The 57178-nt window shown below is 61.6% G+C and carries 49 protein-coding genes (1 of these 49 only partly in view); 29 read left to right on the top strand and 20 right to left on the bottom strand.

Annotated features, from left to right (window positions below; translation table 11 throughout):
• Positions 1–135 precede the first annotated feature (135 nt).
• Complete coding sequence (locus EQW76_RS05325) at positions 136–816, top strand: GNAT family N-acetyltransferase (protein ID WP_142823373.1); 681 nt, start codon at positions 136–138, stop codon at positions 814–816.
• 47 nt (positions 817–863) lie between these two features.
• On the opposite strand, the gene EQW76_RS05330 is transcribed toward EQW76_RS05325, so the two are convergent.
• From EQW76_RS05330 to EQW76_RS05340, 3 genes are all read right to left on the bottom strand, one after another.
• A complete protein-coding gene (locus EQW76_RS05330) occupies positions 864–3053 on the bottom strand; it encodes an anthranilate synthase (RefSeq protein WP_142823374.1) in 2190 nt (729 codons plus the stop codon).
• A 255-nt stretch (positions 3054–3308) separates the two neighbouring features.
• On the bottom strand, positions 3309–4835 hold the full coding sequence (locus EQW76_RS05335) for an ABC-F family ATP-binding cassette domain-containing protein (protein ID WP_142823375.1): 1527 nt from the start codon (positions 4833–4835) through the stop codon (positions 3309–3311).
• A gap of 347 nt (positions 4836–5182) precedes the next feature.
• Positions 5183–7378, bottom strand: a complete 2196-nt coding sequence (locus EQW76_RS05340; protein ID WP_142823376.1) for a TonB-dependent hemoglobin/transferrin/lactoferrin family receptor — start codon at positions 7376–7378, stop codon at positions 5183–5185.
• A 269-nt stretch (positions 7379–7647) separates the two neighbouring features.
• Between EQW76_RS05340 and EQW76_RS05345 the strand changes: the two genes are divergently transcribed.
• Positions 7648–8598 (top strand): extensin family protein, encoded by a 951-nt coding sequence (locus EQW76_RS05345; protein WP_142823377.1) that lies wholly within the window; start codon positions 7648–7650, stop codon positions 8596–8598.
• 64 nt (positions 8599–8662) lie between these two features.
• On the opposite strand, the gene EQW76_RS05350 is transcribed toward EQW76_RS05345, so the two are convergent.
• Positions 8663–10342 (bottom strand): formate--tetrahydrofolate ligase, encoded by a 1680-nt coding sequence (locus EQW76_RS05350; RefSeq protein ID WP_142823378.1) that lies wholly within the window; start codon positions 10340–10342, stop codon positions 8663–8665.
• Positions 10343–10532: 190 nt separating this feature from the next.
• Between EQW76_RS05350 and EQW76_RS05355 the strand changes: the two genes are divergently transcribed.
• The gene (locus EQW76_RS05355) at positions 10533–11054 is read left to right on the top strand and encodes a TIGR00645 family protein (protein WP_142823379.1); all 522 of its coding nucleotides are present in this window, start codon (positions 10533–10535) and stop codon (positions 11052–11054) included.
• Here EQW76_RS05355 and EQW76_RS05360 read toward each other — a convergent pair.
• The gene (locus tag EQW76_RS05360; protein ID WP_142823380.1) at positions 11051–12103 is read right to left on the bottom strand and encodes a hypothetical protein; all 1053 of its coding nucleotides are present in this window, start codon (positions 12101–12103) and stop codon (positions 11051–11053) included. The two genes, EQW76_RS05355 and EQW76_RS05360, sit on opposite strands and share 4 nt — an antisense overlap.
• Before the next feature lie 281 nt (positions 12104–12384).
• Here EQW76_RS05360 and EQW76_RS05365 point away from each other — a divergent pair, with 281 nt between their 5' ends.
• Entirely contained in the window at positions 12385–13116 is a 732-nt protein-coding gene (locus tag EQW76_RS05365) for a LuxR family transcriptional regulator (protein ID WP_142823381.1), read from the top strand.
• Between the two features lie 32 nt (positions 13117–13148).
• Here EQW76_RS05365 and EQW76_RS05370 read toward each other — a convergent pair whose 3' ends face one another.
• The 4 genes from EQW76_RS05370 to EQW76_RS05385 all read right to left on the bottom strand — a co-directional run bounded on the left by EQW76_RS05370 (position 13149) and on the right by EQW76_RS05385 (position 16522).
• A complete protein-coding gene (locus tag EQW76_RS05370) occupies positions 13149–14297 on the bottom strand; it encodes a DUF2333 family protein (protein ID WP_142823382.1) in 1149 nt (382 codons plus the stop codon).
• A gap of 74 nt (positions 14298–14371) precedes the next feature.
• On the bottom strand, positions 14372–15406 hold the full coding sequence (locus tag EQW76_RS05375; protein WP_142823383.1) for a hypothetical protein: 1035 nt from the start codon (positions 15404–15406) through the stop codon (positions 14372–14374).
• 68 nt (positions 15407–15474) lie between these two features.
• Complete coding sequence (locus EQW76_RS05380) at positions 15475–15864, bottom strand: cytochrome c family protein (protein WP_142823384.1); 390 nt, start codon at positions 15862–15864, stop codon at positions 15475–15477.
• Positions 15865–15940: 76 nt separating this feature from the next.
• The gene (locus EQW76_RS05385; RefSeq protein ID WP_142823385.1) at positions 15941–16522 is read right to left on the bottom strand and encodes a thymidine kinase; all 582 of its coding nucleotides are present in this window, start codon (positions 16520–16522) and stop codon (positions 15941–15943) included.
• 237 nt (positions 16523–16759) lie between these two features.
• Here EQW76_RS05385 and EQW76_RS05390 point away from each other — a divergent pair, with 237 nt between their 5' ends.
• From EQW76_RS05390 to EQW76_RS05420, 7 genes are all read left to right on the top strand, one after another.
• The gene (locus tag EQW76_RS05390) at positions 16760–17722 is read left to right on the top strand and encodes a choline ABC transporter substrate-binding protein (protein WP_142823386.1); all 963 of its coding nucleotides are present in this window, start codon (positions 16760–16762) and stop codon (positions 17720–17722) included.
• 134 nt (positions 17723–17856) lie between these two features.
• The gene (gene choW, locus EQW76_RS05395) at positions 17857–18750 is read left to right on the top strand and encodes a choline ABC transporter permease subunit (protein ID WP_142823387.1); all 894 of its coding nucleotides are present in this window, start codon (positions 17857–17859) and stop codon (positions 18748–18750) included.
• Positions 18747–19790: a choline ABC transporter ATP-binding protein gene (gene choV / locus EQW76_RS05400; protein ID WP_142823388.1), complete on the top strand. Its 1044-nt coding sequence runs from the start codon at positions 18747–18749 to the stop codon at positions 19788–19790. The genes choW and choV overlap by 4 nt, the downstream gene beginning before the upstream one ends.
• A 51-nt stretch (positions 19791–19841) precedes the next feature.
• Positions 19842–20597 (top strand): pyridoxamine 5'-phosphate oxidase family protein, encoded by a 756-nt coding sequence (locus tag EQW76_RS05405; protein WP_224127765.1) that lies wholly within the window; start codon positions 19842–19844, stop codon positions 20595–20597.
• Positions 20598–20712: 115 nt separating this feature from the next.
• Positions 20713–21030, top strand: a complete 318-nt coding sequence (locus tag EQW76_RS05410) for a metalloregulator ArsR/SmtB family transcription factor (RefSeq protein WP_142823389.1) — start codon at positions 20713–20715, stop codon at positions 21028–21030.
• A 265-nt stretch (positions 21031–21295) separates the two neighbouring features.
• Complete coding sequence (locus EQW76_RS05415; RefSeq protein ID WP_142823390.1) at positions 21296–22624, top strand: aspartate aminotransferase family protein; 1329 nt, start codon at positions 21296–21298, stop codon at positions 22622–22624.
• A 135-nt stretch (positions 22625–22759) separates the two neighbouring features.
• Positions 22760–23833, top strand: a complete 1074-nt coding sequence (locus EQW76_RS05420; RefSeq protein WP_142823391.1) for an alpha/beta fold hydrolase — start codon at positions 22760–22762, stop codon at positions 23831–23833.
• 2 nt (positions 23834–23835) lie between these two features.
• Here EQW76_RS05420 and EQW76_RS05425 read toward each other — a convergent pair whose 3' ends face one another.
• Positions 23836–24780, bottom strand: a complete 945-nt coding sequence (locus EQW76_RS05425) for an HD-GYP domain-containing protein (RefSeq protein ID WP_142823392.1) — start codon at positions 24778–24780, stop codon at positions 23836–23838.
• 295 nt (positions 24781–25075) lie between these two features.
• Here EQW76_RS05425 and ade point away from each other — a divergent pair, with 295 nt between their 5' ends.
• Positions 25076–26773 (top strand): adenine deaminase, encoded by a 1698-nt coding sequence (ade, locus tag EQW76_RS05430; RefSeq protein WP_142823393.1) that lies wholly within the window; start codon positions 25076–25078, stop codon positions 26771–26773.
• 124 nt (positions 26774–26897) lie between these two features.
• The gene (locus EQW76_RS05435) at positions 26898–27098 is read left to right on the top strand and encodes a hypothetical protein (protein ID WP_142823394.1); all 201 of its coding nucleotides are present in this window, start codon (positions 26898–26900) and stop codon (positions 27096–27098) included.
• 257 nt (positions 27099–27355) lie between these two features.
• On the opposite strand, the gene EQW76_RS05445 is transcribed toward EQW76_RS05435, so the two are convergent.
• A complete protein-coding gene (locus EQW76_RS05445; RefSeq protein WP_142823396.1) occupies positions 27356–29005 on the bottom strand; it encodes an alpha-glucosidase in 1650 nt (549 codons plus the stop codon).
• A 287-nt stretch (positions 29006–29292) separates the two neighbouring features.
• Between EQW76_RS05445 and EQW76_RS05450 the strand changes: the two genes are divergently transcribed.
• From EQW76_RS05450 to EQW76_RS05475, 6 genes are all read left to right on the top strand, one after another.
• The gene (locus EQW76_RS05450) at positions 29293–30873 is read left to right on the top strand and encodes a peptide ABC transporter substrate-binding protein (protein WP_142823397.1); all 1581 of its coding nucleotides are present in this window, start codon (positions 29293–29295) and stop codon (positions 30871–30873) included.
• Positions 30874–30921: 48 nt separating this feature from the next.
• A complete protein-coding gene (locus EQW76_RS05455) occupies positions 30922–31845 on the top strand; it encodes an ABC transporter permease subunit (RefSeq protein ID WP_111222638.1) in 924 nt (307 codons plus the stop codon).
• Positions 31842–32759 (top strand): ABC transporter permease subunit, encoded by a 918-nt coding sequence (locus tag EQW76_RS05460; RefSeq protein WP_142823398.1) that lies wholly within the window; start codon positions 31842–31844, stop codon positions 32757–32759. The genes EQW76_RS05455 and EQW76_RS05460 overlap by 4 nt, the downstream gene beginning before the upstream one ends.
• A gap of 1 nt (position 32760) precedes the next feature.
• Positions 32761–33771, top strand: coding sequence for an ABC transporter ATP-binding protein (locus tag EQW76_RS05465; RefSeq protein WP_142823399.1), 1011 nt, complete (start codon positions 32761–32763; stop codon positions 33769–33771).
• Positions 33764–34756, top strand: coding sequence for an oligopeptide/dipeptide ABC transporter ATP-binding protein (locus tag EQW76_RS05470; protein WP_142823400.1), 993 nt, complete (start codon positions 33764–33766; stop codon positions 34754–34756). The genes EQW76_RS05465 and EQW76_RS05470 overlap by 8 nt, the downstream gene beginning before the upstream one ends.
• Before the next feature lie 84 nt (positions 34757–34840).
• Entirely contained in the window at positions 34841–35755 is a 915-nt protein-coding gene (locus EQW76_RS05475; protein WP_142823401.1) for a sugar kinase, read from the top strand.
• On the opposite strand, the gene EQW76_RS05480 is transcribed toward EQW76_RS05475, so the two are convergent.
• On the bottom strand, positions 35752–36153 hold the full coding sequence (locus tag EQW76_RS05480; RefSeq protein WP_142823402.1) for an ester cyclase: 402 nt from the start codon (positions 36151–36153) through the stop codon (positions 35752–35754). The genes EQW76_RS05475 and EQW76_RS05480 overlap by 4 nt on opposite strands.
• Before the next feature lie 237 nt (positions 36154–36390).
• Between EQW76_RS05480 and EQW76_RS05485 the strand changes: the two genes are divergently transcribed.
• Positions 36391–37428 carry a glycosyltransferase family 1 protein gene (locus EQW76_RS05485; protein WP_224127808.1) on the top strand — a complete coding sequence of 346 codons (1038 nt, stop codon included), beginning with the start codon at positions 36391–36393 and terminating at the stop codon, positions 37426–37428.
• Positions 37429–37461: 33 nt separating this feature from the next.
• On the opposite strand, the gene der is transcribed toward EQW76_RS05485, so the two are convergent.
• The 3 genes from der to EQW76_RS05500 all read right to left on the bottom strand — a co-directional run bounded on the left by der (position 37462) and on the right by EQW76_RS05500 (position 40344).
• Entirely contained in the window at positions 37462–38937 is a 1476-nt protein-coding gene (gene der, locus EQW76_RS05490) for a ribosome biogenesis GTPase Der (protein WP_142823404.1), read from the bottom strand.
• Positions 38938–38953: 16 nt separating this feature from the next.
• The gene (locus EQW76_RS05495) at positions 38954–39637 is read right to left on the bottom strand and encodes a tetratricopeptide repeat protein (protein ID WP_142823405.1); all 684 of its coding nucleotides are present in this window, start codon (positions 39635–39637) and stop codon (positions 38954–38956) included.
• 119 nt (positions 39638–39756) lie between these two features.
• A complete protein-coding gene (locus EQW76_RS05500) occupies positions 39757–40344 on the bottom strand; it encodes an NnrU family protein (RefSeq protein ID WP_142823406.1) in 588 nt (195 codons plus the stop codon).
• A gap of 90 nt (positions 40345–40434) precedes the next feature.
• Between EQW76_RS05500 and EQW76_RS05505 the strand changes: the two genes are divergently transcribed.
• Positions 40435–41451: a polysaccharide deacetylase gene (locus EQW76_RS05505; protein WP_142823616.1), complete on the top strand. Its 1017-nt coding sequence runs from the start codon at positions 40435–40437 to the stop codon at positions 41449–41451.
• A 74-nt stretch (positions 41452–41525) separates the two neighbouring features.
• Here EQW76_RS05505 and sbmA read toward each other — a convergent pair whose 3' ends face one another.
• The 3 genes from sbmA to EQW76_RS05520 form a co-directional block, all read right to left on the bottom strand.
• Entirely contained in the window at positions 41526–42791 is a 1266-nt protein-coding gene (sbmA, locus tag EQW76_RS05510) for a peptide antibiotic transporter SbmA (RefSeq protein WP_142823407.1), read from the bottom strand.
• Positions 42792–43029: 238 nt separating this feature from the next.
• Complete coding sequence (map, locus tag EQW76_RS05515) at positions 43030–43782, bottom strand: type I methionyl aminopeptidase (RefSeq protein WP_111222625.1); 753 nt, start codon at positions 43780–43782, stop codon at positions 43030–43032.
• Between the two features lie 127 nt (positions 43783–43909).
• Complete coding sequence (locus tag EQW76_RS05520) at positions 43910–44401, bottom strand: SRPBCC family protein (RefSeq protein ID WP_142823408.1); 492 nt, start codon at positions 44399–44401, stop codon at positions 43910–43912.
• A 152-nt stretch (positions 44402–44553) separates the two neighbouring features.
• On the opposite strand from EQW76_RS05520, the gene EQW76_RS05525 reads away from it, so the two are divergent.
• The gene (locus tag EQW76_RS05525; protein ID WP_142823409.1) at positions 44554–45762 is read left to right on the top strand and encodes a TIGR03862 family flavoprotein; all 1209 of its coding nucleotides are present in this window, start codon (positions 44554–44556) and stop codon (positions 45760–45762) included.
• Between the two features lie 93 nt (positions 45763–45855).
• On the opposite strand, the gene glpK is transcribed toward EQW76_RS05525, so the two are convergent.
• On the bottom strand, positions 45856–47349 hold the full coding sequence (gene glpK, locus EQW76_RS05530; RefSeq protein WP_142823410.1) for a glycerol kinase GlpK: 1494 nt from the start codon (positions 47347–47349) through the stop codon (positions 45856–45858).
• Between the two features lie 162 nt (positions 47350–47511).
• Between glpK and EQW76_RS05535 the strand changes: the two genes are divergently transcribed.
• The 4 genes from EQW76_RS05535 (at position 47512) to xdhC (ending at position 53484) form a co-directional block, all read left to right on the top strand.
• Positions 47512–48285 (top strand): 3-hydroxybutyrate dehydrogenase, encoded by a 774-nt coding sequence (locus EQW76_RS05535; RefSeq protein ID WP_142823411.1) that lies wholly within the window; start codon positions 47512–47514, stop codon positions 48283–48285.
• 42 nt (positions 48286–48327) lie between these two features.
• Complete coding sequence (gene xdhA, locus EQW76_RS05540) at positions 48328–49794, top strand: xanthine dehydrogenase small subunit (protein WP_142823412.1); 1467 nt, start codon at positions 48328–48330, stop codon at positions 49792–49794.
• Positions 49794–52130 carry a xanthine dehydrogenase molybdopterin binding subunit gene (gene xdhB, locus EQW76_RS05545; protein WP_142823413.1) on the top strand — a complete coding sequence of 779 codons (2337 nt, stop codon included), beginning with the start codon at positions 49794–49796 and terminating at the stop codon, positions 52128–52130. The genes xdhA and xdhB overlap by 1 nt, the downstream gene beginning before the upstream one ends.
• A 541-nt stretch (positions 52131–52671) precedes the next feature.
• Positions 52672–53484: a xanthine dehydrogenase accessory protein XdhC gene (xdhC, locus tag EQW76_RS05550; protein ID WP_142823414.1), complete on the top strand. Its 813-nt coding sequence runs from the start codon at positions 52672–52674 to the stop codon at positions 53482–53484.
• Here xdhC and EQW76_RS29625 read toward each other — a convergent pair.
• On the bottom strand, positions 53460–53657 hold the full coding sequence (locus tag EQW76_RS29625) for a hypothetical protein (protein ID WP_142823415.1): 198 nt from the start codon (positions 53655–53657) through the stop codon (positions 53460–53462). The genes xdhC and EQW76_RS29625 overlap by 25 nt on opposite strands.
• Before the next feature lie 102 nt (positions 53658–53759).
• On the opposite strand from EQW76_RS29625, the gene EQW76_RS05560 reads away from it, so the two are divergent.
• The 3 genes from EQW76_RS05560 to guaD all read left to right on the top strand — a co-directional run.
• Positions 53760–54656 (top strand): LysR substrate-binding domain-containing protein, encoded by an 897-nt coding sequence (locus EQW76_RS05560; RefSeq protein ID WP_142823416.1) that lies wholly within the window; start codon positions 53760–53762, stop codon positions 54654–54656.
• A gap of 176 nt (positions 54657–54832) precedes the next feature.
• On the top strand, positions 54833–56074 hold the full coding sequence (locus EQW76_RS05565; RefSeq protein WP_142823417.1) for a urate hydroxylase PuuD: 1242 nt from the start codon (positions 54833–54835) through the stop codon (positions 56072–56074).
• Positions 56071–57178, top strand: the 5' portion of a protein-coding gene (gene guaD, locus EQW76_RS05570; RefSeq protein WP_142823418.1) for a guanine deaminase. It continues 200 nt past the right edge of the window; only the first 1108 of its 1308 coding nucleotides appear in the window; it begins with the start codon at positions 56071–56073; the stop codon falls past the right edge of the window. Before EQW76_RS05565 ends, guaD begins: the two co-directional genes overlap by 4 nt.

The raw sequence follows: 57178 nt of genomic DNA on the forward strand, positions 1-57178 counted from the left end.
CGGGTCGCTTGGCTATCCCCTATGGCATCTTCGAGGCGATCGCAAATACAAGCGATAGCCTTGGCAAGGTATCGAACCCCTGCCCGCCGAAAAGTGATATGGCGAAGCGAAAAACAAAAATCAGGAGAAATCGCCGTGGCGCATATACTCGACAGGCCTGTCTGGAACACGCTGCAGACGAGCCATGCGCCGCTGGCGATCGGCGGCCCCCTTGCCAAGCGGTTTGCGCCATCGACCGTTCCCTTTGCCGCCGCTGCAGACGACGCGCCGGAAAGCCTTCAGGCGCTGGCAAACCTGCCCATCGGAGACGAAAGGATAGTCCTCGTGGAAGCCGGTCCGATTGTGATTCCCGAGGGAATTGTCGTCCTTGCGGAAGGCGAACTCTACCAGATGACAGCCGACCGGCCGCATGAGCGGATCACCGATCCCCGGATCGAATTGCTGGACGAAAGCGACGCCGACGAGATGCTGGAACTGGCACTGTTGACCAAGCCCGGTCCGTTCACGCTCGGCGCACAAAGGCTCGGCCCATTCTGGGGCGTCAGGATCGAGGGCCGGCTAGTGGCCATGGCCGGCCAGCGCATGCGCCTGCCCGGCTTCGGCGAACTCAGCGGTCTCTGCACCCATCCGGATTTCCAAGGTCGCGGTCTCGGCAGCCTGCTGTTTCGCTTTGTCGCCGGCGAAATCGCCGCCCGCGGCGAGGTAGCCTTCCTGCATGCCTATGTCGGCAACACGGCGGCGATCGCGCTCTACCAGGCACTCGGCTTCAGCATCCGCGCAACGATGAACATGCGCGCCGTGAAGCGGCAGGAATAGCGGCTCCGTCGAGGCGGCGGGATCGTCCGCCGCCTTTCAGAGAAACCTCAGGCCGCCTTGGTCTTTGTCCGCCGCGCGAGGTTTGCCACGACATTCTCGATCATTCGCATGCCGGCATCGCCACCGAGCGTCATGATCGATTCCGGGTGGAACTGCACCGCTGCAACCGGCTCCTTGGTGTGCTCGATACCCATGATCGTGCCATCCTCGCTTTCCGCCGTGATCATGAATTCACGCGGCAGGGTCGAGGGGTCGGCGAAGATCGAGTGGTAGCGCCCGACGGTCACCTCCCTGGAAAGGCCTGAAAACACGATACCGGGCTCCAGTACGCGAATACGCGACGGCTTGCCGTGCATCGGCACAGCCAGTTGCCTGAGATCGCCGCCATAGGCTTCGGCCAGCGCCTGCAGGCCGAGGCAGACGCCGAAGATCGGCAGGTTGCGGGCCCGTGCCTTCTTGATCGTCGCCTTGCAATCGAAATCTTTCGGATTGCCGGGCCCCGGCGACAGCACGACCAGATCGGGGTCGAGGCGGTCGAAGACCTCCTCCGACACCGGCGTGCGGACCGTCGAAACGGTGGCACCGGTCTGGCGGAAGTAGTTGGCGAGCGTGTGGACGAAGCTGTCCTCGTGGTCGACAAGCAGGATGCTGACGCCCTTGCCGACCGCAGCAACATCGCGCTTGGTCTTAGCGGAACCGGCAGACTTTGCATCGCGGATGGCAGAGAGCATGGCAGATGCCTTCAGTTCGGTTTCGGCTTCTTCCTCTTCGGGGATGGAGTCGTTGAGCAACGTAGCGCCGGCCCGCACTTCGGCAATCCCGTCCTTGATACGCACGGTGCGCAGCGTCAGACCGGTGTTCATGTCGCCGTTGAAGCCGACCATGCCGATGGCGCCGCCATACCAGGCACGCGGGCTCTTTTCGCGGCTTTCGATGAAGCGCATGGCCCAGAGTTTCGGCGCACCGGTGACGGTGACGGCCCAGGCGTGTGACAGGAATCCGTCGAACGCATCCATGTCGTCGCGCAAGCGCCCCTCGATGTGGTCGACGGTGTGAATCAGGCGCGAATACATCTCGATCTGACGGCGGCCGATGACCTTGACCGAGCCCGGCTCGCAGACGCGGCTCTTGTCGTTGCGGTCGACGTCCGAGCACATGGTCAGCTCGGATTCGTCCTTCTTCGAGTTCAGAAGCTTGAGGATCTGCTCGCTATCGGCGATCGGGTCCTCGCCGCGCTTGATCGTGCCCGAGATCGGGCAGGTCTCGATGCGACGGCCGGAGACGCGCACGAACATCTCTGGCGATGCGCCGACCAGATATTCCTGGTGGCCGAGGTTGATGAAGAACGAATAGGGCGACGGATTGATCGCCTTCAGACGCTTGGAAATATCCGACGGCTTGGAATCGCAGCGCTCCATGAACTTCTGCCCGGGAACGACCTCAAACAGGTCGCCCTTGCGAAAGCTCTCCTTCGCCTTGTTCACCAACTCGGCAAATTCGCCCGGGCGATGGTCACTCTTCGGCGGAATGGTGTCCGTGTGGTGGAAGGGTTCCGGCGGGATATCACCGGCCTTGCCATCAGTGGTCAGCCCGCCCTTTTCGAAGTCGTAGCGGTCGATCCAGGCCTTGGCGGCGTAGTTGTCGACCACGAGGATCTCGTCGGGCAGGTACAGCACCATGTCGCGCTGGTCGGCGGGACGCGTCAGTTTCAGGTCGATGGCGTCGAACTGGAAGGCGATATCGTAGCCGAAGGCACCGTAGAGCCCGAGGGCCGCGTCAGCCTGAGAGTAGAACAGGTCGGTGACGGCGCGCAGCACGGTGAACACCGTCGGCATCTTCGACCGTTCTTCCTCGGTGAACACCCGGTCGGGCGCCTTGACGATGAGGTCGAGCCGACGCGGCGTCGACGCACCGAGGGCCACTTCGCGCACGGTTTGCAGCCGAGCCTCGATAAACCCGAGGATGACCTCGCCACGCTCGTTATAGGCTTCGATCCAGACATTGCGGCCAAAGCAGGAGATGCCGATGGGCGGGTCGACGACGGCAGTGTCCCAGCGCGTGTAGCGGCCCGGATACTCGTAGTTGGAGGAAAACACCGCGCCGCGCCGCTCGTCCAGCTTGTCGATGTAGGACGAGACTGCGTCGTCATAGGCGATTGGCCGACGCTGGCGCGTCACGGTAATGCCGCCCTTGGTCTCGTAGATTTCCGCACCGTCATCCCGCAGGATCGTAACCATGACCGTCTCTCCGCTTCTTCAGGCCCGGATGACAGGCGCTTTACATACAAAAAAAGCCGCCTGAAACTCTCGGGCGGCTTACTCGTCGTCTTTGAACACGATTGATCGAGGCCGCTGTTAGCGAGCCCACCACCAAGATGCACATGTTCGAAGACATGTTCATGGACAAATTGTTAGCGCGAGATGCGGAGATGCGCAAGCGCCAATTCCGCTGAAAGTTTCGGGCGGGCGACCGCCGCCCGAAACCGCGCGAACTCAGGCCGACGGCTGTGCCGAGGCGAAAAACGCCTCGGGTCCATCCACCTCGACCAGCTTTTTTCGCTCGATCTGCCAGAAGCGGTTGCCGACCGCCCTGACGAAGCTGCGATCGTGCGACACCAGCAGGCAGGTCGAACCCTCCGCCAGCAATTCGCTTTCCAGTGCCTCCTGCCCCTCGATATCGAGATGATTGGTCGGCTCGTCCAGGAGATGGAAATTGGGTTGGCGCAGGTGCAATACCAGCATCGCCAGCCGCGCCTTCTGGCCGCCCGAGAGCCGGCCGATTGCCCGTCCCTGCATCTCGACGCCGATGCCTACTCCGGCAAGCAGACTGCGCGCCCGGGGCTCACCCAGCGCAAACAGCCGCGACAGCGTTGCCAGCGGCGTATCTGCGTCGGCAAGATTGGCGAGCGACTGGTCGCTGTAGCCGAGCACCAGCGAAGGCGTGGCGCGCACCGGCGCCGCCCCATCGCCTGCCACCTCTATCGCACCCCTGATCATCTCCATCAGTCGTGTCTTGCCGGCACCGTTGGCCCCGAGCAACACGATGCGGTCGCCCTGGCGGATCCAGAGCTTGCCGGTCTTGAAGAGCGGCGTTCCATCCGGTGTGGCAACGGTGGCGTCGTCGAGGGTCACGAGGACCTTCGCCTGGCTGGCGCTGCTGCCAAGCCTTATGGCTCCGGCCGAGCGCTCACGGTGGCCCGGCCGGGACGCATCCTCGAGGCGGTCGGCCCGCTCCTTCAACTGCCTGGTCTTGACGGTCAGCAGGTCACTGCCGGAGTTGATGCCGATATTCTTGAGCTTGGCTGCCTGGCGCCGCAATTGTTGCGCGGCTTTCACATCCTTCTCGTAGCGCTGCTCCTGCGACGCATCGATATTATCGAGCGCGGCCCTCGCCATGCTGTAGGGAAGCTGGAACTGCTGCGACTGCTCGGCCCTGAGGAACAGCGTGCGGTTGGTGACGGCATCCAGGAACGCCCGGTCGTGGCTTGCGACAAGCACCGAGACGGCGCGCGGCAGAGCGTTCAGCCAGTTCTCCAGCAGCGCAATCTTGAACAGGTCCAGATGGTTGGTCGGCTCGTCCAGCAGCATCACGTCCGGCTCGGTGACGGCGACGCGGGCCACCAGCGCCAGCCGCTGCCAGCCACCGCTCAGCTGTGCAAGCGGCCGCTCGCGCAAGGCCTCGGGCACGTCAAGCGTATCGAGCACCACATCGACGCGCCAGCTCTCGCTGTCGGCCTGCCCGGGTGCAAGTGCCTGCGCGACCGCCGCATGAAACGGCAATTTCGCCAAGGCGGGCGCGACGTTCTGTTCGACATACCCGATTGTCAGCCCGCGCGACCGCGTGACGTCGCCTGCCGTCGGTTCGAGACGGCCTGCAATGCAGTTGAGAAGTGTGGATTTACCCCGGCCGTTGGCCGCAACGATGCCGACCCGATCTCCACCAGTGAGGCTGAAATTGAGGTTGGAGAACAGCGGCTCGCCAAGGGTGACGGCGAGATTGTGTAAGGTGATCGAAGACATTTTCAGTTCTCTGGTCTGACCGGGCAACGACCACCAACCCGCGTCGGCAGTTCGTCTCGGTCGTTATCAGGATGCAGCGCGAACGCAGGCGTTCAGCTGCAGGCCAAAAGGGCAGACCAGAAAGGGTATGGGAAAGTTACAGCCTCTGATCAGCCCTGCAAACGCATCCGCAGGGCATCGTTCGGGCCGAACTGGCGATTGCGCCAGAGTGTCGTGATCATTGCGGCCCTCCTTTCTCAAAAGACTGAAGCAGATCGATAGCATTCGAACGCATGCGAAACAACTGTCGTGGAAGCCGTAAAACGTCGAAGGGCGGCACCATGGCGCCGCCCTTCAGCTGCTGGTTTCTAGAACCTCTGCGAAATCGCCAGTTTGATGTAGCGACCGGATTCCGAGTAGATTTCGGTCGCATTGGTGACGTCCTTGACCTCGAGGGCATCGTAGTAGGTCTTGTTGGTCAGGTTATAGACGCCTGCCTGAAGGGTCATTCCCTTCAGCGTTTCAGGCTTCCACCAGCCGGTGAGGTTGAAGATACCGTATCCCGGAGGCTTGGACGACGCCGAGGACTTATCGGAGACGGCCGCAGAGGCAACCATGCTCAGATCCGTACCCCATGTCTCGCGCTCGAAGCCTACACCCAGGATGGCCTTGAGCGGAGCGACGGACGATAGAAGTTCATCGGTATCCATGTTCGTCCCGCGGGCGTAAAATGCTGCGGCGTGGAGGTTGATACCGTTGTTGAACTTCTTATGCCCATCGACCTGGATCCCGTTGATACGGACATTGTCGATGTTGATGTACTCAGCCGTACCGACCGCATATCCCGGCGTGGGAATAAAATCGGAGGTGTCGATGAAGTTCTTGTAGCGCGTGCTGTAGGCGCTGACATGACCGCCGAAGTCGTCGTCACCAAGGTTGGCACCGCCTTCGAAGCCCCAGCTGGTTTCAGCCTTGAGATCGGGATTGCCGATCGACCGGTACATCGGCGTGTTGTCGTAGTCGACGTAGAGCTGGTAGGCATTCGGGGCCTTGTAGGCCGTGACGAACTGCGCATAGAGCTCGACATCAGGCGTCGCCCGCCAGGCAGCCCTGAGCTTCGGCGAGAAATGGCTGCCGTTCTGGCCATCCGGCGTGCCGGCGGGATAGGATGCCGTATCCTGCGGAGCCTGCTTGTACCAGTCGAAACGCAGGCCGGGCGTCAGCGAGAACGGGCTGTTGCCAACGCTGATCTTGTCCTCGGCATAGGCACCGAACTTGTAGCCGTCCACATCTGGCGCATAATTCTGGTTGGTGTGGAAAAAGGCACACGAGCCGACGGGCGGCGTCGTGCAGGAATCGACGCCCTTCAGATAATAGCTGCTGCTGGCAAACTGGAAGTCGCTACCGAACGTCAGCTTGTGATCGAGCACGCCGGTCGTGAAGTCCGAATTCGCCCAAGCCGTATAGCCGAGATCGCGCTCGTCGCTTTCCATGATGCGATCGTATTCACCCTTTGGCGTCGTCAGCCGGTTTGCAAGGATGCCTTCCTCGCGACCGCTTTTCTGCCAGTCGAGGGTGGCAAAGGCGCTGTCGATCCAGCTGTCTGCAGAGGTCGCATCGTATTTGTAGTCGAGCGAAACCCGGTCGCGCGACTTGTCCTGCTTGTATTTGTAGTCGTTGTAGGTCGTGCCATAGAGCGAATAGGACAGGTAGTCCCGGGTCGAGTTATAGCCATAGTGTTCCGCCGTCAGGCCGATCGTATGACCACCTTCGAGTTCCTGGCGGATCTTGAACAGCAGGTTGCGCTGATTGTAGTCAACCGGATCGGCCACTGTTCTCTTGCTGCCGACGCCAGCGACATCGCCGTTCGATTCTGACTCGTGCCCGTACTTGTAGGAAGACTGGAACAGCACGGAGGTGTTCTCGATCTTCTTGGCGACCGCACCGGAAGCGGTGATCGAGTGATCGGAGCCATCGAAGCCGAGCTTGAACATTCCGCCAAAGGTCTGGCCGTCGCCAATCACGTCGTCCGGCTCCAGCGTATGGAGCATCAGCGCGCCGCCCAGCGCACCCGAACCGGCGCGGCTGGAATCGGCGCTGTGCAACACGTCGACGGAAGAAAGCGATGTGAAATCGTAGGTGTCCGCGCCGCCGCCGTAGCTATAGACGTTATCGAAAAAGTACGGCAGGGGGATGCCGTCGGTGGTCGTCAGCACGCGATCCGCCTCGAGCCCACGAATGTTGACGCTCTTCGAAACGTCATTATAGGACACGCTCGGATCGACGGTGTTGCCGAAGTCCTTGAGGTCGTCGACCTGCTTCTTTTCCAGGGTCTCCCTTGTGGTGTGCGCCGCCAGTGGCGAGTCCGCAACCGAGCCTTTTTGCACCGTGTTGCGGGCATTCTTCACGACGATTTTCTGCAGCGTCGTGCTGTCAGTCTGCTCTGTCGCAGTAGACGCCGAAGCCGCAGTCCCTGCCTGTTGAGCAAAAGATGCGGTGGGAATGCCGAGCGCCAGAAACGCCGTGCACGTCAAGAGAACCGAGCGGGATCGCCGGAGCACCATAACCAATTCCTTTCAAGGTGATGTACCGGGCTGGCTGGTTGGCACGCTGCAAGGCGCCCAAGGGGCTGGCTAGGCGGACGGAAAGAGGCAGAAATATCCGCCTCCTTTCTGCCCGATAAAAAACATGACTACGATTGTCAATATATAGCGCCGATATAATCATGAATGCAATGATCATGTTTTAACGACTGCCCGGCTTGTTGCCGATCTGCAACGAATTTGGCTTAGAAACGTTGCGTCCCGTAAGATATCGAAACGGGTGAAACCATATGCTTTTCCGGATTGCCACCGCTGTCGCCTGCCTGACGCTGCTGACTGCTGCATCGCTGCCACAAACCGGCCCGCTGCCAGAGACGCGACCGGACGACAAGCCTGCGGAGACAGCGCAGCCGGTTGCTCCCATCCCCGAGCCAAAACCGCAGCCGGCACCGGCACCGGAAACACCCGCTGCAAAGCCTGGCACCGAAGCCTCGCCCTCCGATGGCACGACCAGCGGAAAGCAAAGTGGCGACGCGCCCGCCACGAAGGCAACGACACCCGATGCCGATACAAGCAAGCCCGATGCCGACGCCGGCAAGGACGACAAGAAATCACCGGTGTCGAACGCCACCGATGGCAAGGGAAATCCACCGGCCGAGCCGCTCACCATCGAACCGGAATCTGACGCGGAGCATCACGCCTGCCTGAAAGACCTGCAAGCCATGGGGGCGGTATTCAAGGATCTGCCCCGCATCGACGACGGCGATGGATGTGGCATCGACAAGCCCATCAGCCTCTCGGAAGCGTTGCCAGGCGTGAAATTCAAGCCTGAAGGCACGCTGCGCTGCGAGGCGGCGCTTGCCCTCTCCCGCTGGATGAAGGAAAGCGTCATTCCGGCAGGCGAGGCTGCGCTGAAGGCCGCCGGCCCGATCGTCACCATCAACCAGGCCTCGACCTATATCTGCCGCCTGCGCAACAACGCGAGCACTGGCAAGATCTCCGAGCACGCCCGGGGCAATGCCATCGACATCGCGAGTTTCACATTCAAGGATGGGACGACTGTCGAGGTGCAGCCTCGCAAGGAGGACTCGACGCTGGCAGGTGCGTTCCAGCGTGCCGTCAGTGCGTCAGGCTGCCTGTACTTCTCGACCGTCCTCGATCCCGAAAGCGACGCCGCCCATGAGCATCACTTCCACATGGACGTCCTGAAACGCAACGGTGACTTCCGCTATTGTCACTGAATATCAGGGACTTGGCGACAAGCGCGGACTCACTTTTGCAGCGTGTTGAATCGATGGATCAAGCCTAGAATAGACCTTCGATGTAGCCCTGCTCGTTCAGCATGATCCGCTCGGCGGCAGGCGAGCGTGGCAGGCCGGGCATGGTGCGGATCTCCCCCGTAACGGCAACGACGAAGCCTGCACCGGCCGACAGTCTCACCTCGCGCACATGCACGACATGGCCTTCCGGAGCGCCGCGCAGATCCGCGTCGGTCGAGAATGAATACTGTGTCTTGGCAATGCAGACCGGCAGGTGGCGGTATCCCTGGTCTTCCCAGCTCTTCAGCTGGTCGCGAACGGCCTTGTCCGCAGTCACCTCGCCGGCATGGTAGATCTCGGTCGCCACGACGCCGATCTTCTGCATCAGCGGGAGATCGTCCGGATAGAGCGGCGCAAACTTCGCCTCGCCGGACTGTGTCAGCGCCACGACCTTGTGCGCCAGTTCCTCGATGCCGGCCGAGCCGTCCGCCCAGTGGCGGCAGAGGATCGCCTCGGCACCGAGACCGGCGACATAGGCTTTGACGGCTTCGATCTCGGCGTGCGTATCGGAGGTGAAGTGGTTGATCGCGACGACGACGGGCACGCCAAACTTCCGCACATTCTCGACATGGCGGCCGAGATTGACGCAGCCGGTGACCAGCGCCTCGACATTCTCGCGGCCGAGATCGTCCTTGGTGACGCCGCCATTCATCTTCAGCGCCCGCACCGTGGCGACGACCACCGCCGCATCCGGCTTCAGCCCCGCCTGGCGACATTTGATGTTGAAAAACTTCTCCGCCCCGAGATCCGCGCCGAAGCCGGCCTCGGTGACAACGTAGTCCGCAAGCGTCAGTGCCGTCCGGGTGGCAATGACCGAATTGCAGCCATGGGCGATATTGGCAAACGGGCCGCCATGCACAAGCGCCGGGCTATTCTCCAGGGTCTGCACCAGGTTCGGCTGCAAAGCGTCCTTCAGCAGAACAGCCATGGCGCCGTCCGCTTTCAGATCACGCGCGAAAACCGGCGACCTGTCGTAGCGGTAGGCAACGATGATGTCGCCCAACCGCTTTTCCAGGTCGGCAAGATCCGACGCAAGGCACAGGATGGCCATCACCTCGGAGGCAACGGTGATGTCGAAGCCGCCCTGGCGCGGGAAGCCGTTGGCCACGCCGCCGAGCGACGAGACGATATCGCGCAGCGCCCGGTCGTTCATGTCCATCACCCGCCGCCAGGTAATGCGGCGGATGTCGATATTCAGCGCATTGCCCCAGTAGACGTGGTTGTCGAGCATCGCCGCCAGCAGATTGTGGGCCGAAGTGATGGCATGGAAGTCGCCGGTGAAATGCAGGTTGATGTCTTCCATCGGCACGACCTGCGCATAGCCACCGCCGGCAGCCCCGCCCTTGGTACCGAAACACGGCCCGAGCGACGGTTCACGCACGCAGATCATTGCCTTCTTGCCGATGCGGTTCAGCCCATCGCCGAGACCGACCGTCGTCGTCGTCTTGCCCTCGCCCGCCGGCGTCGGATTGATCGCCGTCACCAGGATCAGCTTGCCGGTCTTCTTGCCCGCCTGCCCGGCAATGAAGTCGGCGCTGATCTTTGCCTTGTCGTGACCGTAGGGCACCAGTTGCTCAGGCGGAATGCCGAGCGCTGCCCCGATCTCATAGATCGGCTTCTTCGTCGCGGCGCGCGCGATCTCGATATCGGATTTTACCGTAGCCATCAGTCAATCTCCATGCGACCGCGCCGTTTATCTCGCTTGCGCATAAACGAATAGCAAACCGCTGTGAACCGGCATGCCGCAGACTTGGGTGAGAAAAAGTCGGCAGCGGACCAAGGAGCGCCACTGGCTTGTTACGGCATAATCATATGGCTAATGCTGCTTCGGAAAATCAAAACCCGTGAGGTCGTCCGTGAAATCCCTGGAAATAATCGTTGAACGCATCATCCTGTCGAGCCGCTGGTTGCTCGTCATTTTCTATCTCGGGCTGGCCGCGTCTCTCGCAATGTACGCCCTCTCCTTCTGCTACAAGTTCTACAAGATCGCCATCAGCGTCTTTTCGCTGGAAGAGTCGGACATGATCCTTGCCATGCTCGGCCTGATCGACGCGGCTCTGGTGGCAAGTCTCGTCGTCATGGTGATGATCTCGGGCTATGAGAATTTCGTCAGCCGCTTCGATGAAGCCAATGAAGAAGACGATGAGGTATCGTTCCTCGGCAAGCTCGATTCCGGTAGCCTGAAAATCAAGGTCGCCTCCTCGATCGTCGCCATCTCCTCGATCCACCTGCTGCAGGTGTTCCTGAACATGGCGCAGTTCGAAACGGCGCAGATCATGTGGATGACGCTGATACATCTCGCCTTCGTCGTCTCGGCCCTGATGCTCGGCTACCTCGAGAAGATCATGGGACAGGCGAAGGGCAAGGATAACGCCTAGGCAGCCCGGCCCGACAGAGAATGGACGACCGGCAGCAAAGCCTGCCGCTCGAGCGGCTGCGGCATGCCAGGCTCGGGCTCGTCGGGCAGCGGCTTGGACTGCGGCGTGCTGGGCGGCGGCGGGGGTGGCGCCGGCATCATGGATACGACGCAGTCGGAGATCGTCTTCTCGCGCGGGCAGGCACCGGCTGCGGCGAGTTGGCCGGCGGAAGATTGCTCGGTCATCATTTTCAGATTGAGCGCCTCGACCTGCGTCAGCAAACGGATCGACTGCGGATTGGCGCTCATCATCAGGTCGAACAGATCCGGATCGACCCCCATCTTGGTGAGATAGGCGATCAGCGCCGCCTTCTGCTTGTTGCCGAGCTTCGTGGTGTCGTGCTGCCCGACCATTTTCCGGCCGACTTCGCGCTGCGACAGTATCTTCTTCTTGCCGTTCAGCATTTCGTACTCGGTGCGATACTGGACGCGCATTTCCCGGTATGTGGTCGTGATCTGGTGGACGCCGATCAAGGCAAAGGGACTTGCAATCCGCCTGACGCCTCCGGCCAGTAGCAACGGACAGGCCGACAGGCAGACCGCGCCGTTCGAATAGATCTCGCCGGTCATCGAGCCGTCTTTTTGCCGCGCCGCGTCGCATAGCGGTTCGCTGCCGTCGCAGGCATCGGCGCGTGTCCCGCCAACAGCCACCGAAAGCCCCTGGCGCCGAATGATCAGCCCCATCTGCATGGCGGCCGCAACATCCCCGCCCGGCGAGCGGACGACGATCGGCAGCGATTTCTTGCCGATTTTCTTCAGCAGCTTCTGCAGCTTGCGGGGCGAGTCCGACATGATCTGCCCTTCGGCGGCAATCCAGTCGGCACAGGATCCGCCATCCCGGCAATAAGGGGTACCGCCATGGATCAGAACGAAGTCCATGGGACGATCGATGGGAGGCTCGGCCGCATTTGCCGTTTCAAGGCCGGCGAGCACAAAAACGACTGTCGCCACAAGGCGCAAGACCTGGTTCAACCGCGAAGGAACGGCCCGCGTCAGCGAAGTCAGCATCATCAATCGGCTCGGAGGTGATGTTTCGGAGGACAATGGATAGCAACGACGGCGCTGATTTGCAAGGTTGGCAAGCGATCGGTAACAACAGACACTCAGGATGCCGCCGCCGTCCACCCCACCTGCAAAGAGCTTATTCACAGGGAGCGAACGAGGCCCCCTGTTGCAAAAGTTGTTTTTTAGCGCAAATGCACCAATTGCGTTACCGCAAGCTTTTTGACTCGTATTCCGGCCTGTTTCGCGTATTTGATAGCGGTAACACAAACTGAATGAGCCTTGCTCGAATGTCATACATGACAGCTTCTGGACGACAAACGTTTCTGTCCGCCGAGTTGGCGGCGGCGCGCACCCGCGCAATGCTTCATCAGGCGCTGAACAGGACGGCGGAGTCGTTCGGATTTGCCTCTTTCATGCTCTGCAACGCGCCATCGGCCTCGGACATGCTGCTGACACCGCTGATTATCGAGACTTCGGCACCAGCCCAGAATCTGCGCGACTTCGACCGCGGCCACCTGCTGCGCATCTATCCCCTAGTCGGTCGAGACCGCGATTCGGCAATTCCGCGCTGCTGGAACCTGGCGGAACGGGCCCCTTCTCCTGAAATGGAATTCCCCCGCGAACTCCGGACATTTCTCGAAAGCCGCGGCCGGACGATGGGCATGCATTTTCCGGTCAATGCGTCGGATGGCGAGCGACTGGCTTTTTCGATGGCGGGCAATCGCAACAGCCTCTCGCAGGCGGAACTCAACGAACTCTGCGTCATCCTGCTGCATGCCGCCACCGCCTATAACGGCATCAAGCGCAACGGCAACGAGCCCGCAGCCATGCTGTCGGCGCGCGAAATGGAAGTCGTTCGCTGGACTGCGCAAGGCAAGACTTCGGTGGAGATCGGCCAGATCCTGACTCTGTCCGACCACACCGTCAACGCCTACATGACCAATGCCATCAAGAAGCTCAATTGCGTCAACCGCACGCAACTCGTGGCCAAAGCCATCCGGCTCAAGCTCATCAGCTGACATAAGCCTCCCGCCAAGAACTTAGCAGCGAATTACCGCCCGCCGAGTACCGCGCGTGTTTCGACCAGGTTGGAGCGCACCCGCAGGATATAGAACCCCATCGTCGCCAGATGGCTGGGCATGATCAGGCCGTCTTCGCGCCCGTTCGAGACGATCCAAGGCTGGATGCGCAGCGCCGCCTGGAATTGCTTCATCGTATCGCCCCAGAGTGCTCCGACGTTGCGCTCGGCGATGACCTTTGAGAAATCGGCGCCGGCAGCGCTGAGGATGCCGTAATATCCGTAGAGCTGTCCGTAGGCGAACCAGAAGCGGTCGTCGGCGCGCGTGTCGAACCACCCGAAATTATGGTTCTCGGAACGTTCGGCCAGCACGTCCGACGTACTGCCGAGATCGTTTGAAATGCGGTCGATGAACTCGATCAGGTTGTCGGCACGGCCGTCGAAGGTGGCGTTGCAGGCGCCGAGATCGACATTGAACTTGCGCAGGCTGTTGATCGAGGCCCGATAGTAGCTCGGGGTCGGCGTTTTAGGCCCGAACGGCTGGAAACCGAAATACCAGCTGGACTCGTCGAACTGGAGATTGCCGCGCGCATTCTGAAGGTCCGAATTGATACCCGATGTTCCGCGCACGCGGCCCAGCGCATCCACAAGCTCGATAGAGGTCCTGCGAACCGCCTGGTTGACGCCGCGCTGGAAGGACGCCTTGTTGTCGAGGAATGGCGTATCGTCCCAGCTCAGGCCGAAAAACCCGAGCTTGAAGAGGAGCATGGACGAAATCCACGCATTGCGGTTGACGTTGAAATCCACAAGGTCGGCTGTAACATCGACGATAGCCGACGTCTCGCAACGTTTCGGCGTGGCGGCTGTGGCCGGCTGCGCATCGGTCGCGACAGGCACCGGGGTCAGATCCTGGCCGGCAGCCTTGCGGTCGGCAAGCTTGTAGCTATCGATGTAGTGGGTGTTGAAGCCCGTCCAGGACTGGGTCTGAACGAGGAAGTAGCCGTAGAGGCAGACCAGCAGCACGACGAGAGCGGCAACCGGCACCTTGATGATCCAGTTGCGCTGCCGGTACCAGCCATGCGCTGCAAGAAAAGGCCACGTCGCCCAGACAAACAGGAGCCCAAGACCACGTCGAATTGCCTGGAGCATCCGTGCAAAGAAGGCAACGATCGGATCAAGCATGCAATGTCTCCTAACGGTCTTGGTGCTCCAGCAGATATGACCTCCCCGGCCACAGGGCAACCGCGTCGGCTGAATTAAATCGTTGCCGGTTGCTGCTGCGGCGCCGCAGGCACATCTTCCTCGTCGTCGACTGCCGGCTCTCGAGGCGACGGCGCCACCTCCAGACGGCGCGCGAAAGCCTCGTCAGCAGCCTGTTTACGAAGCAGGATATCATGTCCGGCAAGGAGGTTGGCCTCGAACGCAGCAACAAGGTCCTCGACCCCGGCCGGCAGGTCCTCGCATTGCGTCGCCGATTGTTCGTTTGCCGCCTTCAGCAGTGCGACGCGCTGCTCGACATCGACGGCGAGCTTGGCAACCATGACGTTGACTGCGGCGATCCCGCCGTTCAGCACATCCAGGAAATCCTCGTCGTCGGTCATCAGCCGCAACAGGGTCTCATGCTCGGACCGCAGCATCTTATCCTTCACATCAGCCGCCTGACGATCGAGCGCCAACTCTTTGCGTTCTTCCTCGGATGCAGCATCCAGCGACGGACCACGCTGCGGCGGCGTCGAGGAGAGGCGCTCGTGCGTCCGCGCCTTTAGGGACGCAAGCCGTCGCCCTGCCTCGTCCAGATCGCCGTCCAGCTGCCGGCGACGAATGACCAGTTGCTGCAGGTGGGCTTCGCAAACGCGGTGATGCAGAGCGAGAAAGGGTCCGGCTTCGCCCAGCATCCTGTCCAGCGCTGCCGATACCGACAGCAGCTCGACCACATCGAGCGCTATCGTTTCCGGCGCAGCATTGCCGAGATGCACGCGTCGCCTGAGAAAACCCTGAGATTGACGCCCCGCAGTCTCGTCGAACAATCGTTCATATTGCAGCAAGGCTGCGGCCGTCTGGGTATCGAGCTGACGCAGAAGGGCTGCTACTCGGTCCCTCCACTCGCTCCATAAACCAACGGCTTCGCCGAGGAGCGTTTCTTCGAGAGGAAAGTTGATTGCTGTCAGCCGCGCCTCCGGCCGCGAGTGATGCGCCAGCGCCGCCTCGGCAGCAGCTATTCCCTTGCAGGCATCGTCCAGCAGTCGCCGAAGCTGTGCGATGTCGCGTTCTGGAAACTGGCCGTGCGCCATGAGGGCTCCTGCTGATCGCGGCGGGTGGGTGCATCCAGAGTAGCGCAAACCATCCCCCGATGGCAGGCCTATTGGGCCGCCGCCGGATTTTTGAGATAGGCGATCAGATTGTCGACATCGCTGTCGCTTTTGACGCCGGCAAAGCTCATGCGGGTGCCCTTGACGACAGCCTGTGGGCTCAACAGGTATTTGTGCAGCAGCGCCTCGTCCCACACCTTGCCATCGGCACTGAAGGTCTTCATCGCAGCCGAATAGCTGTAGGTGGCAACCGACGCCACCGGGCGCCCGACCACGCCCATCAGCGAAGGTCCGACCTTGTTCACCGGCTCGGTCGCCGTGTGGCAGGCGGCGCACTTCTTGAAGACGCCCGCCCCGAGCTTCGGATCTCCGTCGGCAAGGACAGAGGTCGCCGACAGCAGCGCCGCAACGATAATGGTGGAACAGCAGGACGTCTTCATATCGCCTCCCGATTTCAATCCGCGCGAGCCCTTGGACGCTCAACGCATAACGGTCCAGCCGCCAGAGCGTTTGACCTCAGACGTCGCCCATCGCCTCTTCCCAATGGCGACGGCAGAGCGAGACATATCGCTCGTTACCGCCGACCTCGATCTGCGCGCCCTCGTGGAGCACCTTGCCGTCGCTGTCGAAGCGCACCACCATGGTAGCCTTTCGCCCGCAATGGCAGATCGTCCGAACTTCGCGCAGCTCGTCGGCGATGGCCAGCAGTTCCTGCGAGCCCGGAAACAGCTTGCCACGAAAATCCGTGCGCAGTCCGTAGACCATGACAGGAATGTTGAGGCGGTCGACGACATGCGCCAGTTGCCAGATCTGCGGCGCCGTCATGAAATGCGCCTCGTCGACGAAGACGCAGGCAAGCGGACCCTCGGCGTGCATTGCTTCGATTGTCGCAAACAGGTCGTCATCCCGGTCGAAGGGCACGGCATCGGCCTCGAGGCCGATGCGCGAGGCAATCTTGCCGCTGCCGGCCCGGTGATCGAAAGCTGCGATCAGGATCGCCGTGCGCATGCCGCGCTCCTGATAGTTGTAGGACGCCTGCAGCAGCATCGTCGATTTGCCGGCATTTATTGCGGAATAGTGAAAATACAGCTTCGCCATCAACGTCTCCTTTGCGCACTTCATGGAATCGCGAAGCGCCGAAGGAAAGCCATGGCTGACGTAAGCCACAGGAAATCACGCCGGCTGGCTCCACAGCGTGCAAATGCCTGCGCATCAAGCACTGTGAAAATTGGAGGTGTCGCATTCCATACCGCCAAAGCGCCGCAAATGCAGCGAGACCGCTTGTAAATGTCGGTTATTGGTGATTGCTTGGGAACGTAAAACTGGGAGTACACAATGATGAAATTGACTTTGTTCACTTTAAGCCTCAGCACCGCGCTTTTTTCAGCGGTCATCGCCCCCTCTGTCGCATCGGCGGCGGAGCCGGCAAGTTGTTCGACCGTCCATTTCGCCGAAGTCAGCTGGACCGACATCCAGGCCACGACCGGGACTGCAACCTACATCCTCGACGCACTCGGCTATAAGACCGACATCAAGGATCTCGACGTTCCGATCGTGTTCCAGTCGCTTGCCAACAAGCAGCTCGACGTTTTCCTCGGCAACTGGATGCCGTCGCAGGCGCCGATGATCAAGCCGTATACGGACGCCAAGACGATCGACACGGTTCGCGCCAACCTTGAAGGCGCCAAGTACACGCTCGCCACCAATGAATTCGGCAGCAAACTCGGCATCAAGGACTTCTCCGACATCGCCAAGCACGAAAAGGAACTGGACGGCAAGATCTACGGCATCGAGCCCGGCAATGACGGCAACAAGCTGGTGCTGGACATGATCAAGGGTCACAAGTACGGCCTCGACGAGAAGGATTTCAAAGTCATTGAATCCTCCGAGCAGGGCATGCTGTCCCAGGTGACCAAGCTCGACAAGTCGAAGAAGCCGATCATCTTCCTCGGCTGGGCCCCTCACCCGATGAACACCAAATACAAGATGACCTACCTGACCGGTGGCGATGACGTTTTCGGGCCGAATTTCGGCGGCGCCAATGTCTTCACCAACACCCGCGCCGGCTATGTCGCCGAATGCCCGAACGTCGGCAAGTTCCTGCAGAACCTCTCCTTCACGCTGCCCATGGAAAACGAGATCATGGGTCTCATCATGGACGAGGGCCTGCAGGGTAAGGCCGCCGCCAAGATATGGCTGAAAGCCCATCCTGAGACCATCAAGCCATGGCTTGCAGGCGTGACGACCGCCGATGGCGGTGATGCAGAAGCGGCCGTGAAGAAGTCGCTCGGCCTCTGAGCCCGACAGCAGAAAGGGCGGCCCCGCCGTCCTTATTCTTGCCGGAAACAACGCGTGTCACCGCTTCAGCCATCACGGAGTGAAGGCTGTGACGCGCATCTATCCGGTGCTGCAGATCTCAGCGAGGGAACGCGATGGATTGGCTCCATACATGGCTACTTGACGAAAACAACAAGATCCAGATCGGCAAGGGCGCACAGGTCGTCGTCGACTGGCTGACGGGAAACCTCAGCGGCTTCTTCGACACTGTCTCCGCCATTCTCGGCGGCGCTATCGACGGTTTGCTTTACGTGCTGCTCGGCACTTTTACCGAGGGCACCGCCTTCGAGGCCTATTACCCCTTTTTCATGATCGCCGTATTCTGCCTGATTTCCTGGCTGATCCGCCGCCATGTCGGCGTGGTGATCTTCACCGCCCTCGGGATGCTGCTGATCTACAACCAGCTCTACTGGACGGAGGCGATGGAAACTCTCGCTCTGGTGCTGGCGGCGACGCTCGTGTCGATGGTGATCGGCGTCCCTCTCGGCATCCTGGCCGCGCGACGAGCCTGGTTCTACACCATATTGCGGCCGATTCTCGACCTCATGCAGACCATTCCCACCTTCGTCTATCTGATTCCAGCCCTTATCCTTTTCGGCCTCGGCGCCGTCTCTGGCCTGGTGGCCACCGTGATCTTCGCGGTGCCCGCACCGATCCGGCTGACACGATTGGGCATCATCTCGACGCCGCCGGCACTGATCGAGGCCGCACAGGCATTTGGCGCGGCCCCGCTGCAGGTGCTGACCAAGGTGGAGCTACCCTTTGCCCTGCCTCAGATCATGGCTGGCGTCACCCAGACGATCATGCTCTCGCTGTCGATGGTGGTCATCGCCTCGATGGTCGGCGCTGCCGGTCTCGGCGCGCTCGTCCAGCGCGCGCTCGGTCAGATGAACGTGCCCATGGGCTTTGATTCCGGCATGAGCATCGTCATTCTGGCGATCGTCCTCGACCGCACCTTCAAATTCTTCGACGAAGGGGAAACCGTATGACGGCCGTGGTCAAGTTCGACAATGTCAGCATCGTCTTCGGCGACCGCCCGCAGGCAGCCATGGCGCTGGTGGACCAGGGCAGGACGCGCGACGAGATCGGCGCCCAGACGGGCCTCGTCCTCGGCGTCGCCAATGCCTCGCTCGAGATCGAGGAAGGCGAAATCCTCGTCTTGATGGGGCTGTCCGGCTCCGGCAAATCGACGCTGTTGCGCGCCGTCAACGGCCTTGCACCCGTTGTGCGCGGCGGTGTCACCGTGGAGAGCAAGGACGGACCGATAGATCCCTACAAGTGCAGCGCCAAGGCATTGCGCGACCTGCGCATGCACACGGTCTCCATGGTGTTCCAGCAATTCGCGCTGCTACCGTGGCGGACGGTGGCGGACAACATTGGTTTCGGCCTCGAACTCGCCCGCGTGCCGGAGATCGAGCGCAAGGAGCGCGTGGCCGAGCAGCTGGAACTGGTCAACCTGACGCAATGGGCCGGCCGCCGCGTCAACGAACTCTCCGGCGGCATGCAGCAGCGTGTCGGCCTTGCCCGCGCCTTTGCCACCGGCGCGCCGATCCTGCTGATGGACGAACCCTTCTCGGCCCTCGACCCCCTGATCCGCACCCGGCTGCAGGACGAGCTTCTGGAGTTTCAGCGGCGGCTCAAGAAGACCATCCTGTTTGTCAGCCACGATCTCGACGAGGCGTTTCGCATCGGCAATCGCATCGCCATCATGGAAGGCGGCCGGATCATCCAGTGCGGCACGCCACAGGAGATCGTCAGGAACCCGGCCGACCAGTATGTCGCCGACTTCGTCCAGCACATGAACCCGATCAGCATGCTGACGGCCGGGGACGTCATGCAGGCGGGCGTCGGCCACTCCGCCACGCCGGGCACCGTGACCGCAACGGCAAAGGCCTCGACGCCGCTGATCGACATTCTCGATGCCCTCGCCCGCCAGCCCGGCAGCATCGGCATTGTCGATAACGGCGCGATCATCGGCACCATCACCGCGCAGGACGTGGTTGCCGGCCTCACCAGCCATCGTCGCTAGAGGCGCACCCGAGGGTAGGCCCGGCCAGAAGCGGAGTATCGGAGGAGACAGTTGGCGACTGAAAAACCACGCTCCGTGCTCCGCGAGACGGATGAGGATGCGCGCAGGCTTGGCCGCATCCTGATGCGGTCGGCGCCTTATGCGGCAATGGCCGTCATCGCCCCCGACACCGGTTTTCCAGCCATCAGTCGCGTGCTGGTCGGCACCGCTTGGGATGGTGTGCCGGTAATCCTCGTCTCCACGCTTTCAGCCCACACCAAGGCGCTCCAGGCAGATCCGCGCGCATCGCTCCTGACGGGAGAGCCCGGCAAGGGCGATCCCCTCGCCCATGCGCGCCTCAGCGTCGAGTGCCTGGGGGAACAAGTTGCACGCGACACACGCGAACATCATCTGCTTCGCGACCGGTTTCTCGCCCGTCATCCCCGCGCCAGGCTCTATATAGATTTTACGGATTTCCAGTTTTTCCGTCTGGTTCCGCAGGCCGCAAGCCTGAACGGCGGCTTTGGAAAAGCCTATCGGCTGAGTGGCGACGACCTGGTGATTCGTGGCGTTCTGCCAGAGCCGGAGGCGGCCGTTTGGCGTGCGGGAGTACAAGATTTGCTGGGTGCATACCCACACCTTGCAACCCATATTGCAGCCACGTTAAAGCTTGAAAAACACGAAGCGTGCCACATATATGGCGCGGATTTGGCTGGTTTCGACCTTTTTTGGGGGGATAAGCTGCTTCGCTACGAGTTTAGCGAGCCGGTACAAGATCTTGCGGATCTAGAATTCGTTATCGCTAAAATAGCAAACCGAGTACCTTAAATTTAGGTATATACAATCTTTGCCGCGATTTAGTATCTTTCGGCGTCAGTTGATTTCGCCAATGAGATATTCACCCGCTTCTGATGTACGATCCGCATTGGGAAGATTTGAAAAAATGAAAACAATTAATTTGTCCGACCATTCCACCGTGGCGGCAGCCCTGCTGTCCGCAATGGCCAATCCGAAAAGACTCATGATCCTGTGCAGCCTGGTCAAGGGCGAGGTGCCGGTTGGCGTTCTCGCAACCCAGGTAGGGCTTAGCCAATCCGCCCTGTCGCAGCACCTGTCCAAGCTGCGGGCACAGAAATTGGTCAAGACGAGACGTGATGCTCAAACGATTTACTACTCCAGTTCTTCCGAACCCGTCATGAAGGTTCTGTCGACTCTGGAGGATATTTATAGCGAGGCCGAAAAAAGCAAATCTGCTGCCTGACGGCCGGAGATTGGCTTTCGACGGTGAATTGTTTCAGGTTCGACAACAGGCGCCCGCGCCTGTTTTTGCGCCGAGTATGATTGCAGACTGGACCGGCAAGTTCCCCTTGCCGGTCTTTTTCGTTCAGGCCGATCGATCATCCCAGATCGCGGCGTTATAAATGCCGGCATCGGCTTGACGACCTCGGGCCGGCTGATATTTTGACCGAACGATAAATAATGAGCTGCGTCGCCGATCCGGATGACCAGCGGCCGTGGAGAACAGCATGTCCGACCGTATGAACGCAGCGCCCAACGATCTCAGGGCTTTCTGGATGCCGTTCACGGCAAACCGCCAGTTCAAATCGGAGCCACGGCTTTTCGTCGGCGCCAAGGACATGCACTACACGAGCCACGACGGGCGCCAGGTGCTGGACGGCACGGCCGGTCTCTGGTGCGTCAATGCCGGCCATTGTCGGCCGAAGATCACCGAGGCGATCCGCCAGCAGGCAGGCGAGCTCGACTATGCCCCGGCCTTCCAGCTTGGCCATCCCAAGGCCTTCGAACTCGCCAACCGGCTGGTCGACCTCGCACCCGAAGGCATGAACCATGTCCTCTATACCAACTCCGGCTCGGAGTCGGTCGAGACGGCCCTGAAGGTCGCGCTGGCCTATCACCGGGTCAAGGGCAACGGCTCGCGCTTCCGCCTGGTCGGCCGAGAGCGCGGCTACCACGGCGTCAATTTCGGTGGTATCTCGGTCGGCGGCATCGTCTCCAACCGCAAGATGTTCGGCACATTGCTCACCGGCGTCGACCACATGCCGCACACCCATTTTCCGGACAAGAACGCCTTTACCAAAGGACAGCCGGAATTCGGCGGCGACATCGCCTCCGAACTGGAGCGTATCGTCACCCTGCACGACGCCTCGACCATCGCCGCCGTCATCGTCGAACCGGTGTCCGGCTCGACCGGCGTGATCCTGCCACCGAAGGGCTACCTGAAAAAGCTGCGTGAGATCTGCACCAAGCACGGTATCCTGTTGATCTTTGACGAGGTCATCACCGGCTTCGGTCGCCTCGGCACCCCCTTTGCAGCAGACTATTTCGACGTCATGCCTGACATGATGGTGACGGCCAAGGGATTGACCAACGGCGTCATCCCGATGGGCGCCGTGTTCGTGACCTCGGAGATCCACGATGCGTTCATGAACGGCCCCGAGCACATGATCGAATTCTTCCATGGCTACACCTATTCGGGCAACCCGATGGCATGTGCCGCAGCGCTCGGCACGCTCGACACATACAGGGACGAGGGCCTTCTGACACGCGGCGCCGAACTTGCGTCCTACTGGGAGGAGGCAATCCACTCGCTGAGGGATTGCCCCCATGTCATCGACATCCGCAACATCGGACTGATCGGCGCCATCGAGCTTGCCCCGATCGCCGGCGAGCCGACCAAGCGCGCCTTCAGCGCCTTCCTCAAAGCCTACGAGAAAGGCCTGCTCATCCGCACCACCGGTGACATCATCGCCCTCTCCCCGCCGCTGATCATCGAAAAACACCACATCGACCAGATCTTCAGCACCCTGCGGGAGGTTCTGCAGAACAATATCTGAAGGTAGCCTAGAAGCGGGTCGCGACGAGATCTCGGCCCGCCTTTTCGTTACCAGCGAACGACCTCGATCGCGTTATCGGTCTCCGCTGTCAGGCTTTACTGGCAGGAACTTGCTTCCAAACAATGGGAGCGCTTAATGCTGAACCGAATTTTCATCCTCCTTCTTTTACTCGTGGCTTCTTGCTCGGCCCATGCATCCGACGATGTGGGCTTTCGGCAGACAACGCTTGCGGGTGATGAACCCCAACGACCACTGCAGATCGCAATATGGTATCCGACGGACACGGGACAGCAGGCGACGGTTGTCGGAGAAACACCCGCATTTTATGGCCAGCGCGTTATATTGAACGGGGCAATTAAAGCAGGAATTCACCCGCTGGTCGTGTTGTCTCACGGCTACGGGGGAAGCTGGCGAAATCTCGCCTGGATTGCAGCGGCGCTTGTCTCCAACGGCTATGTCGTGGCTGCCCCCGACCATCCCGGCACGACGACATTTGACCGCCGACCCGAGGAGGCCGCAAAACTCTGGAGACGGCCCGAAGACCTCAGTCGAGTTGCCAGTGCGATGCTGGAAGATGCGAGTTTGGGAGGCAAGATTGACGCGCACAGAATCGCTGGTATTGGCCACTCACTTGGCGGCTGGACGGTTGTCGAACTCGCCGGCGGACAGTTCGACCCCGCTCTCCTCATGACCCACTGCGCAGAGCAGTTTGGTACCGTCGCGTGCAAAGTCTTCGAATCCCTTGGCTTGCGAGACCCTGCGAACGCTTCGCACTTGGTCGGCACAGGCATGAAGGACCAGAAATTTAGGGCCGTTGTCTCCCTCGACCTCGGGCCGTCCCGGGGCTTTACTCAGCAAAGCCTCGCTGCAGTACAAATCCCCATTTTGGTGCTCGCAGCGGGGGAGGATATCGGCACAGACGTCGCAAGGGCCGCGATGATCGCGGCCACAAACAAGGACTCCGCGTATCTGGCAGCCCAATTGCCGCAGATATCGACGACCTACATGACGATACCCGGAGCCCTGCACTTCAGTTTTATGCAGTTATGCAAACCTGGCGCCGCTGGGAAGATCGAGCAACAATCTCCGGGCGACGGAATCGTCTGTCAAGATGCCGGCGGGCGGGATCGGGAAGCCATTCATAGGCAAGTGCTGGAGCTCATCTTGGACTTTCTCGGCAAAACGATGCCAGAAGAGTCTGGAGGCTGACGCTACGGCTGCACCGGCTGGGACACAGCGAGGCAGAGGATGAATTTGTTGAGCAGTTGGCGGTCGAAATGGCCGTCTCGCTTGAGCATCCACTTCAGCGCCTCTCCTGAAGACCAGGGCTTCCGGTAGGGCCTGACCGAGGTGACGGCATCATAGACGTCGCAGATCGCGGCCAGCCGCGAAAAGTAGGTCAGGCTGCGGCCCGAGAGCTTGTCCGGGTAACCCTTGCCGTCGACGCGCTCATGGTGGTGGCGGCAGATGTCCGTGACCATTGGCTGGATGTCTTCCTGCTGGGTCAGAATATCGTAACCCAGCATTGGGTGGTCGCGCATTACGCGCGTCTCGGCTTCATCCAGCACGCCGGGCTTGCAGAGGATCGAGCGGGGCACCTTGATCTTGCCGATGTCGTGCAACAATCCAGCGACGCCGAGCAATTCGACGGTTGCCTCGTCCAGTCGGAGATAGCGGCCGAAATGGATCATCAGCGCGCTAACCGCGACCGAATGGACAAACGTCGCCTCATCCTTGTCCTTCAGGCGGGTGACACTGATGAAGACTGCGGGGTTGTCATCGACCGACTTAGAGATTGCTCTCGCAATCGCCTTGGTCTGATCGACGCTCACCGGGCCGTCGCTGGCAGCTGACGAAAACAGATCCTTGAGTTGAGTTACCGACTGTCGCACGGTCTGCATTGCGGCAGCGGCTTGCTGCAGGCAGATCTCGCCAGCCCCGCCATGGCGGTTGTCTGACGCTGGGGCCGATGACAGGTCGGCGCCCCTGGCGGTATTGATCACGACGCCGCTGACCTTGCTTGACCGGAGCTGTCTCGCAGCGACGGCATCGAGAACGAACCGCCGCTTCTGCAGGGGATTGCTGGCCCAACTACCCTCCATGTCCTCGATGAACATTCCGGCCCGCACCTGATCGAGAGCGATACGCTTCAGCATCCGGAGCACGACAGCGCATCGGCTGAGCCGGCCATCAAATTCGGCGAATCCAAGCCATCTTCAATCATCGGCCTGGCATCCTTCTGCAATCATCAAACCTTCTAAAGGCCGACGTATACAATAGAAAGCTTAACAAGCTTGATATCGAACATCTAATTTAACAGACCTTGAAACAGGAGCGGTCGCGGGGATGCACGTCAGGTGCCGCCCGGCGCTGACAATATTTCACTCCCCGGCTGGCTGATTACAGGCTAGACTCGCGACGAACGTCCATACTGATTGAAAGCGCATCGCCATGACCAAACCTCTCGAAGACTTCATCGACCAGGGTGTCGGCAGAAAGCCTGCAGACATCGTCCTCAAGGGCGGGAGGTTCTTCGATCTGGTGACGGGCGAGCTCGTCGCCTCCGACATCGCCATCTGCGGCGACCGCATCGTCGGCACCTGCGGCGACTACATCGGCGTCGAGGAGATCGACATCACCGGCCGCATCGTCGTGCCCGGCTTCATCGATACGCACCTGCACATCGAATCCTCGCTAGTGACACCGCACGAGTTCGACCGTTGCGTGCTGCCCTACGGCGTGACGACAGTCATCTGCGATCCGCACGAAATTGCCAACGTGCTTGGCACCGAAGGCATCCAGTTCTTCCTCGATTCGGCGCTCGAGACGATCATGGACATCCGCGTCCAATTGTCGTCCTGCGTGCCCGCCACCCATCTGGAAACTTCGGGCGCCGATCTGCCGATCGAGCGGCTATTGCCGTTCCGCGACCATGAAAAGGTCATTGGCCTCGCCGAGTTCATGAATTTCCCGGGCGTGATCCACAAGGATCCGATCTGCATGGCCAAGCTGGAAGCCTTCCAGGGCGATCATATCGATGGCCATGCCCCTCTCCTCAGAGGCAACGACCTGAACGGCTACATCGCAGCCGGCATCCGCACGGAACACGAGGCGACATCCGCAGAAGAGGCCATGGAGAAAATCCGCAAGGGCATGCATATCCTGGTGCGAGAAGGCTCCGTATCCAAGGACCTGCACGCGCTGATGCCTATTATCACCGAGCGCCTTTCGCCCTTCATCGCCCTCTGCACCGACGACCGCAATCCTCTCGACATCGCTGAGCAGGGCCATCTCGACTACATGATCCGTACGGCCATCGCCGCCGGCGTCGAGCCACTGGCGATCTATCGCGCCGCCTCGATCTCGGCGGCCCGGGCCTTCGGTCTGCGCGATCGCGGACTGGTGGCGCCCGGCTGGCGCGCCGATCTGGTGGTGGTCGACAGCCTCGAAAGCTGCAAGGCAGGCATGGTCTTTGCCGGCGGCAGGCTGGTGACCGATGCGCTGTTTGCCACCCGCAAAAGCATCGCTCCCGTCGGCCTCGACAGCGTCAAGGCGCGCACGGTCAATGCTGCCGATTTCGGTGTCCCCTTCACCGATGGCGAAACCTCCGTCATCGGCGTGCTACCCGGCAAGATCATCACCGAGCATCGCCGCTTCCGCCTGCCCTCGGTCGGCAACCAGACGACCGTCGACCTTGCCCGCGATATCATCAAGGTCGCCGTCATTGAGCGGCACGGCAAGAACGGCAATCACGCCAACGCCTTCGTCCAGGGTTTTGGGCTGAAGAAGGGCGCCATCGCCTCGACTGTCGGCCATGACAGCCACAACATCTGCGTCGTCGGCGTCAGCGAGGACGACATGGCACAGGCCGTGCAGCGCCTGAGCGAGATCAAGGGCGGCTTCGTCGTCGTCGAGGACGGCAGGATCACCGGCGAGATCGCGCTGCCGATCGCCGGCCTGATGAGCCTGGAACCCTACGAGCGCGTCCGCGACACCTTGCATCACCTGCGCAACGCTGCTTTTGCGGTGGGCTCGACACTGCAGGAGCCCTTCCTGCAACTGGCCTTCCTGCCCCTCCCCGTCATCCCCCACCTGAAGATTTCGGACAGGGGACTGGTGGATGTCGATGCATTCAGGCTGATCGGGTAAACGGGCCTGCAGGGCCTTCAAGCCATGCTTGTTTGGTGGTATCTTCCGTCCATGTTCATCGTCACCAGGATGCTGGATATCTAACCTACGCCAGCATCGGACTGGCGAGGCCGCTGGAGCACAAATGAAAAAGCTTGAGCATATAGAGCGGACCGTCGAGGAACTCGATCCCACGGAATTCGAGGCCTTCAGTAACTGGTTCGAGGCCTTGCAAGCCAGGCGGTGGGACGGTCGCATTGAGGCAGACGAGAAAGACGGAAAGCTCGATCGGCTGGCAGCTGGCGCCCTTTCCGCATTTCGGTCAGGGAAGACCAGGCCGCTTTGAGGCACGTCGCCACTGCTGAATTCTGGCAGGCATACGAGGCTCTGCCAGAACGTGTGCAGAAGGTGGCTGACCAAAATTTCGAATTATTGAAGACAAGCCCGATGCATCCTTCTCTTCATTTCAAGAAGGTCGGCAACCTTTGGTCCGCCCGAGTGGGCTTGTCGTGGAGGGCTCTTGCAGCGCAAGACGGCCAGACCATCATCTGGTTCTGGATTGGATCCCACACAGACTACGACAAGCTGCTGCGCTGACTTTTTTCACACCAGCCCGCAAAACACATCCATCGCCTCCAGCGTCACTGTCGTCGGTGTCGATTTCGGGTTGAAGCCGGGCATCGGCATGGCAGCCTTGACCGTCAGCCCCTGTGGCAGCGAAAGTTCGATCATCGTCCGTCCGAGATTGAAAACGAAGACCAGCGTTTCGCCATTCTTTTCCCGCGTGAAGGCGAGCACATCCTCGTTTGTGGCGAGGAAAGTCAGGTCGCCGTCGAACAGCATCGGGTGCTGTCGTCGGAATGCCAGCGTCTGGCGATAGTGGGCGAGCACGGAAGAGCCATCCTCCTCCTGCCGGTCGACCGCCAGTGTCGCATGCTGGTATGGCACCGGCAGCCACGACTTCTCCGCTGTCGAGAAGCCCGCATGAACGCGGGCCGCTTCCCAGGGCATGGGCGTCCGGCATCCGTCGCGCCCCTTGAAGGCCGGCCAGAAGCGGATGCCGTAGGGATCTCGCAGGTCCTCAAAGGCAAGGTCGGCTTCGGGTAGTCCGAGCTCCTCACCCTGATAGAGGCAGATCGAGCCCCGCAAAGTCGCGAGCAGCGAGATCGCAAGTTTTGCGACACGAGCCCGCTCGGCCTCCGTCTCGGCAAAACGGCTGGCATGGCGAACGACGTCGTGGTTGGAGAACGCCCAGCAGACCCAGCCGTCGGTAACGCTCTCCTGGAAGGCGCTGACGCAGCGACGGAAATGCGCCGGCGTGAATTCCGGCCCGAGCAGGTCGAACGTGTAGCACATGTGCAGCTTGTCGCCGCCGGACGTATAGGCAGCCAGCGTCTGCAACGAGCGGGCGCCATCGCCGACCTCGCCGACGGTCGCGCGGTTCTCATAGGTGTCGAGCAGCGCTCGCAGCCGCTTCAGGAAGCCGATATTTTCCGGCTGCGTCTTGTCATAAAGGTGGCTCTGCATGCCGTAGGGATTGGTATCGGGAGCATCCAGACCGGCGGCATCGTCGCTCGGCAAGGCCGGCGGATTGTCGCGCAGTTGCTTGTCGCAGAAGTAGTAGTTCACCGTATCCAGACGAAATCCGTCGACACCGCGGTCGAGCCAGAATTTGACGGCGGCAAGCACCGCATCCTGGACACGCGGGTTGTGGAAATTGAGATCCGGCTGCGAGGTCAGAAAATTGTGCTGGTAGTACTGGCGGCGGATACCATCCCACTCCCAGCCGGGGCCGCCGAAAATCGACAGCCAGTTGTTCGGCGCCGTGCCGTCTGGCTTGGGGTTGGCCCAGACGTACCAGTCGGCTTTCGGATTGTCGCGGCTCGTGCGGCTTTCGACGAACCAGGGATGGACGTCCGATGTATGAGAGATCACCTGGTCGATAATCACCTTGATCCCGAGTGCATGGGCGGCGGTCATCATCTCGTCGAAATCGGCCAATGTCCCGAAAATCGGGTCGACATCGCAATAGTCGGAGACATCGTACCCCATGTCTGCCATCGGCGAGGTGAAGAACGGCGCCAGCCAGATCGCGTCTACCCCGAGCGAGGCGATGTAGGGCAAACGCAGCGTGATGCCCTTGATGTCGCCAAGTCCGTCGCTGTTGGTATCCTGGAAGGATCGCGGATAGACCTGATAGATTACCGCACCACGCCACCAGTCCTTCGCCGCCGTTCCGCTCGTTGAATTCATGTAACAATGCGCCTTCGCTTCAATATCCAGGTGTGTCCGCACACTAGCCTGCGGCCGCAAAATTACAAATCGAAACAATCGCGCTGGTGAATTCCCATCCCAGAACGGTTCGTTAAAGCAACAGAAACGCCGTCCACAGACAAATGCATGTCGTTTTCCATATCGCGGTTTTAGGGGTTGAATCGTCGGTAGGCTGCGATACGTTGCGCTCTTGCTTGCGTGACCAGTTCACCTGCGGGAACAAGAACGACCTTGCTAACAAGGCGAACATAGAAAGATCGGCTTCCATGACATATCTGACCAAGGTATTTTACGCGTCCGCGCTCGTCGGATCGCTATTGTCCCTGTCGGCGCATGCCGCCACGCTCAACGTCCAGAACGGTGGCGATCCCCAGTCGCTCGATCCGCAAAAGATGTCCAGCGACTACGAGAACCGCATTGCCGGCGACATCTTCGAGGGCCTCACCACCGAAGACGCCAAGGACAACGCCATCCCGGGCCAGGCCGAAAGCTGGACGATTTCTCCGGATGGCAAGGTTTATACGTTTAAGCTGCGCGACGGCATCAAGTGGTCCGATGGCCAGCCGGTAACGGCAGAGGACTTCGTCTTCGCCTTCCAGCGCCTCGTCGATCCCAAGAACGCTGCCGAATACGCCTACCTGCAGTTCACCATCAAGAACGCCGAGAAGATCAACAAGGGTGAGATCACCGATTTCAGCCAGCTCGGCGTCAAGGCCATCGACCCGAAGACCCTCGAGATCACCCTCGACAACGCAACCCCCTATTTCCTCAATGCGCTGACGCACTACACCGCCTATCCTCTCCCCAAGCACGTCATCGACGCCAAGGGCGCCGACTGGGTCAAGATCGGCAACATCGTCACCAACGGCCCATACAAGCCGACGGAATGGGTCCCGGGCTCCTATGTCACGACGGTCAAGAACGATCAGTACTGGGATGCCAAGAACGTCAAGATCGATGGCGTGAAGTTCTTCGTCATGGAAGACCAGTCGGCCGCTCTCAAGCGTTACCGCGCCGGCGAATTCGACATCCTGACGTCCTTCCCTGCAGACCAGTACCAGTGGCTGAAGACCAACATGCCCGGCCAGGCGCACGTTGTGCCGTTCCTCGGCACCTACTATTACGTCGTCAACGCCACCAAGCCTCCGTTCAACGACAAGCGCGTCCGCCAGGCCCTGTCGATGGCCGTCAACCGCGAAGTCATCGGCCCGAAGGTTCTCGGCACCGGCGAACTGCCGATGTATTCCTGGGTGCCGCCGGGCACCGCCCATTACGGTGAGCCGGCCCAGATCAAGTGGAAGGACGAGCCCTACGCCCAGAAGGTCGAGGAAGCCAAGAAGCTGCTGAAGGAAGCAGGCTTCGGCCCGGACCATCCGCTGCACGCCCAGCTCCGCTATAACACCAACGACAACCACAAGCGCATCGCTGCCGCGATCGCCTCCATGTGGAAGCCGCTCGGCGTCGAAATCGAGCTCTACAACACCGAGACCAAGGTGCATTACGACGAGATGCAGCACGGCAAGGTCGAAATCGGCCGCGCCGGCTGGCTCGCCGACTACAATGACCCGATCAACTTCCTCAACCTCCTGTCGACGGGCGTCGACATGAACTACGGCCGCTGGAGCAATGCGGAATACGATGCGCTGCTCAAGCAGGGGAATGCGGAGACCGATCTCGACAAGCGTGCTGCCCTGTTCAAGCAGGCCGAGCAGATCGCGCTCGACGACAGCGCTGCGATCCCGATCTACTACTATGTGTCGCAGAGCGTGGTGTCGCCGAAGATCGCTGGATATGAAGACAATATCCAGGACATCCACCGTACCCGCTGGCTGTCAATCAAAGAGTAAGGGACACGGGCTCCCTTTGGCCTTGCCGGAGGGAGCCTATCCACGCCCATGATCAAATATGCATTCCGTCGCCTTTTATCGACAATCCCAGTCATGTGGATTGCCGTGACACTGAGCTTTTTCGTCCTGCGCCTGGCGCCGGGCGGGCCCTTCGATGGCGAGCGCCCTTTGCCGCCCGTCATCCTGAAAAATCTGGCGGCTCATTACAACCTCGATAAGCCGCTGATCGAGCAGTACTTCATCTACATGTACGACGTCCTCCACGGCGATCTCGGCCCCTCCTTTGCCAACCAGGACTTCACTGTCACCCAGCAGATCATGTCCGGCCTGCCTTATACACTGACCATCGGCAGCATCGCTTTTGTCGTCGCCGTGCTGGTCGGCGTTCTCGTCGGCTGTCTCGGGGCGCTGTACCAGAACCGGCAGGCCGATTACTGGCTCGGCGGCACCCTGCTGATCGGCCTCGTTCTCCCCGGCTTCCTGATCGCGCCGATCCTGCAACTGCTGTTCGGCATCAAGCTCGGAATCCTGCCCGTCGGCGGCTGGGGCGACGGCTCGATCAAGTTCCTGATCCTGCCCGTCACGGTCCTGTCGCTGCCCCACGCGGCGCGGATATCGCGGCTGATGCGCGGCTCGATGATCGAGGTGATGAACCAGAACTTCATCCGCACTGCCAAGGCAAAAGGCATCGGTCCGAGGCTAACGGTCATGCGTCACGCGCTGAAACCAGCCCTGATGCCGGTCATATCCTATCTCGGCCCGGCGGCCAGCTACCTGCTGACCGGATCGCTGGTGGTTGAAAGCATCTTCGGCCTGCCCGGCATCGGCCGCTACTTCATCACGGCCGCGCTCAACCGCGACTACGGCATGGTTCTCGGCACGGTGATTTTCTACATGGCGCTGATCGTCGTGCTCAACCTGCTCGTTGATATCGTCTACGCCTGGCTTGACCCGAAAGTGAGAACCCAATGATCCTCAATCTCGCTCGCCGCGAACAGCTGGAAGAGGAATTGCGGGCTGCAGAAGGATTGGCTCCCGAAAGCCGGTCGCTGACCCGCGACGCCATGCGCCGGCTGCTGCGCAACAAGGCTGCTGCCATTTCCCTCGTGGTGCTGACGCTGCTGATCCTGGCTGCCCTCATCGCCCCCGCCCTCATTCCGTACGGCTATGAGGATCCCGATTGGGCAGCCTTCCGCACGCCTCCGGATTTCGCCAGCGGCCATTATTTCGGCACCGACCAGAACGGCCGCGATCTGCTTGCGCGCACCCTCTACGGCACGCGCGTTTCGCTCGCCGTGGCGTTGGTCGCCACCCTCGTCTCGGTGATCATCGGCGTCCTCTACGGCGCCGTGTCAGGCTATTTCGGCGGCAAGCTGGACAGCATCATGATGCGCTTCGTCGACATCATGTACGCCCTTCCCTACATCCTCTTCGTCATCCTGCTGATGGTGATCTTCGGCCGCAACGTCTACTTGTTGTTTGCCGCCATCGGCGCGCTGGAATGGCTGACCATGGCCCGCATCGTGCGCGGCCAGACGCTGTCGCTGAAGCACCGCGAATTCATCGAGGCGGCACGGGCATCCGGCCAGCGGCCGTTCAAGATCATCCTGAAACACATTGTGCCCAACCTGGTCGGCCCGGTCGTCATCTATGCCGCCCTGACCGTGCCGGAAATCATCGCGACGGAGAGCTTTCTGTCCTATCTCGGTTTCGGCGTGCAGGAGCCGCTGACGTCGCTCGGAACGCTGATTGCCGACGGCACCAACTCGATGGAAACCGATCCCTGGCTGCTCGCCTTTCCCGCCGTCTTCCTCGTCGCCCTCCTGATGAGCCTGCTTTTCATCGGCGACGGCCTGCGCGACGCATTCGACCCGAAGGACCGCTGACATGTCGGACGCCAAAAAGAGCGAAACGCTGCTCGAACTCAAGGACTACTCCATCCGCTTCCAGACCCCGGAGGGCGATGTCGCCGCCGTCAACGGGCTTAACCTCACCATCCGCCGTGGCGAGCGTATCGCCATCGTCGGCGAAAGCGGTTCCGGCAAGAGCCAGACCTTCCTGGGCCTGATGGGATTGCTGGCGAAGAACGGCCACACCAGCGGCCAGGCGCTGCTGGAAGGTCGCGACGTGCTTTCCCTCAAGCCGCGCGAACTCGACCAGATCCGCGGCAAGGACATGGCGATGGTCTTCCAGGACCCGATGACCTCGCTCAATCCGACGCTGAAGATCTCGCGGCAACTAACGGAGCAACTCGAGGTCCACGGTGGACTGACGGCACGGGCCGCCTCCGCCACCGCTCTCGACATGCTGAAGCGCGTCGGCATTCCTGACCCGGATCGCCGCTTCAATCTCTATCCGCACGAGCTGTCAGGCGGCATGCGACAGCGCATCGTCATCGCCATGGCGCTGCTGACCCGCCCGAAGCTGCTGATCGCCGACGAGCCGACGACGGCGCTCGACGTGACCATCCAGGCGCAGATCCTCGACCTCTTCAGCGACCTGACGTCGGAAATGAAAACGGCGCTCGTCATCATCACCCACGATCTCGGCGTCGTCGCCGGCCTCGCCGAGCGGGTGGCCGTCATGTATGCCGGCGGCATCGTCGAGGACGCACCGGTGGACGACCTGTTCGACGACCCGGCCCATCCCTATACTGCCGCCCTCCACGCCTCGATCCCGAGGCCCGACCAGGATGTCGACGATCTCGCCGTCATTCCCGGCCGGCCGCCGAACCTCAAGCATCTGCCGCGTGGCTGCAGCTTCTCGCCACGTTGCGCCCATGTCGAGGACGATTGCGTCGATGCACCGCCGCCGTTGGGGCTTCTCGCACCGCAGCGGCGCGCGGCCTGCTTCCACCCCCTCCTTGGTCACCAGCAACGGAGCCCCGTCCATGGCTGAACAGACCCTGCTCAAGGTCGAGCACCTCACGACCCAGTTCGAGATCCCGTCGAAATCCTTCTTCAAGCCGGCTACCATGCTGACGGCCGTCAACGACGTCAGCTTCGAGCTCAAGGCTGGCCGGACTCTCGGCATCGTCGGCGAATCCGGTTGCGGCAAGTCGACCCTCGGCCGCTCCATCCTGCGCCTGATCCACGCGCAGAAGGGCCGCATCCTCTGGCAGGGCAAGAGCCTGCTCGACCTGTCGAGCGAGGAGATGCGCGCCGCCCGTCGCGACATGCAGATCATCTTCCAGGACCCGATCGCCTCGCTCGATCCGCGCATGACCGTCGGCGACATCATTGCCGAGCCGCTGACCGTGTTCGAGCCGAAGCTCAGCCGCGCAGAACGGCAGGACCGCGTCCGCGAGATCATGGCCGCCGTCGGCCTGGTGCCCGAAATGATCAACCGCTACTCGCATGAATTCTCCGGCGGCCAGGCGCAGCGCATCGGCATCGCGCGGGCCGTTGTCACCCGCCCGAAACTGATCATCTGCGACGAGCCGGTTTCAGCCCTCGACGTCTCCATCCAGGGCCAGGTGATCTCGCTGCTGCGCAAGTTGCGCAAGGAATTCGGACTGACGCTGATCTTCATCAGCCACGACCTCTCGGTCGTTCGGCTGATCTCGGACGACGTACTGGTCCTCTATCTCGGCCGCATCGTCGAAGCCGGCGATTGCGCCACGGTGTTCCAGCGTCCGGCCCATCCCTATACCCAGGCGCTGTTCTCGGCCGCCCCCGTGCCGGACCCAAAGGTCGCCCGCACCCGCAAGCGCATCCGCCTGCAGGGCGACCCGCCGTCGCCGATGAACCCGCCGCCCGGCTGCGTTTTCGAGCCGCGCTGCTGGAAAGCCACCGATATCTGTCGCACTGCCATGCCGGCGACAGAGCCTGTCCGCCCCGGCCAGACTGCCGCCTGTTATCACATGGATAGCCCGGAAAACTGATCGCCGCTTCCGGTGCACGGCGGCCTTGCCCGCCCTGCGTCGAAGGCCTACAGCAGGCGCAGGAATGCGATGAGGGAGAGTATCGTGGGCGGACATTTTTTGTCGATCGGCGAGTGCATGGTGGAACTGTCGCAGGCGGGCAACGGCCTGCTGCGCAAAGGCTTTGCCGGCGACACGTTCAACACCGCCTGGTACGCCAAGGCCTGCCTACCATCGGACTGGTCCATCGATTATTTTACGGCCGTCGGTGACGATCCGATGTCGGACGAGATGCTGGCCTTTATGAGCGGCGCCGGGATCGGCACATCCTATATCCGCCGCATCCGGGGTCGCACTCCGGGCCTCTATCTCATCAATCTGAAGGACGGCGAGCGCACCTTCAGCTACTGGCGCGAATCCTCGGCCGCACGCCAGCTTGCCGTCGATGGCGACCGTCTGCGCGAAGCCATCGAAGCCTCCGACGTCGTCTATTTCTCCGGCATTACGCTTGCGATACTCGCCCACGACAGCGCCGAAACCCTGCTCTCGGAACTGCGCCGCGCCAAGGCGATCGGCAAGCTGGTGGTGTTCGACCCGAACCTGCGCCCAAGGCTTTGGACCAGCCTCGACACCATGCACGCAACCATCAGCGAGGGCGCCCGCGCCGCAACGCTTGTCATGCCGAGCTACGACGACGAGGCCGCCCATTTCGGCGACCCATCGATTGCCGCCACCATCCGCCGCTACCGGCAGCTCGGCGCTCCCCTGGTCGTCGTCAAGGACGGTGCCAAGGGCGTGACCGTCAGCACGGTCGCTGGCGACACCCTGGTCGAAGCCGAACACGTTGCCGAGGTCATCGACACAACCAGCGCCGGCGACAGCTTCAACGGCGCATTCCTCGCCGAATACCTGAAGAGCAAGGATCTTGTCGCTGCAGCCCGCTTCGCCGTGAAGATCGCCGCCCGCGTGATCTGCGAGCACGGCGCATTGGTGGAGCGAGAGAAGCTCGGACTTGGTTAAGACGTCTTGCCGTCAAGCTGCGCCTCAATGGCTGTCTTGTCGATGACCGACCAGACATGCCGGATCTTGTCGTTGCGAAATTCGTAGAAGACGTTTTCCGAAAACGAGACCTTCCGTCCGTTCACCGCAAGGCCGAGGAACGTTCCCGCTGGCGTGCAGTCGAACTGCAGTCGTGCGGCGATCCTCGGCGGATCGGCGATCAGTAGATCGATGACGAATTGCAGGTCGGGTATTTGCCGGAAATCGTTTTCCAGCATCGCGCGATAGCCTGAAAGACCGATCTGCCGGCCATTGTGCTCCACATCGTCGTCAACGAACTCACCGAGGAGCGTCCAATCCTGCCTGTTGAGACAGTCGATATAGCCTCGGTAGAGGGTCGCAAGTTCGGCATCGGCCATGAGATTGACTTCCTTTGCGCATTCCAGAGTACACCGAAGAGACCTAAAGCTGCATTGCCATCGAAGCAAACCGAAGGGTGTAATATTTTCATCATCGACGGTCGTCACAATGGCTAGGCCCGGAATCATCGGATGGCGTGGGATGTTCCGCGCCGCCGCGATCGACCGGGATGGAACAGTCGACCCATGCTGCAACGTCTATCGAACATCGCCCCCGGGAAATCGCCGGCGCCGGACATGGCCCTGGGCGAACGACTGCTCATCGTCACCGATGCCTGGCACCCGCAGGTCAATGGCGTCGTGCGCTCCATCGAGAACACCAATCGTGAGCTGACGCGCATGGGCGTCACCGTCTCCATGCTGACGCCAGAGGGGTTTCGCAGCATCCCCTGCCCGACCTATCCGGAGATCAGGCTCTCGCTTGCAAGCTATCGGCGCGTTGCCGCTGCGATAGAGGCAACGCAGCCATCCTACGTACACATCGCCACGGAAGGTCCGCTGGGGCTGACGGCGCGGCGCTGGTGCGTGCGCAACGGCATGCAGTTCTCGACCACCTACCACACCCGCTTTCCCGAATATGTCGCAGCCCGCCTGCCGATCCCTAAGTCCTGGCTCTATGCCTTCATCAGGTGGTTCCACAATGGCGGCTTCGGCTGCATGGTGGCGACACCGAGCCTTGCCGCCGAGCTCAAGGCCAAGGGTGTGCGCAACCTGCTGCCGTGGAGCCGCGGCATCGATGCGACGCTGTTCAGGCCTCAGGCACAGGAAGATTCGCCCTTCGGCCTGCCCCGGCCGATCTTCATGACCGTCGGGCGCGTCGCCACGGAGAAAAACCTCCCGGCATTCCTGGATCTCAACCTGCCGGGCTCGAAAGTGGTGGTGGGTGGAGGACCTGATCTGGAGGATCTGAAGAAGCGCTACCCGGACGTGCTGTTCACCGGCGCGAAATTCGGCGAAGAACTGGCCAGCGCCTATGCGCAGGGCGATGTCTTCGTCTTTCCATCGGTGACAGACACCTTCGGCAATACCATTCTCGAAGCGCTTGCGAGCGGCGTTCCGGTCGCAGCCTACCCGGTCACCGGCCCGGCCGATATTCTCGGCGATCATCCGACCGCCGGCGCCGTCGACAAGGACCTCAGGAGCGCCTGCCTGCGAGCGCTCTCATGCTCGCGAGAGGCCGCCCGCAAACTGGCACTCACCTATTCCTGGGAAGCCGCAACGCAGCAGTTCCTCGACAACGTGCGGATCGCAAACGGCAAGATCAGACGGCGCTGAGGACCGACGCAGAGGCGCACCGGTCCCGAAGGATCAGCGTTCCTTCTTGCGCTTGCTCGGATAGGGGTTCTTCCGCTTGCGGTTCTCGAACGGATTTTCCGACGCATGGAAATGGATCCGGATCGGCACGCCCGGCATCTCGAAATCCTCGCGCAACCCGTTGGTCAGGTAACGGATATAGGATTCCGGCAATGAGTCCGGCCGGGTGCACGAGATCATGAAGCCCGGCGGACGAGCCTTGACCTGCGTCATGTATTTCAGCTTCAGCCGGCGGCCGGACACGGCGGGTGGCGGATGCTGGACCTGGCGCGCATCCAGCCAGCGATTGAGCTTGGCGGTGGCGATGCGCTTGTTCCAGACCTTGTCGGTATCGATGATCGACTGCATCAGCCGGTCGAGGCCATCGCCGGTCTGCCCGGCAATCGTCACGGCACGAATGCCGCGCGCCTGCGGCAGCAGCCGGTCGGTCTTTTCGCGCAGGTCGGCGAGCACGGTCTGCCGGTCCTCGATCAGGTCCCACTTGTTGAAGGCGATGACGGCAGCACGGCCTTCGCGGATGACGAGGTCGACGATCTGCAGGTCCTGCTTTTCGAACGGGATCGTTGCATCGAAGACGATGACCACCGTCTCGGCAAAGCGGATTGCCCGCAGCGTGTCGGCAACCGACAGCTTTTCGAGCTTCTCGGTGACGCGTGCCTTCCGGCGCATGCCGGCGGTGTCGAACAGCTTGATGGTCCGGCCGCGCCAGGCCCAGTCGACGGAGATCGAATCGCGGGTGATGCCGGCCTCGGGGCCGACCAGCAGGCGGTCCTGGCCGAGGAAGCGGTTGATCAGCGTCGACTTGCCGGCATTCGGGCGACCGACGATGGCGACGCGCAGCGGCTTCGTCTCGTCGTAATCGGGCTCTTCTTCCTTCTCGTCGTCGAACACATCGTCGCCGTCGAGCGGCAGCGAGACATCCGTCTCGGCCACGTCGTCCTCGTCTTCCTCGATTTCCGGCGGATAGGCGCGGTCCTGGCCGATGGCTGCGACGATTGCGTCGTGCAGGTCGATCATCCCCTGGCCGTGTTCGGCCGAAATCGGGCAAGGCTCGCCGAGCCCGAGGGTGAAGGCGTCATAGAAACCGCCATCGGAGCCCTTGGCTTCCGACTTGTTGGCAACCAGCACGACCGGCTTGCCGCGCCGCCGCAGAAGCTCGCCGAACACCTTGTCGAGCGGCGTCAGGCCATATTTGGCATCGACCACGAACAGCGTCAGGTCTGCCTCCTCGATCGCAGCTTCGGTCTGGGCGCGCATCCGGCCCTCGAGCGAATCCTCATGGGCTTCTTCCAGACCGGCCGTGTCGATGATGGTGAAATGCAGGTCCATCAGCTTGGCATCGCCCGGACGACGGTCACGGGTGACGCCCGGGGTGTCATCGACGAGCGCCAGCTTCTTGCCAACCAGGCGGTTGAACAAGGTGGACTTGCCGACGTTCGGGCGACCGACGATCGCAACCGTGAAATTCATGGCGATTGGTGTTCCTTTAGCCCTGGGTCTGCGGGGCTTTGCCCGAAGCTTCGATATTATCAAGCATCATCTGGGCACGATTGGCAATATTGCGGGGTGACTGCTGGTCGCTGACGATGGCCTGGAACCACTGCCGGGCCTTGGCGAAATCGCCGGCCTTGTAAGCGGAAAGACCCAGGACTTCGCGCGCAGAATGGCGGAAGGCACTAGCCGGCACGGCCATCTCCTCGGCGAGCGCGGAGACCTGTTGATAAGTCCCGGTGTCGACCAGCAGGAAGGCGGCGCGCAGGCGGGCAGCGTCGGCGATAACGGAGGGAACGCCGGACTGCTTGCTGATTGCGGTGAACGCGGCCACGGCACCGGCCGTGTCGCCCTTTTGCGCCTGCAGCGACGCGGCACGCATGCTGGCGAGCAGCGGATAGGCGCCCTTGCCGTCTTTTTCGATGGCAGAGAGGGCTGCCAGTGCATCGTCGGTCTTGTTCTGGTCGGCCAGCGCCAGCGCGGCGAGAAACTTGTCGCCGTTGTCGCCGGCCTGATGGGTTGCCCAGTAGCGATAGCCGACATAGCCGGCCGTCCCGATAACGACCAGCACTGCGAAGCCGATGATCAGGCGGCCGAAACGGCGCCAGACGAACTGCATCCGGTCGGAGCGCAGTTCCTCGTTGACTTCGCGGATGAAGCTGTCGTCGTTGAATGCCATTCTCGTCTCCGGCTCCGGCCAAAACTTGCATGCATAAAAGGGAGCGCGCCGGCAGGATGCAGCGCATGAACGCGCCTTCTACCCGATTTTGCGCCCGTTGTAAGGGGGAACCGCAGAAATCACATCATTGCCAGCGGCGAAACGCCGATAAGCCACTCATGCAGCTTCCAGATGATGGCGCCCCAGAGCACGATGCCGAGGACGACCGCCGCCGCATCGTATTTCACTGACACGAACGGGCGTGGGGTGATTTCGCCGGCCCGAGCCCGGCGCTTCAGCGATATCCGCACGACAACGCCCCAGGCGAGGAAGGAGGCAAACAGCAGCACGCCGGCGCTGTCGCCGTTTGCCAGAAGATGAGCGAGCGCCCAGATCTTCACCGCCAGCACCGTCGGATGCTTCGTTCTGGCGGCGATATGACCGGCCGGCAGCAGGCCGGCCACGAGACAGATGCTGGCGATCAGCATAAGCGTCAAGGTGATGTGCGAGGCCCAGGCCGGTGGCGAATACAGCACCGTCGTCTCGTAGCGGGCGATGCTGAAGGCATAGATCAGCAACACCAGCGTCAGGAGGCTGGCGACCGACTGCAGGACGATCCAGGCGGGACGCCCGAGGCGCTCGATCATCGACAGCCGGAACCCCGGCGCCAGCGCCTGGATCAGGTGAACGCCGAGAAAAAGTATGATGCTGACGACAAGCAAAGCCATGGGGAAATCCTTTGAATCAAGACCACCATCCCTATCGGCTCGGGTTGAAAATTGAAAGCAGCATCAAAGCTTCGCCGCATTCCTCATCCAATGGCGTCCATCGAGCAAACTGACACGGTGCTTCTTTTGCGTTTCATCCCCGCCTCCGCCCTCGCCCTTTCCCTCGTGCTGCCGATAGCAGCCCAGGCAGACGAGAAACCGAAGCAGATCGTGCTGATTTCCTTTGACGGCGCCCATGACAACGCGCTCTGGACGAAGAGCCGAGACATGGCCCGGCGCAATGGCGCTCACTTCACCTATTTTCTCTCCTGCACCTTCCTGATGAACCGCGATCAGGCCAAGGCCTATCAGGGACCAGGGCATAGGCCTGGCAAGTCGAATGTCGGCTTTGCCCATAGCGACGAGGAAATCCGCACACGCATCGCCAACATCTGGGGCGCCCACCAGGAAGGCGCCGACATTTCCAGCCATGCCTGCGGCCATTTCGACGGCAAAGATTTCAGCAAGGCCGACTGGCTGCAGGAATTCAAGGCAGCACAGGTAGCGCTTCGCGATGCCTGGAAGAATTCCGGCGCCCCGACCGACGAACCTGAGGGCTGGGAGGACTTCGCCACCCACGACGTCAAGGGATTTCGCGCGCCCTATCTCTCCACCAGCGATGGCCTCGTTGCCGCCGAGAAGGAAATGGGCTTCGTCTACGACGCCAGCCTCGTCACCCGTGGACCCATGCTGCCGAAGACCGAAAATGGCCTGCCGCGTTTCGGACTGCCCCTCATCCCGGAGGGCCCGGACCATCATCTGGTGATCGGTATGGACTACAATCTCTATGTCCACCACTCGAAAGGCGTCGAGGACCCTGCCAATTCGAAAGCCTATGAGGACCGCAGCCTCAACGCCTACGAAGCCGCGTTCAAGACGCAATATGACGGCGACCGCATCCCCCTTCAACTCGGCTTCCATTTCGTCGAAATGAATGCCGGCGCCTACTGGCGAGCGCTCGACCGCTTCCTCGGCGACGTCTGCCAAAAACCGGACGTCGCCTGCATCAGCTACTCCGAAGCCCTGCCAATGATCGCCGCACGGGGCAAGACGGCGTCCGGGCTCTGAAACGTCGTACCGTTTGCAGACCCCACGAAAAAAGGCTCCGTCTCCGGAGCCTTTTTGCATTGTCGCTGGAATTCTCAGGTTTCCGGGTTCTCGCTTTGCGCCTGACGCTCCAGATAATGGCGATCAATCGCCGGCAATGGCTCGTCGTCGATGGCCGCCTCGAAGGACTTGAGGCGCTTGTGGATCGATAGCAGCTCGATGATCGTCGTCCAGGAGTTGACGAGATACTGGAAGGAATTGCTGACCTGTCCAAACGCTGTCGAGATCTGCTGGAAGATGCCGTAGGTGATGGTACCGGCCACAATCGTCGGCACGAGCATGAAGACCACGAACAGCGCGTCCGCCTGGACATAGAAATAGCGGGCGACGTTGAAGTACAGGTAGTGGAAATACATCCGGTAGTAATTGCGCCGAACGTTTCCGAACAACTCCGTCAGCGTTGCCGGCTGGGCGCGATCCGCATGGTCCTCGCCGTAGACGAGTTCCTTGCGATAGGCTGCCTCGACGCGCTGGTTGCGGAAGTTCAAGCCAGGCAGCTTGATGCCGGCGACAGCCAGCAGCACGGTCCCGAAGACAGACCAGAACAAGGCCAGCCAGAACAGCGAATTTGGCACTTTTCCGATAAATGGCAGATCGGTGACGTAGTTCGACAATGCGAGCAGGATAGGCAGGAACACCACCAGCGTCATGACGGAATTGATGAGCGTGATGCCGAGCCCTTCGAGCGTGCTCGAAAAGCGCATAGTGTCTTCCTGAACACGCTGCGATGCACCTTCGATGTGCCGCAATTTTTCCCACTTGGACGCATAGAAATTGTTCATCGCCGTGCGCCAGCGGAAAATGTAGTGGCTGGTGAAGAAGTCGGTGACGATCGAGACGAACATGCTGAGAAAGGCGATCTGCGCGAACACAATCATCAGGTCGTAGAAATTCTCGACTGATATACCGGGTTTCTTGGACAACGCATTCTGCAGGAGGTCCCCGAACGGCCGGCGCCAGTTATTGACGACGACGCTGATCTGGACGCCGAAATAAGTCACGAAGATGATCAGCGCAGAGCCCCAGACCGACCACAGCTTCCATGGGTGATTGATTGCCTTCAGATGCCAAAAACCACAGAAGATTATGCCCGAAAGGAAGAAGTAACCGTAGAACCAGAGATTCTCGCGCAGCAGGAAGAACGACAGGTCGATCGGCTGCTGATCTTCCGGAACGGGTCCGAAGCCTAACGTCACACCGAGATGCGCTGCGCCAAGATACCAGCCAAAGATGGCAACCAGCGTCCAGACGATGAGGGAGGTGAAGAACACCTTGGGCTGAGGAAAGAAGGAATGAAACACAGAGATCGCTTTCCTGAACGGGAAGATGGGAAGCATCAGCCGATGCTGATTTTGCGGGAACCTAAGGCAGTTCCAAAGCAGCGGCAACGCTCTTCCCGCTTTCTTACACATTTGTAACGGCTTGTTCCCAGGATATCATCCGATTGCTGAGCGCATCGGCGCCACGCACCGCCGGGAGGTTGCATCTGGCTTCGCGTGCCCGCGTCGCCGAGGCTGCGCGCCGATCAGGTCAGGCGCCTTATTCGTCCGCCAACGTCAAAATCACAGGCCCGTTTCGGGTGGCGATGACGGTGTGTTCGAACTGTACGGTAGGCGCGCGCGGATCGCTGTAAAGGGTCCAGGCATCGTCGCCGCCCTCGGCCCAGCTGGCGCCGAGCGACAGGAAAGGCTCGACGGTGAAGACCAGCCCGTCCTGCATGATCCGCGTCTCGCTCGGATCGGCCCAGGTCGACACCTCGGCCGGCTCCTCGTGCAGCGAGCGGCCGATGCCGTGGCTGGCCAGATTGGCGATCAGCGTGTAGCGGTGCTTTGCAGCAAAGGCGCCGACGGCCTTGCCGATCTGCAGGAAAGGCACGTCGCTGCGCACCTGGTTGAGGCCAACCCACAGCGCCCGCTTGCCATCGCGGCACAATCGCTCGATCTTCGGCTTGACCGGTGGCACCGTGAAGGATGCGCCCGTATCGGAAAAGAACCCGTCCTTTTCGGCCGACACATCCAGATTGACGAGATCGCCGGCCGCAATGACGCGCGGGCCCGGAATTCCGTGCGCCACTTCCTCGTTGACGCTGATGCATGTCGCGCCGGGAAAGCGATAGACGGTCTCGGGCGCCGACCGTGCACCGGCGTCTTCAAGCGCCTTGCGGCCGATAGCATCGAGCTCCAGCGTCGTGATCCCCGGCTCGAGAGCTGCAGCCATCACCTTCAGCGCATTTGCGCAGATACGGCCGATGTCCTTCATCTTGGTGAATTCGTCGTCGCTTGAAATGATCATCGAAACAGGATTCCGGCTCTAGCGGCCCTGTCGGGCCAAACGGATGGAGCGCTGGCTTTCGCGCCTCCTCGCTCGTCCGTCAATGCCTTTTTCCCTGTGCGCCCGTCATTTGCGGCCTATCCGGCGCTCAGAGCGTCCCCACCAGCGACGCCAGCTGGTCGGCGCACTGGCCCCAGCCCTCGTAAAAACCCATGTTCTCGTGCGTTTCGCGATCCTCTGCGCTCCAGTGCAGCGCCCGGGCGGTGTAGCGTGTCTGGCCGTTGCCGATGTCCTCGAACGTGACGATGGCGGTCATGAACGGCTTGGCCGAGGGTATCCAGGCGCTGGTGAAGGCGTCAGTGAAGACCAGCTTGCGGTTTTCGACGACATCCAGGTAGACGCCGCGGTTGGGATACTCCACGCCATCCGGCCCGAGCATCACGATGAAGCTGGTGCCGCCCGGACGCGGATCAAGCTCGGCAGTCGTGGTCCTGAACGGCAGCGGGGCAAACCACTGCTTCAGCAGTTCCGGCTCCGTCCATGCCCGGAACAGCTTGTCGGGCGTCGCTGCAATGACCCGCGTCAGCGACAACTCGTGACGGACGATATCGGCTTCGCGGACCGTATCTTCTTCGCTCATGGGACATTCCTCCTCGGTGATTGCCTGGACATATGCAGCAGCGGAAGTCTAGGACAAGTCCGGGATCTCGCCAATGGCTGCATGCCTGGACGCAGTGCTTGCACCTTTCCCCGTCAAGCGCGAGAAGAGGCAGAAATCCAATCGGTGAGACGATGACCAGAAAACAAATTGCCATCATAGGCGCCGGCCCCGCAGGTCTCATGGCCGCTGAGGTGCTGGCCAGTTCCGGCCACGCTGTCAACGTCTATGACAGCATGCCGACGGTCGCGCGCAAATTCCTGCTGGCCGGCAAGTCCGGCCTCAACATCACCCATTCAGAGGACCATGCCGCGTTTGCCAGCCGCTTCGGCAGTTCCAATCCCAGGCTTCGCCCTGCCCTCGACGCCTTTGGCTCGGATGCGGTGCGGCAATGGGCAGCAGATCTGGGCATTGAAACCTTCGTCGGCTCCTCCGGCCGCGTCTTTCCCCGCGCCATGAAAGCCTCGCCCCTGCTGCGCGCCTGGTTGAAGCGCCTGCAGGCCGCAGGCGTCACCATCCTTGCGCGACATCGCTGGATCGGCTTTGCCGATAACGGCCATGTTTTCGAGACGCCGGAGGGCAAACGCACGCTACCGTCAGATGCGACATTGCTGGCATTCGGCGGAGCCAGCTGGCCAAGGCTCGGCTCGGACGGCCAATGGACGACAGCGCTCGCAGACTCAGGCGTCGAGATAGCGCCGTTCCGCCCGGCAAACTGCGGCTTCGATGTCGAATGGAGCGAGGATATCGTCACCCGCTTTGCCGGCGCACCGCTGAAATCCGTGACGGCCACCTCGGATGCCGGCACGTCTCCGGGCGAATTCGTCATCGGCCGGCATGGCATAGAGGGTAGCCTCGTCTATGCCCATGCCGCAGCCCTTCGCGACCGTCTTGAGAGAACCGGCAGCGCCAGCCTCACGATCGACCTTGCACCGGGGCGAAATGCAAACCGGCTGGCAAAGGACCTGGCCCGCCAGGGCGCCAAAGCCAGCCTCTCCAATCGCCTGCGCAAGGCAGCAGGCATCGAGGGCGTCAAGACCGCGCTGCTGCGGGAATTCGTGCCCGCCGCCGATCTTGCCGATCCGGACCGTCTCCCCGGCTGGATCAAGGCGCTGCCGATCCCGGTTCTCCGGCCGAGGCCGATAGCCGAGGCGATCTCCTCTGCCGGCGGCATCGCCTGGGCTGCGATCGACGAGGGCTATATGCTGAAGGCCCGACCCGGGACCTTCGTCGCCGGCGAGATGATCGACTGGGAGGCGCCGACCGGCGGTTACCTGCTGACGGCGTGCTTTGCCACCGGCCGCGCCGCCGCTAACGGTCTGGATGCCTGGCTCAAGCGCTGAATGAAGCAGTTGAATCAGCCTTCCCGCCGAGTGACGCAAGCGATTAATACGATTCGGTTTTTCAGATCCTTCGGGCCGGAGATTCCGGCCTGACTACCCGCCGCTCAGGGTGCGCCGCACAGCGTCCTTCCAGCCCTTGAGCTTGACCGCGCGCGTCGCCTCGTCCATTTCGGGCACGAATTGCCGGTCGACGGCCCAGGCCTTGGCGAAGGCCTCGCGCTGTGGCCAGACGCCGGCGCGGCTGCCGGCAAGCCACGCGGCCCCGAGAGCCGTCGTCTCGAGAATCGTCGGGCGATCTACCGGCGCGTCGAGCAGATCGGCCAGCCGCTGCATGGTCCAGTCGGAAGCGACCATGCCGCCATCGACCCTGAGCACCGTCTCGTCCGCGCGCTTCTTCCAGTCCTTGTGCATGGCGTCGAGCAGGTCGCGTGTCTGGTAGCAGACTGCTTCCAATGCCGCATGGGCAAATTCCGCAGGGCCCGTGTTACGCGTCAGCCCGAATATCGCGCCGCGTGCATGGGCATCCCAGTGCGGCGCCCCGAGCCCGGTAAAGGCCGGCACGAGGTAGATATCCTGTCCGGGATCGGCCTTGGCCGCCAACCTGCCCGATTCCTCGGCCGAGCCGATCAGGCCCATGCCGTCCCGCAGCCACTGCACCGCAGCCCCTGCGATGAAGATCGAGCCTTCGAGCGCATAGGTGGTCTTGCCATCGAGACGGTAGGCGATGGTGGTGAGCAGCCGGTTCTTCGAGCGCACCCTGTCCGAGCCGGTGTTGAGCAAGGCGAAGCATCCGGTGCCATAGGTCGATTTCATCATGCCGGGCTCGAAGCAGGCTTGCCCGATCATGGCCGCATGCTGGTCGCCGGCAACGCCAAGAATGGGGACCGCCGCGCCGAAGATGTCGGGATCGGTGACGCCGAAATCGGCGGCGCAATCCTTGACTTCGGGCAGCATCGCCGCTGGCACGCGCAGGATGTCGAGCAGCTCCTCGTCCCACTCGTTGTCGGCAATGTTGAACATAAGGGTCCGAGACGCATTGGTGGCGTCGGTGACGAAATTTTTGCCCCCGGTCAGTCGCCAGATCAGGAACGTGTCGATCGTTCCGAAGCAGAGTTCGCCCCTTGCCGCCCGCGCACGGGCGCCTTTGACATTGGCCAGCATCCAGGAAAGCTTGGTCCCCGAAAAATACGGATCGAGCAGCAGGCCGGTGCGCTTCGTGAACAGTTTTTCCAGGTCCTGGCGTTTCAGCTTGTCGCAATAGGCCGCCGTCCGCCTGTCCTGCCAGACGATGGCGTTCTGGATCGGCTTGCCGGTGTCGCGCTCCCAGACGACAACCGTCTCGCGCTGGTTGGTAATGCCGATCGCGGCGATCTGCCCGGCCTCGATGCCGGCAGCGGCGATGGCATCGCGCACAGTCGAAAGCACGCTCTGCCAGATATCCTCCGGATCGTGCTCCACCCAGCCGGATTGCGGATAGATCTGCGGGAACTCCATCTGTCCGACGCCTGCCACCTTCATCTTGTCATCGAAGATGATCGCCCGCGCCGAGGTTGTTCCCTGGTCGATTGCCAGAATATAGCCGCTCATATGATGTCCGTCCTTCTCCCGAGACGACACCAATAGGACAGGCTCGCCCGTCTGAACAGAAAGCAAATGGTAAAATTATTGCCGCCGGCGGCAGGTTGTCAGTTGCAGGACTTTGGGACTAACCTCAAATTAAAGTAGCAACGCGCGGACAGAGAGCAGAGCATGGCCAGAACAGTCGTCGTCACCGGTTCCACCAGCGGCATAGGCCTTGCCATCGCCAGCGCCTTTGCCGGCAGGGGCGACAATGTCGTCATCAACGGCTTCGGCGAAGCTGACGAGATCGAGGCCATCCGCGCCAGCCTCGAGGTCTCCGGCGGCAGTGTCCTTTATCATCCGGCCGATATGACGAAGCCTGCCGAAATCGCCGACCTGATCGCCACCGCTGCGGCAGCCTTTGGCGGGATCGACGTGCTGGTCAACAATGCCGGCATCCAGCATGTCGCCCCGATCGAGGACTTCCCGATCGACCAATGGGACCGGATCATCGCCATCAACCTTTCCAGCGCCTTCCACACCATCAGGGCGGCAATTCCCTTCATGAAGGCCAGGCGCTACGGCCGGATCGTCAACATTGCCTCCGCCCATGCGCTGGTCGCCTCGCCTTTCAAAAGCGCCTATGTCGCCGCCAAGCACGGCATCCTCGGCCTCACCAAGACGGCGGCGCTGGAACTGGCCGAATTCGGGGTGACGGTGAATGCGATCTGTCCCGGCTACGTGCTCACCCCGCTGGTGGCGAGCCAGATCCCCGACACGGCAAAGGCGCGCGGCATGACGGAAGAACAGGTGAAGACCGAGGTGCTGCTCAAGGCCCAACCGACGCGCGAGTTCGTAAAGGCAGAGGAAATTGCCGCTTTGACGCTCTATCTGGCCAGCGACGAGGCGCGCCAGGTCACGGGAACGCACGTCTCGATTGACGGAGGATGGACTGCAGCCTAACCATGGCAGGTTGAAAGTTTATGACAAACGGCAAGAGGCTCCATGAACGACACGATCCGGTTCATCCTGAATGGCGAGGACATCGCCCTGTCGAGCCTGCGGCCGACGGAGACCCTGCTGGATTTCCTGCGCATCGGCAGGCACATGACCGGCACCAAAGAAGGATGCGCCGAGGGCGACTGCGGTGCCTGCACGGTTCTGGTCGGGAGGCTGATCGACGGCGGGCTGCATTACGAATCGGTCAACGCCTGCATCCGCTTTGTCGGCTCGCTGCACGGCACCCATGTCGTCACTATCGAGCATCTGGCCGCCCGCGACGGGACGCTGCATCCCGTCCAGCAGGCGATGGTCGACTGTCACGGCTCGCAATGCGGTTTCTGCACCCCCGGTTTCGTGATGTCGCTCTACGGCCTCTGGCTCGCCAACGAAAAGCCAGGCCGCGCCGCCATCGAGAAGGCCTTGCAGGGCAATCTCTGTCGTTGCACCGGCTACGAGCCGATCGTCAAGGCGGCCGAACAGGTGAGCCTGCTGCGCCCGAGCGCGCTGTTCGATCCTTTGCAAAAGACCCGAGCCGACATCATGGCACGGCTCTGGGCGCTGCAGAGCCGCGAGACGATCACCGTATCTTCGGGCGATGAGCGCGTGATCGTCCCCGGCTCCATGGACGATCTCGCCCGCATCCTGGCACAGGAGCCGGATGCCACCGTGGTTGCCGGCTCCACCGATGTCGGCCTTTGGGTCACCAAGCAGATGCGGGTACTGAACCCGGTGGTCTTCATCAATCATCTCACCGAAATGCAGTCGATCACCTCAGGTGACGGCGGCTTTACCATCGGCGCCGGCGTCACCTATACGCGCGCCTTCGAGACTATCGCCTCCCGCGTACCGACACTCGGCCGGCTGATCGACCGTATCGGTGGCGACCAGGTGCGCAATATGGGCACCATCGGCGGCAACATCGCCAACGGCTCGCCGATCGGCGACAGCCCGCCGCCGCTGATCGCTCTCGGCGCCACCGTCAAGCTGCGCTCCGCTGCAGGAACCCGCCAGTTGCGACTGGAAGACTTCTTCATCGCCTACGGCAAGCAGGACAGGCATCCGGACGAGTTCGTCGAGAGCATCTTCGTGCCCTACCCGGCCGACGATGCCAAATTCGCCGTCTACAAGATCACCAAGCGCCGCGACGAGGACATCACCGCCGTGCTCGGTGCCTTCTACCTGACGCTGGACGCTAACAACGACGTTCACGACATCCGCATCACCTTTGGCGGCATGGCCGGAACGCCGAAGCGGGCCCGCACCGTCGAGGCCGAACTGATCGGCAAACCCTGGACCGAGGCCACCGTCGAGGCGGCGCGTCCCGCCTTCGATGCCGACTTCCAGCCCTTGACCGACTGGCGCGCCACCGCCGAATACCGACAGCTGACGGCCAAGAACCTGCTGCTGCGCTTTTATCTTGAGACCACGGGCGAACCGCAGGAACTCAGGCGCTTCGAGGAGATGGCGTGATGGACAAATCCACATTCGAGAAGCGCAAGATCATCAACGGCGCCATGCACGCGTCGCTGAAGCATGATTCGGCTCACAAGCATGTCACCGGCGCTGCCGACTACATCGACGACATTCCGGAGCCCGCCAACCTCCTGCACGGGGCGCTGGGCCTGTCCGACCGGGCCCATGCGGAGATCGAGGGCATCGACCTTTCCGCCGTTGCCGCCGTCCCCGGCGTGATCTGGGTGATGACCGGCGCCGACGTGCCTGGGATTAACGACGTCAGTTCGAACGGCAAGCACGACGAGCCGCTGCTCGCCGAAACAAAGGTCGAGTTCCACGGCCAGCCAATCTTCGCCGTCATCGCCACGACGCGCGAGATTGCGCGCCGCGCCGCACGGCTGGCCAAGATCGACTATCGCGACCTGCCGCACTGGAGCGACATCGATGGCGCGCTGGCCAACGGCGGCCCCGTCGTCTACGAGCCGATGACCCTCAAGCGCGGCGAACCCGAGACCGAGATGGCAAAGGCACCGCAGCGGCTGAAGGGCCAGATGCGGATCGGTGGCCAGGAGCATTTCTATCTCGAAAGCCATATCGCTATGGCTATCCCCGGCGAGGACGACGAGGTGACCGTCTGGTCCTCGACCCAGCATCCGAGCGAAATCCAGCATATCGTCGGCCACGTCCTCAACATTCCGTCCAACGCCGTGACCGTCAACGTTCGCCGCATGGGCGGCGGCTTCGGCGGTAAGGAGACTCAAGGCAACCAGTTTGCAGCGCTCGCCGCCATCGCCGCGAAAAAACTCAACCGCGCCGTCAAGTTCCGCCCAGACCGCGACGAGGACATGATCGCCACCGGCAAGCGCCACGATTTCCTGGTCGATTACGAGGTCGGCTTCGACGAAGACGGCCGCATCCACGCGCTCGACGCCACCTTTGCGGCGCGCTGTGGCTTCTCCTCCGATCTCTCCGGCCCGGTCACCGACCGTGCTCTCTTCCATGCCGATTCCAGCTATTTCTACCCGCACGTCCATCTGGTCTCAAAGCCGCTGAAGACCCACACCGTCTCGAACACCGCCTTTCGCGGGTTCGGCGGGCCGCAGGGCATCGTCGGCGCCGAGCGCGTCATCGAGGAGATCGCCTATGCTGTTGGCAAGGATCCACTGGATATCCGCAAGCTGAATTTCTACGGTCAGCCAGGCTCCGGCCGGACGCTGACCCCCTATCACCAGGAGGTCGAGGACAACATCATCGGCCGTCTCGTCGACGAACTCGAAGCCTCCGCCGACTACCGGGGCCGTCGCCAGGCGATCGTCGAATTCAACCGCAGCAGCCGCTACATCCGCAAGGGCATCGCGCTGACGCCGGTGAAATTCGGGATTTCCTTCACGATGACCGCGTTCAACCAAGCCGGTGCGCTCGTGCATGTCTATCAGGATGGCTCGATCCACCTGAACCACGGCGGCACCGAGATGGGCCAGGGCCTCTATACCAAGGTGGCCCAGGTGCTGGCCGAGGCCTTCCAGGTCGACATCGAGCGGGTAAAGATCACCGCGACGACAACGGCCAAGGTGCCGAACACTTCGGCCACGGCCGCCTCTTCCGGTTCCGACCTCAACGGCATGGCGGCCTATGATGCAGCCCGGCAGATCAAGGAGCGGCTGGTCGCCTTTGCTGCCGCTAAGTGGAATGTCGAGCCGGCAGACGTCATATTCCTGCCGAACCGGGTTCGGGTCGGCGAGATCGAGATCCCCTTCCCCGATCTCATCAACCAGGCCTATTTCGCCCGCGTCCAGCTTTCCGCCGCCGGCTTCTACAAGACACCGAAAATCCACTGGGACCGCAAGGCAGGGCGTGGCACGCCGTTCTACTATTTCTCCTATGGTGCCGCCTGCTCGGAAGTCTCCATCGACACGCTGACCGGCGAATATCTGATCGACCGCACCGACATCCTCCACGATGTCGGCAGGTCGCTGAACCCGGCCATCGACATCGGCCAGATCGAAGGCGCCTTCGTGCAGGGCATGGGCTGGCTGACAACGGAAGAGTTATGGTGGGACGCCAAGGGCCGCCTGCGCACCCACGCGCCCTCGACCTACAAGATCCCGCTCGCGTCCGACCGGCCGAAAATCTTCAACGTCAAGCTCGCCGAATGGTCGGAAAATAGCGAGCCGACCATCGGCCGCTCAAAAGCCGTCGGCGAACCCCCCTTCGTGCTCGGCGTTTCCGTGCTCGAAGCCCTCTCCATGGCCATCGCCAGCGTCGCCGACTACCGCCTCTGCCCCAGACTCGACGCTCCCGCTACGCCCGAGCGGGTGCTGATGGCCGTAGAGCGGCTGAAAGGCCGATGAGGACGAACGACTTGCCGATATCCCGCCCCGGACCGCAACAACCGTGCCGGGAAGCCGAAGCCGCACCGAAAAACCCTCGGCAAATCAACACCTCCCCTCATTCCTGTGCTGGCAACAGGAATCCAGCCACGGCGCGTCTGCGCCGTGAGGGCACGCTTCCACTAGCAACAGAAGATCTTTCGCGCCCAAAGACTTGGGCGCACTGGATTCCTGTGACAGGCACAGGAATGAGGGTAGTGGGAGGCGCTTGTTCCCCTCTCTCCTTGTACGCCGGGGACGGCCGCATTGCACTTATTGTCCGGATCCGCCGCTTGCGCATCACACCGATAAATCTACGGCACACTCACCTCTTCACTCATTCCTGTGCTCGTCACAGGAATCCAGCCATGGCGCGTCTGCGCCGTGAGGGGATGCTCTTCCGGGCCACGATAAGCCCCCCGCGCCCAAAGACTTGGGCGCACTGGATTGCTGTGACTGGCACAGGAATGAGGGAGACCGGGGGGACTTCCTTGATGCTCTCCGTCTATCCGGAGGCCAGGCCATGATCCCCTCCCTTGCCGCCTTCCTCGCGCAAAATCCCGCTGCCGTCCTCATTGAGATCACCGGCACGCAAGGGTCTGTTCCGCGCGAGACGGGCACGTTCATGCTGGTTTCGCAACACGACATCTGGGGCACCATCGGTGGTGGGCAGTTTGAGTTTCTGGCGATTGCCAATGCGCGGGCGATGCTCGGCGGCGGTGGCATCGAGGTGATGGATATTCCGCTTGGCCCTGAGATCGGTCAGTGCTGCGGTGGCCGGACGCAGTTGCGCTGCCGTCTCGCCAGTGCAGAGACGATCGCGGACCTCCACAGGCGGCTGGATAGGGAGGCGGAAGCCTTCCCGCAAGTGACGCTTTTCGGCGCCGGCCATGTCGGGCGGGCGCTGACGGCGGCGCTGAAACCGTTGCCGGTCGCAACCCTCGTCGTCGAGACCCGCAGGGAAGAACTGGATGAGCTGCCCGATGGCACCGCGACACGGCTGCTCGCCATGCCGGAGGCGCTAGTTGCTGAGCTTCCACCCGGCAGCGTGGTGCTGATCCTCACGCATGACCACGCGCTCGATTTCCTGATCGCCCGGGAGGCTCTGGCACGAAGCGATCTGGCCTATGTGGGAATGATCGGATCGGCCACCAAGCGCGCCACCTTTGCCCATTGGCTGGCACGCGAAGGCGGCGACAAGTCCTCGCTCGGGCGCCTGACGCTGCCCATCGGCGGCGCCACCGTCAAGGACAAACGCCCCGAAGTCATCGCCGCCATGACCGCAGCCGAAATCCTGACCGCGCTCACCTCTTACCGCAGCCATGGGTCCCGATAGCGGGGATCGCGACCGTCGAGGAAACCGAGATCGCGCTTGACGCGGTCCGGCGTGGCATCGAGGTCTAGCTTCCCGCCAGCAGGCAACAGTCTGGTAAAAAAGTGCAGCAATTTTCCACGAATTGATATCCTCCGTCTTGCCATTCCAAGCGGCGAGACTGCATTGCAGGCCATGACTTCACCTTTGTTTAATTGATCTCAGGGATTGCAGTGTGCCGCCGAAAATGCTGCAGTTCCAATCGAACAACCGTCTGCATGCATAAAGAGAACTGATCCATGAAGTTATCGAGGCAGTTTCCCCTCAATGCGCTGCGCGTGTTCGAAGCGGTGGCGCGGCTGGGCAGCTTCACGAAGGCGGGCGAAGAGATCGGCATGACGCAGACGGCCGTCAGCTACCAGATCAAGCTGCTCGAGGAGAATATCGGCGAGGCCCTGTTCCTGCGCCGACCACGGCAGATCAGCCTCACCGAAACCGGGCTAAGGCTGCTGCCAAAGGTGACCGAGGCCTTCGGGATATTGAACGAGGCGATGGCGTCCGTGAGGGAGGCTGCCGAGGAGACGCTGATCATTCACTCGACGCCGACATTTGCGTCGCAATGGCTCGCGCGCAATCTGGGCTCGTTTCAAATTCTTCATCCAACAATCGCCGTTCGGCTTAAGACCTCGGATGACCTCATCGATTTCAGCCGCGAAACTGCGGACGTTGCCATCCGAAGCGGTGGCGGAAATTGGCAGGGTCTTGCTGCCAACCGGCTCATCAAGGTCGATTTTACCCCGATGCTCAGCCCACGCCTTGCGGAGGACATTGGCGGGATCCATGCGCCAGAAGACCTGCTGAAGCTCAGGATCATCGATGCCGGCGATCCCTGGTGGGTTATCTGGTTCAAGGCGGCGGGCGTAGAAAACCCTGACCTGGAAAGCCGGCCCCGCAGCCGGCTGGGCGCGCAGTCGTTCGAGGCGAGCGCCGCAATTGCAGGCCAGGGGGTGGCTATCCTGACACCCGAATTCTACCGGGACGATCTGGCCTCCGGACGGCTGCTGCAGCCCTTTCCGCTGGTTTGCGACGATGGCCACGATTACTGGCTGGCCTATCCCGAAAGCCGGCGCAACACGCCGAAAATCAGAGCCTTCCGAAACTGGCTGATGACCGCAATTCACGGCACGACCGCATGAAAGGCAGGCGCCATCGGCAATCGCTCGGCACGCGTCTCACCTGCAACTGTAACCGAACCGTCACATCTTCCCGCCGCGTGTTCGCAGGCGCAACAAACAGCATGGTATTCGCCGCCTTCCCCTTCCCTCCGCGCTGAAAATTTTCCAATGTGGGGCGACTGCGACAGGGGACGAATATGTACGAATACGCCATCGCGTGGGAATGGCTGGCCTTTGCGGCCCGCTGGTTTCACGTCATCACCGCCATCGCCTGGATCGGTTCGTCCTTCTATTTCATCGCGCTGGATCTCGGCCTCGTGAAGCACGCCAATCTGCCTGCAGGCGCCTATGGCGAGGAATGGCAGGTGCACGGCGGCGGCTTCTATCACGTGCAGAAATACCTGGTGGCGCCGGCCAGCATGCCGGAACACCTCACCTGGTTCAAATATGAGAGCTATTTCACCTGGCTCTCCGGCTTCCTCATGCTGGCGATCGTCTATTACGGCGGCGCCGACCTCTTTCTGATCGACCGGCATGTCCTCGATGTCAGCGCTCCCGTCGCTATCCTGATCTCGCTTGCGTCGCTCGCCGTCGGCTGGATCGTCTACGACCAGCTCTGCAAGTCGCCGCTCGGCAAGAATACCTGGGTGCTGATGGGACTGCTCTACGTCGTGCTGGTCTTCATGGCCTGGGGCTACACCCACCTCTTTACCGGCCGCGCGGCCTTCCTGCATCTCGGCGCCTTCACGGCGACGATCATGTCGGCAAATGTCTTCTTCATCATCATGCCCAACCAGCGCGTTGTCGTCGCCGACCTCATCGCCGGCCGCACGCCGGATGCGAAATACGGCGTCATCGCCAAGCAGCGTTCGCTGCACAACAACTACCTGACCTTGCCGGTCATCTTCTTCATGCTGTCGAACCACTATCCGCTGGCCTTCGGCACGGCCTATAACTGGATCATCGCCGCACTAGTGTTCCTGATGGGCGTCACCATCCGCCACTGGTTCAACACCACCCACGCCCGCAAGGGCCGTCCGACCTGGACATGGCTCGTCACCGTCATCCTCTTCATCGTCATCATGTGGCTGTCGACGGTGCCGAAGATCCTGTCCGGCGATAAGGACGCAGCAGCCGTCGCGCCGGCCTTCCAGCAGTTCGCCGCTGACGCCCATTTCCCGGCGGCAAAGGCCATCGTTACGACGCGCTGTTCGATGTGCCATGCGGCAGAACCCGCCTACGAGGGGATCGTTCGGGCACCGAAGGGCGTGATGTTCGAGACCGATAGCGAGATCGCCATGCATGCCCGCGAAATCTACATCCAGGCCGGCCGCAGCCACGCCATGCCGCCGGGCAATGTCACCGACGTGACGCCGGAGGAGCGCAAGGTGCTGGTCGCCTGGTTCGAAAGCTCCGTCAATCAAGGCAAGACGCAATGACCTCCACACTTCTGCGCGGCCGGCTTCTCTCCTTCAGCCGCGCGCCGCACGACCTCTCCGACACCGGAAGCTACGTCTACGAAAGCGATGGCGGCCTGCTGCTCGAAGGCGGCCTGATCGTCGCACGCGGCCCCTACGATGCGATCAAGGCCAAGGCTCCAGTCGATGCGGTCGAAATCGACCACCGTCCACACCTGATCATGCCGGGCTTCATCGACACCCACCTGCATTTTCCCCAAATGCAGGTCATCGCCTCCTATGCCGCCAATCTGCTGGAATGGCTGAACACCTACACATTCCCCGAGGAATGCCGTTTTGTCGAAAGCGCCCATGCCGAGCGCATTGCCACCCATCTGTACGACGAACTGATCCGCCACGGCACGACCACTGCCGTTGCCTATTGCTCGGTCCACAAGACCTCCGCCGACGCTTTCTTCCGCGAGGCGCTTCGGCGCAACATGCGCATGGTCGGCGGCAAGGTGATGATGGACCGTAACGCCCCTCAGGGCCTGCTCGATACGCCGCAGCTCGGCTATGACGAGACCCGCGCCGTCATCGCCGAATGGCACGGCAAGGGTCGCAACCACGTCGCCATCACGCCGCGCTTCGCCATCACCTCGACACCGCAGCAGATGGAGGCGGCAGGCGCTCTGGCCCGCGAATTCCCCGAGCTGCACATCCAGACCCACCTGTCGGAAAACCACGACGAGATCAAGTTCACCGCAGAACTCTACCCCGAGGCGCTAGACTATACCGACATCTACGCCCGCTACGGCCTGCTCGGCGACAAGACGCTGTTCGGTCACTGCATCCATCTCTCGGAGCGCGAGGCGGATGCAATGAGCGAGGCCGGCGCGATCGCCGTGCATTGCCCGACGTCCAACCTCTTCCTCGGCTCGGGCCTGTTTCCGCTGAAGGCGTTGGCACGTCGTGAAAAGCCGGTTCGCATCGGTGTTGCCACGGATATTGGCGGCGGATCGAGCTACTCGATGCTGCGCACCATGGACGAGGCTTACAAGATCCAGCAGTTGCTTGGCGAACGGCTGAACCCGCTGGAGAGCTACTACCACATGACGCTTGGGAACGCCGAGGCGCTTGCTCTTG

This window comes from Rhizobium sp. rho-13.1 (assembly GCF_007000305.1).
GTDB classification, from domain to species: domain Bacteria; phylum Pseudomonadota; class Alphaproteobacteria; order Rhizobiales; family Rhizobiaceae; genus Rhizobium; species Rhizobium rhododendri.

What these genes read in the sequence shown, in the direction of transcription:
- EQW76_RS05330 (WP_142823374.1), bottom strand. Translation starts at nt 3,053, where the DNA reads ATGGTTACGATCCTGCGGGATGACGGTGCGGAAATCTACGAGACCAAG.
- EQW76_RS05335 (WP_142823375.1), bottom strand. Translation starts at nt 4,835, where the DNA reads ATGTCTTCGATCACCTTACACAATCTCGCCGTCACCCTTGGCGAGCCG.
- EQW76_RS05340 (WP_142823376.1), bottom strand. Translation starts at nt 7,378, where the DNA reads ATGGTGCTCCGGCGATCCCGCTCGGTTCTCTTGACGTGCACGGCGTTT.
- EQW76_RS05345 (WP_142823377.1), top strand. Translation starts at nt 7,648, where the DNA reads ATGCTTTTCCGGATTGCCACCGCTGTCGCCTGCCTGACGCTGCTGACT.
- EQW76_RS05350 (WP_142823378.1), bottom strand. Translation starts at nt 10,342, where the DNA reads ATGGCTACGGTAAAATCCGATATCGAGATCGCGCGCGCCGCGACGAAG.
- EQW76_RS05360 (WP_142823380.1), bottom strand. Translation starts at nt 12,103, where the DNA reads ATGATGCTGACTTCGCTGACGCGGGCCGTTCCTTCGCGGTTGAACCAG.
- EQW76_RS05365 (WP_142823381.1), top strand. Translation starts at nt 12,385, where the DNA reads ATGTCATACATGACAGCTTCTGGACGACAAACGTTTCTGTCCGCCGAG.
- EQW76_RS05370 (WP_142823382.1), bottom strand. Translation starts at nt 14,297, where the DNA reads ATGCTTGATCCGATCGTTGCCTTCTTTGCACGGATGCTCCAGGCAATT.
- EQW76_RS05375 (WP_142823383.1), bottom strand. Translation starts at nt 15,406, where the DNA reads ATGGCGCACGGCCAGTTTCCAGAACGCGACATCGCACAGCTTCGGCGA.
- EQW76_RS05380 (WP_142823384.1), bottom strand. Translation starts at nt 15,864, where the DNA reads ATGAAGACGTCCTGCTGTTCCACCATTATCGTTGCGGCGCTGCTGTCG.
- EQW76_RS05385 (WP_142823385.1), bottom strand. Translation starts at nt 16,522, where the DNA reads ATGGCGAAGCTGTATTTTCACTATTCCGCAATAAATGCCGGCAAATCG.
- EQW76_RS05390 (WP_142823386.1), top strand. Translation starts at nt 16,760, where the DNA reads ATGATGAAATTGACTTTGTTCACTTTAAGCCTCAGCACCGCGCTTTTT.
- choW (WP_142823387.1), top strand. Translation starts at nt 17,857, where the DNA reads ATGGATTGGCTCCATACATGGCTACTTGACGAAAACAACAAGATCCAG.
- choV (WP_142823388.1), top strand. Translation starts at nt 18,747, where the DNA reads ATGACGGCCGTGGTCAAGTTCGACAATGTCAGCATCGTCTTCGGCGAC.
- EQW76_RS05410 (WP_142823389.1), top strand. Translation starts at nt 20,713, where the DNA reads ATGAAAACAATTAATTTGTCCGACCATTCCACCGTGGCGGCAGCCCTG.
- EQW76_RS05415 (WP_142823390.1), top strand. Translation starts at nt 21,296, where the DNA reads ATGTCCGACCGTATGAACGCAGCGCCCAACGATCTCAGGGCTTTCTGG.
- EQW76_RS05420 (WP_142823391.1), top strand. Translation starts at nt 22,760, where the DNA reads ATGCTGAACCGAATTTTCATCCTCCTTCTTTTACTCGTGGCTTCTTGC.
- EQW76_RS05425 (WP_142823392.1), bottom strand. Translation starts at nt 24,780, where the DNA reads ATGCTGAAGCGTATCGCTCTCGATCAGGTGCGGGCCGGAATGTTCATC.
- ade (WP_142823393.1), top strand. Translation starts at nt 25,076, where the DNA reads ATGACCAAACCTCTCGAAGACTTCATCGACCAGGGTGTCGGCAGAAAG.
- EQW76_RS05435 (WP_142823394.1), top strand. Translation starts at nt 26,898, where the DNA reads ATGAAAAAGCTTGAGCATATAGAGCGGACCGTCGAGGAACTCGATCCC.
- EQW76_RS05445 (WP_142823396.1), bottom strand. Translation starts at nt 29,005, where the DNA reads ATGAATTCAACGAGCGGAACGGCGGCGAAGGACTGGTGGCGTGGTGCG.
- EQW76_RS05450 (WP_142823397.1), top strand. Translation starts at nt 29,293, where the DNA reads ATGACATATCTGACCAAGGTATTTTACGCGTCCGCGCTCGTCGGATCG.
- EQW76_RS05455 (WP_111222638.1), top strand. Translation starts at nt 30,922, where the DNA reads ATGATCAAATATGCATTCCGTCGCCTTTTATCGACAATCCCAGTCATG.
- EQW76_RS05460 (WP_142823398.1), top strand. Translation starts at nt 31,842, where the DNA reads ATGATCCTCAATCTCGCTCGCCGCGAACAGCTGGAAGAGGAATTGCGG.
- EQW76_RS05465 (WP_142823399.1), top strand. Translation starts at nt 32,761, where the DNA reads ATGTCGGACGCCAAAAAGAGCGAAACGCTGCTCGAACTCAAGGACTAC.
- EQW76_RS05470 (WP_142823400.1), top strand. Translation starts at nt 33,764, where the DNA reads ATGGCTGAACAGACCCTGCTCAAGGTCGAGCACCTCACGACCCAGTTC.
- EQW76_RS05480 (WP_142823402.1), bottom strand. Translation starts at nt 36,153, where the DNA reads ATGGCCGATGCCGAACTTGCGACCCTCTACCGAGGCTATATCGACTGT.
- EQW76_RS05485 (WP_224127808.1), top strand. Translation starts at nt 36,391, where the DNA reads ATGGCCCTGGGCGAACGACTGCTCATCGTCACCGATGCCTGGCACCCG.
- der (WP_142823404.1), bottom strand. Translation starts at nt 38,937, where the DNA reads ATGAATTTCACGGTTGCGATCGTCGGTCGCCCGAACGTCGGCAAGTCC.
- EQW76_RS05495 (WP_142823405.1), bottom strand. Translation starts at nt 39,637, where the DNA reads ATGGCATTCAACGACGACAGCTTCATCCGCGAAGTCAACGAGGAACTG.
- EQW76_RS05500 (WP_142823406.1), bottom strand. Translation starts at nt 40,344, where the DNA reads ATGGCTTTGCTTGTCGTCAGCATCATACTTTTTCTCGGCGTTCACCTG.
- EQW76_RS05505 (WP_142823616.1), top strand. Translation starts at nt 40,435, where the DNA reads ATGGCGTCCATCGAGCAAACTGACACGGTGCTTCTTTTGCGTTTCATC.
- map (WP_111222625.1), bottom strand. Translation starts at nt 43,782, where the DNA reads ATGATCATTTCAAGCGACGACGAATTCACCAAGATGAAGGACATCGGC.
- EQW76_RS05520 (WP_142823408.1), bottom strand. Translation starts at nt 44,401, where the DNA reads ATGAGCGAAGAAGATACGGTCCGCGAAGCCGATATCGTCCGTCACGAG.
- EQW76_RS05525 (WP_142823409.1), top strand. Translation starts at nt 44,554, where the DNA reads ATGACCAGAAAACAAATTGCCATCATAGGCGCCGGCCCCGCAGGTCTC.
- glpK (WP_142823410.1), bottom strand. Translation starts at nt 47,349, where the DNA reads ATGAGCGGCTATATTCTGGCAATCGACCAGGGAACAACCTCGGCGCGG.
- EQW76_RS05535 (WP_142823411.1), top strand. Translation starts at nt 47,512, where the DNA reads ATGGCCAGAACAGTCGTCGTCACCGGTTCCACCAGCGGCATAGGCCTT.
- xdhA (WP_142823412.1), top strand. Translation starts at nt 48,328, where the DNA reads ATGAACGACACGATCCGGTTCATCCTGAATGGCGAGGACATCGCCCTG.
- xdhB (WP_142823413.1), top strand. Translation starts at nt 49,794, where the DNA reads ATGGACAAATCCACATTCGAGAAGCGCAAGATCATCAACGGCGCCATG.
- xdhC (WP_142823414.1), top strand. Translation starts at nt 52,672, where the DNA reads ATGATCCCCTCCCTTGCCGCCTTCCTCGCGCAAAATCCCGCTGCCGTC.
- EQW76_RS29625 (WP_142823415.1), bottom strand. Translation starts at nt 53,657, where the DNA reads ATGGCCTGCAATGCAGTCTCGCCGCTTGGAATGGCAAGACGGAGGATA.
- EQW76_RS05560 (WP_142823416.1), top strand. Translation starts at nt 53,760, where the DNA reads ATGAAGTTATCGAGGCAGTTTCCCCTCAATGCGCTGCGCGTGTTCGAA.
- EQW76_RS05565 (WP_142823417.1), top strand. Translation starts at nt 54,833, where the DNA reads ATGTACGAATACGCCATCGCGTGGGAATGGCTGGCCTTTGCGGCCCGC.